Annotated in this window: 54 protein-coding genes and 4 pseudogenes (1 of these 58 only partly in view); 13 read left to right on the top strand and 45 right to left on the bottom strand. The window is 44.1% G+C overall.

Features of this window, described 5'->3' with window-relative positions; all coding sequences use genetic code 11:
• Positions 1-167: 167 nt before the first annotated feature.
• The 9 genes and pseudogenes from DW904_RS03255 to DW904_RS03220 form a co-directional block, all read right to left on the bottom strand.
• The gene (locus DW904_RS03255) at positions 168-1,454 is read right to left on the bottom strand and encodes a putative ABC transporter permease (protein WP_118578049.1); all 1,287 of its coding nucleotides are present in this window, start codon (positions 1,452-1,454) and stop codon (positions 168-170) included.
• Positions 1,455-1,474: 20 nt separating this feature from the next.
• Positions 1,475-1,711: a DUF6783 domain-containing protein gene (locus DW904_RS24885; protein ID WP_306467702.1), complete on the bottom strand. Its 237-nt coding sequence runs from the start codon at positions 1,709-1,711 to the stop codon at positions 1,475-1,477.
• A gap of 53 nt (positions 1,712-1,764) precedes the next feature.
• The gene (locus DW904_RS03250; protein ID WP_118578048.1) at positions 1,765-2,562 is read right to left on the bottom strand and encodes an RnfABCDGE type electron transport complex subunit B; all 798 of its coding nucleotides are present in this window, start codon (positions 2,560-2,562) and stop codon (positions 1,765-1,767) included.
• A 12-nt stretch (positions 2,563-2,574) separates the two neighbouring features.
• A pseudogene (gene rsxA / locus DW904_RS03245) lies at positions 2,575-3,149 on the bottom strand (electron transport complex subunit RsxA).
• A 6-nt stretch (positions 3,150-3,155) separates the two neighbouring features.
• On the bottom strand, positions 3,156-3,866 hold the full coding sequence (locus DW904_RS03240) for an electron transport complex subunit E (protein ID WP_118578047.1): 711 nt from the start codon (positions 3,864-3,866) through the stop codon (positions 3,156-3,158).
• Positions 3,863-4,477, bottom strand: coding sequence for an RnfABCDGE type electron transport complex subunit G (locus DW904_RS03235; RefSeq protein WP_118578046.1), 615 nt, complete (start codon positions 4,475-4,477; stop codon positions 3,863-3,865). Before DW904_RS03235 ends, DW904_RS03240 begins: the two co-directional genes overlap by 4 nt.
• Positions 4,474-5,454, bottom strand: coding sequence for an RnfABCDGE type electron transport complex subunit D (locus tag DW904_RS03230; protein WP_118578045.1), 981 nt, complete (start codon positions 5,452-5,454; stop codon positions 4,474-4,476). Before DW904_RS03230 ends, DW904_RS03235 begins: the two co-directional genes overlap by 4 nt.
• Before the next feature lie 17 nt (positions 5,455-5,471).
• Positions 5,472-6,797, bottom strand: a complete 1,326-nt coding sequence (rsxC, locus tag DW904_RS03225; protein WP_279254381.1) for an electron transport complex subunit RsxC — start codon at positions 6,795-6,797, stop codon at positions 5,472-5,474.
• A gap of 100 nt (positions 6,798-6,897) precedes the next feature.
• A complete protein-coding gene (locus DW904_RS03220; protein WP_173715973.1) occupies positions 6,898-7,788 on the bottom strand; it encodes a hypothetical protein in 891 nt (296 codons plus the stop codon).
• A gap of 132 nt (positions 7,789-7,920) precedes the next feature.
• Between DW904_RS03220 and DW904_RS03215 the strand changes: the two genes are divergently transcribed.
• Complete coding sequence (locus tag DW904_RS03215) at positions 7,921-8,943, top strand: ribonuclease H-like domain-containing protein (RefSeq protein WP_227200514.1); 1,023 nt, start codon at positions 7,921-7,923, stop codon at positions 8,941-8,943.
• Positions 8,944-9,015: 72 nt separating this feature from the next.
• Here DW904_RS03215 and DW904_RS24880 read toward each other — a convergent pair whose 3' ends face one another.
• From DW904_RS24880 to tyrS, 27 genes and pseudogenes are all read right to left on the bottom strand, one after another.
• The gene (locus tag DW904_RS24880) at positions 9,016-9,066 is read right to left on the bottom strand and encodes a hypothetical protein (protein WP_308768383.1); all 51 of its coding nucleotides are present in this window, start codon (positions 9,064-9,066) and stop codon (positions 9,016-9,018) included.
• Between the two features lie 259 nt (positions 9,067-9,325).
• Positions 9,326-10,405: a 30S ribosomal protein S1 gene (rpsA, locus tag DW904_RS03205; protein WP_118578042.1), complete on the bottom strand. Its 1,080-nt coding sequence runs from the start codon at positions 10,403-10,405 to the stop codon at positions 9,326-9,328.
• A complete protein-coding gene (gene ispH / locus DW904_RS03200; protein ID WP_118578041.1) occupies positions 10,386-11,255 on the bottom strand; it encodes a 4-hydroxy-3-methylbut-2-enyl diphosphate reductase in 870 nt (289 codons plus the stop codon). Before ispH ends, rpsA begins: the two co-directional genes overlap by 20 nt.
• Before the next feature lie 2 nt (positions 11,256-11,257).
• The gene (gene cmk / locus DW904_RS03195) at positions 11,258-11,926 is read right to left on the bottom strand and encodes a (d)CMP kinase (protein WP_118578040.1); all 669 of its coding nucleotides are present in this window, start codon (positions 11,924-11,926) and stop codon (positions 11,258-11,260) included.
• A 60-nt stretch (positions 11,927-11,986) separates the two neighbouring features.
• The gene (locus tag DW904_RS03190; RefSeq protein WP_118578039.1) at positions 11,987-13,264 is read right to left on the bottom strand and encodes an NAD(P)/FAD-dependent oxidoreductase; all 1,278 of its coding nucleotides are present in this window, start codon (positions 13,262-13,264) and stop codon (positions 11,987-11,989) included.
• A 175-nt stretch (positions 13,265-13,439) separates the two neighbouring features.
• Positions 13,440-14,852 (bottom strand): oxaloacetate decarboxylase subunit alpha, encoded by a 1,413-nt coding sequence (locus DW904_RS03185; protein ID WP_118578038.1) that lies wholly within the window; start codon positions 14,850-14,852, stop codon positions 13,440-13,442.
• A gap of 87 nt (positions 14,853-14,939) precedes the next feature.
• Entirely contained in the window at positions 14,940-16,088 is a 1,149-nt protein-coding gene (locus DW904_RS03180) for a sodium ion-translocating decarboxylase subunit beta (RefSeq protein WP_118578037.1), read from the bottom strand.
• A 16-nt stretch (positions 16,089-16,104) separates the two neighbouring features.
• Positions 16,105-16,473, bottom strand: a complete 369-nt coding sequence (locus DW904_RS03175) for a biotin/lipoyl-binding carrier protein (RefSeq protein WP_118578036.1) — start codon at positions 16,471-16,473, stop codon at positions 16,105-16,107.
• An 18-nt stretch (positions 16,474-16,491) separates the two neighbouring features.
• Positions 16,492-17,223, bottom strand: coding sequence for an OadG family transporter subunit (locus DW904_RS03170; RefSeq protein ID WP_118578035.1), 732 nt, complete (start codon positions 17,221-17,223; stop codon positions 16,492-16,494).
• Between the two features lie 14 nt (positions 17,224-17,237).
• Entirely contained in the window at positions 17,238-18,674 is a 1,437-nt protein-coding gene (locus tag DW904_RS03165) for a carboxyl transferase domain-containing protein (protein WP_118578034.1), read from the bottom strand.
• A 172-nt stretch (positions 18,675-18,846) separates the two neighbouring features.
• Positions 18,847-20,175 carry a D-alanyl-D-alanine carboxypeptidase family protein gene (locus DW904_RS03160; protein WP_118578033.1) on the bottom strand — a complete coding sequence of 443 codons (1,329 nt, stop codon included), beginning with the start codon at positions 20,173-20,175 and terminating at the stop codon, positions 18,847-18,849.
• A gap of 152 nt (positions 20,176-20,327) precedes the next feature.
• Positions 20,328-21,125, bottom strand: a complete 798-nt coding sequence (locus DW904_RS03155; protein WP_118578032.1) for a zinc dependent phospholipase C family protein — start codon at positions 21,123-21,125, stop codon at positions 20,328-20,330.
• A 132-nt stretch (positions 21,126-21,257) separates the two neighbouring features.
• On the bottom strand, positions 21,258-21,827 hold the full coding sequence (gene scpB, locus DW904_RS03150) for an SMC-Scp complex subunit ScpB (RefSeq protein WP_118578031.1): 570 nt from the start codon (positions 21,825-21,827) through the stop codon (positions 21,258-21,260).
• A 3-nt stretch (positions 21,828-21,830) separates the two neighbouring features.
• Positions 21,831-22,622, bottom strand: coding sequence for a segregation/condensation protein A (locus DW904_RS03145; RefSeq protein WP_118578030.1), 792 nt, complete (start codon positions 22,620-22,622; stop codon positions 21,831-21,833).
• A gap of 17 nt (positions 22,623-22,639) precedes the next feature.
• On the bottom strand, positions 22,640-23,428 hold the full coding sequence (locus tag DW904_RS03140) for a metallophosphoesterase (protein WP_118578029.1): 789 nt from the start codon (positions 23,426-23,428) through the stop codon (positions 22,640-22,642).
• A 78-nt stretch (positions 23,429-23,506) separates the two neighbouring features.
• Positions 23,507-24,535, bottom strand: a complete 1,029-nt coding sequence (locus tag DW904_RS03135) for a molybdopterin-binding protein (protein ID WP_118578028.1) — start codon at positions 24,533-24,535, stop codon at positions 23,507-23,509.
• 39 nt (positions 24,536-24,574) lie between these two features.
• The gene (locus DW904_RS03130) at positions 24,575-26,323 is read right to left on the bottom strand and encodes an ABC transporter ATP-binding protein (RefSeq protein WP_118578027.1); all 1,749 of its coding nucleotides are present in this window, start codon (positions 26,321-26,323) and stop codon (positions 24,575-24,577) included.
• A gap of 397 nt (positions 26,324-26,720) precedes the next feature.
• On the bottom strand, positions 26,721-27,914 hold the full coding sequence (locus DW904_RS03125; protein WP_347562007.1) for a D-alanyl-D-alanine carboxypeptidase family protein: 1,194 nt from the start codon (positions 27,912-27,914) through the stop codon (positions 26,721-26,723).
• A 134-nt stretch (positions 27,915-28,048) separates the two neighbouring features.
• Positions 28,049-28,741, bottom strand: a complete 693-nt coding sequence (locus DW904_RS03120) for a P-II family nitrogen regulator (RefSeq protein WP_118578026.1) — start codon at positions 28,739-28,741, stop codon at positions 28,049-28,051.
• Positions 28,742-28,929: 188 nt separating this feature from the next.
• Entirely contained in the window at positions 28,930-30,534 is a 1,605-nt protein-coding gene (locus tag DW904_RS03115) for a DUF1538 domain-containing protein (protein ID WP_347562006.1), read from the bottom strand.
• Between the two features lie 278 nt (positions 30,535-30,812).
• Positions 30,813-31,898, bottom strand: coding sequence for a tRNA 2-thiouridine(34) synthase MnmA (mnmA, locus tag DW904_RS03110; RefSeq protein ID WP_226815611.1), 1,086 nt, complete (start codon positions 31,896-31,898; stop codon positions 30,813-30,815).
• Positions 31,899-32,219: 321 nt separating this feature from the next.
• Entirely contained in the window at positions 32,220-33,395 is a 1,176-nt protein-coding gene (locus tag DW904_RS03105; protein ID WP_118578024.1) for a cysteine desulfurase family protein, read from the bottom strand.
• A gap of 20 nt (positions 33,396-33,415) precedes the next feature.
• Positions 33,416-34,615 carry a serine hydrolase domain-containing protein gene (locus DW904_RS03100; RefSeq protein WP_243110278.1) on the bottom strand — a complete coding sequence of 400 codons (1,200 nt, stop codon included), beginning with the start codon at positions 34,613-34,615 and terminating at the stop codon, positions 33,416-33,418.
• A gap of 119 nt (positions 34,616-34,734) precedes the next feature.
• Positions 34,735-36,285: a cardiolipin synthase gene (gene cls / locus DW904_RS03095; RefSeq protein ID WP_118578023.1), complete on the bottom strand. Its 1,551-nt coding sequence runs from the start codon at positions 36,283-36,285 to the stop codon at positions 34,735-34,737.
• A gap of 174 nt (positions 36,286-36,459) precedes the next feature.
• Positions 36,460-36,636 (bottom strand): 30S ribosomal protein S21, encoded by a 177-nt coding sequence (rpsU, locus tag DW904_RS03090; protein WP_004222305.1) that lies wholly within the window; start codon positions 36,634-36,636, stop codon positions 36,460-36,462.
• Between the two features lie 159 nt (positions 36,637-36,795).
• Entirely contained in the window at positions 36,796-39,435 is a 2,640-nt protein-coding gene (gene alaS / locus DW904_RS03085) for an alanine--tRNA ligase (RefSeq protein ID WP_118578022.1), read from the bottom strand.
• Between the two features lie 210 nt (positions 39,436-39,645).
• Positions 39,646-40,874, bottom strand: a pseudogene (gene tyrS, locus DW904_RS03080) (tyrosine--tRNA ligase).
• A 625-nt stretch (positions 40,875-41,499) separates the two neighbouring features.
• Here tyrS and DW904_RS24875 point away from each other — a divergent pair.
• Positions 41,500-41,604 (top strand): annotated as a pseudogene (locus DW904_RS24875) (DUF6783 domain-containing protein); the annotation flags it as partial.
• 18 nt (positions 41,605-41,622) lie between these two features.
• On the opposite strand, the gene DW904_RS03075 reads toward DW904_RS24875, so the two are convergent.
• The gene (locus DW904_RS03075; protein ID WP_173715955.1) at positions 41,623-42,996 is read right to left on the bottom strand and encodes a cell wall hydrolase; all 1,374 of its coding nucleotides are present in this window, start codon (positions 42,994-42,996) and stop codon (positions 41,623-41,625) included.
• A gap of 374 nt (positions 42,997-43,370) precedes the next feature.
• Between DW904_RS03075 and DW904_RS03070 the strand changes: the two genes are divergently transcribed.
• Positions 43,371-43,661, top strand: a complete 291-nt coding sequence (locus DW904_RS03070) for a hypothetical protein (protein ID WP_118578021.1) — start codon at positions 43,371-43,373, stop codon at positions 43,659-43,661.
• A gap of 174 nt (positions 43,662-43,835) precedes the next feature.
• On the opposite strand, the gene DW904_RS22700 is transcribed toward DW904_RS03070, so the two are convergent.
• Positions 43,836-43,994 carry a hypothetical protein gene (locus tag DW904_RS22700; RefSeq protein ID WP_202187657.1) on the bottom strand — a complete coding sequence of 53 codons (159 nt, stop codon included), beginning with the start codon at positions 43,992-43,994 and terminating at the stop codon, positions 43,836-43,838.
• Between the two features lie 186 nt (positions 43,995-44,180).
• Between DW904_RS22700 and DW904_RS03065 the strand changes: the two genes are divergently transcribed.
• Positions 44,181-44,546, top strand: a complete 366-nt coding sequence (locus DW904_RS03065) for a hypothetical protein (protein WP_118578020.1) — start codon at positions 44,181-44,183, stop codon at positions 44,544-44,546.
• A 75-nt stretch (positions 44,547-44,621) separates the two neighbouring features.
• Positions 44,622-44,894 carry a hypothetical protein gene (locus DW904_RS03060; protein ID WP_118578019.1) on the top strand — a complete coding sequence of 91 codons (273 nt, stop codon included), beginning with the start codon at positions 44,622-44,624 and terminating at the stop codon, positions 44,892-44,894.
• 24 nt (positions 44,895-44,918) lie between these two features.
• On the opposite strand, the gene DW904_RS03055 is transcribed toward DW904_RS03060, so the two are convergent.
• The 7 genes and pseudogenes from DW904_RS03055 to DW904_RS03025 all read right to left on the bottom strand — a co-directional run bounded on the left by DW904_RS03055 (position 44,919) and on the right by DW904_RS03025 (position 50,361).
• Positions 44,919-46,181: a competence/damage-inducible protein A gene (locus DW904_RS03055; RefSeq protein WP_118578018.1), complete on the bottom strand. Its 1,263-nt coding sequence runs from the start codon at positions 46,179-46,181 to the stop codon at positions 44,919-44,921.
• 127 nt (positions 46,182-46,308) lie between these two features.
• Positions 46,309-46,848: a CDP-diacylglycerol--glycerol-3-phosphate 3-phosphatidyltransferase gene (pgsA, locus tag DW904_RS03050; RefSeq protein WP_118578017.1), complete on the bottom strand. Its 540-nt coding sequence runs from the start codon at positions 46,846-46,848 to the stop codon at positions 46,309-46,311.
• On the bottom strand, positions 46,832-48,169 hold the full coding sequence (gene rimO / locus DW904_RS03045) for a 30S ribosomal protein S12 methylthiotransferase RimO (RefSeq protein ID WP_118578016.1): 1,338 nt from the start codon (positions 48,167-48,169) through the stop codon (positions 46,832-46,834). The genes pgsA and rimO overlap by 17 nt, the downstream gene beginning before the upstream one ends.
• 1 nt (position 48,170) lies before the next feature.
• On the bottom strand, positions 48,171-48,515 hold the full coding sequence (rpoZ, locus tag DW904_RS03040; RefSeq protein WP_118578015.1) for a DNA-directed RNA polymerase subunit omega: 345 nt from the start codon (positions 48,513-48,515) through the stop codon (positions 48,171-48,173).
• Positions 48,516-48,650: 135 nt separating this feature from the next.
• Positions 48,651-49,276 (bottom strand): annotated as a pseudogene (gmk, locus tag DW904_RS03035) (guanylate kinase).
• Positions 49,269-49,535 (bottom strand): extracellular matrix/biofilm biosynthesis regulator RemA family protein, encoded by a 267-nt coding sequence (locus DW904_RS03030; RefSeq protein WP_118578014.1) that lies wholly within the window; start codon positions 49,533-49,535, stop codon positions 49,269-49,271. Before DW904_RS03030 ends, gmk begins: the two are co-directional and overlap by 8 nt.
• 205 nt (positions 49,536-49,740) lie before the next feature.
• Complete coding sequence (locus DW904_RS03025; RefSeq protein ID WP_118578013.1) at positions 49,741-50,361, bottom strand: GDSL-type esterase/lipase family protein; 621 nt, start codon at positions 50,359-50,361, stop codon at positions 49,741-49,743.
• A 274-nt stretch (positions 50,362-50,635) separates the two neighbouring features.
• On the opposite strand from DW904_RS03025, the gene DW904_RS03020 reads away from it, so the two are divergent.
• The 8 genes from DW904_RS03020 to DW904_RS02985 form a co-directional block, all read left to right on the top strand.
• Complete coding sequence (locus DW904_RS03020; protein WP_118578012.1) at positions 50,636-51,145, top strand: prepilin peptidase; 510 nt, start codon at positions 50,636-50,638, stop codon at positions 51,143-51,145.
• A complete protein-coding gene (locus tag DW904_RS03015; protein ID WP_118578011.1) occupies positions 51,142-52,155 on the top strand; it encodes a hypothetical protein in 1,014 nt (337 codons plus the stop codon). The genes DW904_RS03020 and DW904_RS03015 overlap by 4 nt, the downstream gene beginning before the upstream one ends.
• A complete protein-coding gene (locus DW904_RS03010) occupies positions 52,152-53,345 on the top strand; it encodes an ATPase, T2SS/T4P/T4SS family (RefSeq protein WP_118578010.1) in 1,194 nt (397 codons plus the stop codon). Before DW904_RS03015 ends, DW904_RS03010 begins: the two co-directional genes overlap by 4 nt.
• On the top strand, positions 53,342-54,094 hold the full coding sequence (locus DW904_RS03005) for a type II secretion system F family protein (protein WP_118578009.1): 753 nt from the start codon (positions 53,342-53,344) through the stop codon (positions 54,092-54,094). Before DW904_RS03010 ends, DW904_RS03005 begins: the two co-directional genes overlap by 4 nt.
• A gap of 3 nt (positions 54,095-54,097) precedes the next feature.
• The gene (locus DW904_RS03000) at positions 54,098-55,114 is read left to right on the top strand and encodes a type II secretion system F family protein (protein ID WP_118578008.1); all 1,017 of its coding nucleotides are present in this window, start codon (positions 54,098-54,100) and stop codon (positions 55,112-55,114) included.
• Positions 55,115-55,193: 79 nt separating this feature from the next.
• Positions 55,194-55,373, top strand: a complete 180-nt coding sequence (locus tag DW904_RS02995) for a Flp1 family type IVb pilin (RefSeq protein WP_118578007.1) — start codon at positions 55,194-55,196, stop codon at positions 55,371-55,373.
• 44 nt (positions 55,374-55,417) lie between these two features.
• Positions 55,418-56,917, top strand: coding sequence for a DUF5702 domain-containing protein (locus tag DW904_RS02990; RefSeq protein WP_118578006.1), 1,500 nt, complete (start codon positions 55,418-55,420; stop codon positions 56,915-56,917).
• An 80-nt stretch (positions 56,918-56,997) separates the two neighbouring features.
• On the top strand, positions 56,998-57,671 hold the 5' portion of the coding sequence (locus DW904_RS02985; RefSeq protein ID WP_147422285.1) for a hypothetical protein. It continues 124 nt past the right edge of the window; only the first 674 of its 798 coding nucleotides appear in the window; it begins with the start codon at positions 56,998-57,000; its stop codon lies off the right edge, out of view.

The raw sequence follows: 57,671 nt of genomic DNA, 5'->3' as shown, positions 1-57,671 counted from the left end.
TAATTCGAACACGTATGATTTTATACATTATTTGTAAAATCCGCTGTTTTCCCCCTGTTAAATTCCGGCAAAAAATAAGCTGTCGGTGTAAAAAATCCTTTCACACTGACAGCATTATTATAACTTCTAGAATTTATATCAAGCAATTATTCGGTTAAAACAAGTCCTTAACCAACCTTCTTGGCCTTGGGATATACCTGCGCCATCCGCTCATCGTCAAAATGTTTGTCCACCCAGCTTTCAAAGCTGTTTTCCGCTTCTATGCCATTGCTTCTGGCATTATAACGCGCAAGTGCAGCGCTGGATACAATTCCGTCAGCAAGCATAAATATAATAAGGAGCCAGGTAATGATTTTTCCAATTTTCACCGGAATCTTCTCGATCAGCCTGGAAACAGGCGGATAGAATATTTTAAACCATGCCACTGCAGCAAATCCCCAGAAAAAACAGTACAGAAGATTGATTCTTCCACCAAGGTTAAACGGGATATCGCTGTAATCCCAGAATACGGTTCCAAACACGATTTCTGTGAAAACACTGCAGATATATTCATAGGCACCACCAAGAAATGTACCCATCCAGAAAAGGAACTGCTGGGAGCGGTTTCTGTATTTATAGAGAAGGGCTGTAACCGCTGCAATGGCAAGTCCCCACACAATACTGAAATCTCCCCATACCACACTGCTGCGGCTCATCCAATATCCGGCTGTGATCCTGCAGAAAATAGTCTCTGTAATATCTCCAAGAAATGCGCCGATAAAAAACAGCAGTGCAATTTTATAAAAGCTGCAGCCATAGGCAAAAATCTCCGGATGTTCCTCTTCGCTCTCCGTGTGCTGCTTCTGAGGATATGCTTTGGTAATTCGACGATTTACAACATCATCAATTTTTGCCCCAAGCTTTTTTGTTGCGGAATCAATATCCCGGTCAGCAGCGATCCATCTTTCAGGATTCTTGCTGTGTCCAAAAAGGATGGTCAGTGTGGCAATAGCATCCACTGCCAGAAAGCCCAGTAGAACCAGTATGATAATTCTGCTTATAAGACCTGGGAGCATGCCATACAAGGACATGCAAAGCCCATTTCCGATTTTGATCACAAATACACCAAGAATACCCCAGACACAGGAGGTCGGCACACTGACATAGCCGTCCAGATTCCACTTGATCTTGCGGTAATCCCACCATCTTTCGTGATACCACATCTCAATTAAATGACCAGCGATCCATTCAAGCAGGGAAGCTACAATGGCACAGCCAAGAAACAGCCAGATGCCCGTCAGTTCTCTTGTAAATGCAGTAATGAAGAATCCGCCGAATCCATAGATCAGACAGAATGGTCCATTAATAATACCTCTGTTTGCGAATTTCTTCTGTTTCAGGGAAGCAAGGACTGTCTCAAGCACCCATCCTGCAAAGGAATAGATGAGAAACAGCCATAGTAATTTCCAGATCATATGCATGTCTCCTCTTTTGTTTATTGAAATATAAAAACGTTCCGGGAAAACCCGATTAGAATATCATAGCACAATAGAGCGTGTTTGAAAAAGGTTTTCTGCAAGATGTATGTCACAATAAAGGCGCCGTAACGGGCTACGACAACTGAATTCGGGCAAAATATACCGCGGGGTGGGGCGTGCAGATTGTGGGAATAATTTTTCAAACACGCTCTAACCCCAAGAATAAAGCCTGTATTCCAGCTGCTGGTTCTCATAAAATTTACATTCTATGCCAACAGTCTGAAAATACAGGCTTTTCATTTTTATTTTATGCCTCCCGGATAACCCCTCTTGGGCAGGCCTCCTTACATGCTCCGCATCCTGTACACTTCTCATAGTCAATATGTGCACAGGAATCTTCCACGGTAATTGCACCGTTTGGACATGTTTTTTCGCACTTCTTACAGCCGATACAGCCAATCTCGCAAGCCGCCATTACCTTTTTGCCCTTATCATGGGAACTGCAGTCCACAGCCATCTTCTGATCGTACGGAATCAGCTCGATCAGATGTCTCGGACATTTGGCAACACATTTACCACAGGCTTTACATGCTTCTTTATCTACTACTGCAATGCCATCTACAATATGAATGGCATCAAATGGACAGACCTTTACGCAGCTTCCAAAGCCACAGCAGCCATATGTACAGGTCTTTGCTCCGCCGTTTGGCACGAAAGGAAGCATCTCGCAGTCTTCCACTCCAGTGTAAATATACTCTTCTTTCGCTTTTTCACAGGTTCCGGAGCATTTTACATGAGCTACCTGACGGGCAGTCTCAACTGCCGCCTGTCCCATAATACCGGCAATTATTTTCCCAACAGGCTCGCCGCCTACCGGGCAACGGTTTACAGGCGCTTCACCTTTGGCAATTGCTGCTGCCAGACCATCACAGCCCGGATATCCGCAGCCACCACAGTTATTTCCAGGAAGAGCTTCTCTTATGGCAACTTCCTTCTCATCAATTTCAACAGCAAATTTTTTTCCGGCTGCTCCAAGAAAAACACCGATGAAGAGGCCTACTGCTGCAACCAGAATTGTTGCTGCTATAATCGCACTAATATTCATCCCGACGCCTCCTTAAATTAATCCTGAAAATCCGAAGAACGCAATCGCCATCAGTCCAGCTGTCAGAAGAACGGTTGGAAATCCCTGGAAAGCTTCCGGAATATCGTTGTAGGCAATTTTCTCACGGATTCCTGCCATCAGCACAATAGAAATGGAGAAACCAAATGCTGTTGCGAAACCGTTTACAGTGCCTTCCAGAATATTGTAATCCTTCTGCACGTTTGTAAGAGCCACACCAAGAACTGCGCAGTTTGTGGTGATCAGAGGCAGATACACGCCAAGTGCTTTGTAAAGAGAAGGCATGCTTTTCTTCAGGAACATTTCTACGAACTGCACCAGTGCTGCAATGATCAGAATGAACACAATGGTCTGAAGGTAAGTCAGATCAAGCGGCTGAAGGATCAGCTTGTAGATCACACTTGTTACAAAGGAGGACAAGGTGATTACAAAAATAACCGCACCGCCCATACCAGCTGCCGTATCTGTAGTCTTGGAGACTCCAAGGAAAGGGCAAAGTCCCATGAACTGGCTCAGGACTACGTTATTTACCAGCGCAGAGCTACAATGATCAGTAATAATTCTTTCATCTTCTCTTACCCCCTTTTTCCCGAACACATGGAATTTCCGCAGGAAGCACAGCCACCCTTGCAATCCGGATTGCTTGGATCGATGCCCCGTTTTGCAGCACCAATCTTGAATTTGTTCTGAAGCGCAGATAAAAATGCAAGGACAAAAAATGCGCCAGGTGCAAGAATAAAGATGGTTACCGGCTCATAGCCCATTTTTCCTGCTGCAGCGTCTGCAAGAGGAAGGATCTGTTTGCCGAAAATACTGCCGGCACCGATCAGCTCACGTACTGCTCCGATGCAGGTGATGCTTAAAGTAAATCCAAGTCCCATTCCAATACCATCAAAAAGTGAGGGAATTGGTTTGTTCTTGGATGCATAAGCCTCTGCTCTTCCCAGGATGATACAGTTTACAACGATCAGCGGAATGTAAATTCCAAGGGAAGAATACAAAAACGGGATAAAGCCCTGGAGAAGCATCTGCACAATTGTTACAAAGGATGCTACAACAACAATGTAAGCAGGCATACGCACACTGTCCGGAATAAAATTACGGAGCAGGGAGATCATCAGGTTGGATGCTGCCAGAATCACCGTTGTGGTAAGTCCCATTCCGATACCATTGATTGCAGATGTGGTGATGGCCAGTGTTGGACACATACCAAGCATCAGCACAAAAGTAGGATTTTCTTTGATAATACCATTTATCAGTCGTTCAGATGGTGTATTCTTTTTCATTTCTGGCTGCCCCCTTTCTCATAACGGAATGCGGCAAGTCCTGCATTGACGCCATTTGTCATGGCATTTGTGGTAATTGTCGCACCACTTAAAGCATCGATCTCATCATCAGAGGTGGCACCAGTTTTTGTGTAGGTAAATTTCTCTACGTTCTTATCCTTGAACTGATTTTTAAAATCATCTGTAGTTGCACGCATACCAAGACCAGCGGTCTCACTGATGGATAAAATGGAAATTCCGTTCAGAGTTCCATCATCCTGAACGCCCATGGCAAACTGAATGTCCCCGCCATAGCCTTCTGAGGTTGTTACGGTAAAGGCATAGCCAAGTTCATTTCCCTGGTCATCCTTTGCCAGCATGACTTCATCAATATTCTGAGCTTTGAAACCGTTTTCATCCAGATAGCTTTCCAGATCCGTATCCTCACCGCTTGTAACTGTCTCGAAGCTGGCTGCATCAGCAAATACTGCCTTATATGCCTCTTCTTTCTCTTTCGCCTGCTGGCTTGCAATCGGACCTGCTGTAATATCGTTTACAAGACCAAGAAGCAGCCCGGAAACCAGTGTGATCACGGTCAGCGCAAGAGTATCTTTTACGATCTTATTTTTCATTTCTTCGCGCCTCCTTTTCCAAAAGCAACCGGACGGGTGAAACGCTCAATCTGAGGTACCAGCAGGTTGCAGAAAATAATCGCATAGGAAACGCCCTCTGCGGAAGCTCCGAAAATACGGAAAATTCCGGTAAGAACACCAAGACAGACGCCATATACATACTGCCCCTTTGGTGTAATGGGGCTTGTAACGTAGTCCGTCGCCATAAACCATGCACCAAGCATAAGGCCACCACCACAGAGATGGGTGAGCAGATAATTTACATCAAAGCCTTTGCCGGAAGCGAGCATGTAGATGATCACAAATACTGCAAAGCTGCCGATATAGGTCAGCGGAATTCTGGCGCTGATCACTTTGTAGCAAAGCAGGATTGCTGCACCGATCAGGATGGCAATTACAGAAGTCTCTCCGATGGTTCCCTGGATATTACCAAAAATCAGATTCTTAACCGGAACGGAGGAGCCTGCCACAAAGCCATGGTCACGAAGAGCGGCCAGAGGAGTGGCGCCTGTCACACCGTCAACTGCACCTTTAAAGCTGTCTGATACAGAAAAATCTGTCATCTTGCCGGCAAAGGAAATCATAAGGAAACAGCGGGCTGCCAGGGCCGGATTCATAAAGTTCTGTCCAAGACCGCCAAAAAGCTGTTTTACCACAATAATTGCAAAAATACTGCCGAGCACCGGGATCCAGAGCGGAATTCCTGCCGGCATATTCAGGCCGATAAGAAGTCCGGTTACCACTGCACTGAAATCCTTCACAGTGTTCTTTTTGTGCATAAAATGATCATATAACCACTCTGCAAGCGCTGCTGAACCGGTGGATACCACCAGAACGGCAAGAGCCTTTAATCCATGATTATAAATTCCCATAAGGGCAGCAGGCAAAAGCGCTATGACAACCAGCTGCATGATTTTTGCAGTGGTCATCCTTGCCCGGACATGGGGATTAGATGATACATTAAACATTTGTTCCATTCGTTTCTTCCCCCTTATTATTTCTTCTTCCTGCTTGCCAGAACCATTTTACGCATGGACTTAATGCTCTGGGTCAGCGGACGTTTGGCCGGACAGATGTAACTGCAGCAGCCGCATTCACAGCATTCCATTCCATCAAACTTCTGGAAGCTCTCCATATCGCCGCGCTGTGCAAAGGTCGCAAGTCTTGCCGGAATAACATGTCCGGGACAGACACTTACACAGCGTCCGCAGTTAATGCAGGCTGTCTCTTCCTCTTTCGCATCTGATACCGGGTCACTCTGCATACACAGAAGGGAAGAAGAGGTCTTCACACATGGTACATGAAGATCATACATGGCAAATCCCATCATAGGACCGCCGGAAATCACCTTACCGGCATGCTCCTTCAGGCCACCGGCTGCGTCGATCAGTTCGGCCATATCCGTTCCTGTACAGACTTCAAAATGTGCCGGACGGTTGATGCCCTTACCAGTTACTGTGAAAATCCGCTTCATGATCGGTCTTCCAAGTGCCACTGCGTCATAAATACTGCATATTGTTTCAACATTATCTACAATACATCCGGCATCTGCTGGAAGCATGGATGAGTTGATTTCTCTTCCTGTCACTGCATAGATCAGGGTACGCTCACCACCCTGGGGATATTTGGTCATCAGTTCTTTTACTTCGATATTCGGGACTCCGGCAGCCAGTTCTTTCATTCTGGCAATACAATCCGGCTTATTGTCCTCAATGCAGATACAACCCTTTGCATTTGGAAAAAGTCCGACTACGATTTTCAGTCCTTCCACAACCTTCTCTGGCTGATCCATCATGCGCCTGTAATCACTTGTAAGATAGGGCTCACATTCTGCACCGTTCACCAATATGTATTCAATCTTGTCAGGCTCCTTGGGGGAAAGCTTCACATGTGTGGGGAAGCCTGCACCACCAAGACCTACTACACCGCCATCGCGAATCCTTCCGATAATCTCCTCACGGGTAAGCGAAGCCGGATCTGCCGGGTGGAATTCCACCTCTTCATACAGTCCGTCATTCTCCACTATAATGGAATCTACCATACTTCCGGTAGCTGTCAGACGTTTCTCGATGCCTTTCACCGTACCGGATACAGAAGCATGAACAGGAGCAGATACAAATCCGCCTGCTTCTGCGATCATCTGGCCTGCAAGCACGTGGTCCCCCTTTGCAACCACAGGCTTCGCCGGAGCACCAATGTGCTGGGACAATGGATACGCCATATCTGCCTTAGGGAGATATTTCTCCACCGGGCAGTCCTTTGACATTTCTTTCCCCTCGAAGGGGTGTACGCCTCCTTTAAAAGTTAATCGCACTAATATTCACCGCCTTTATATTATTGATCACTGACTCTTTTGTCTGCAGCAACCTGATTTATTGTCTGTTTGATTTATATTATTAATATCACTTTTGTCTGAGTATTTATTCAGCGTCTTTATTTTTCCTGCCAAATCCATATTTCTTATGGAGCTTATATCCACGGTTCAGATTTGGATATGCCTTTACAAAACGCTGCATGTTGTGGCTGACCTTTCCAGCCATAGCCTCTTTACGCTTCTGAAGCTCTTCAGAGATATCTGACATCATAGCAGTTCTCTTCTCTTCCAGTTCCTTGATCAGTGCAACATCATCAAGGCGTCCCAGCTTATTCTCTAACTGTTTCTTGATTCTATCTCTGGAAAGTCCGCTGCTCTCCTCCAGATTCTCCATCTTCTCACGCGCCTGTACAAGCAGTTCTGCACGCATCTGATCCAGTGCCTGCTCCCATGCAGGAATACGCTCGTGCAAATGGAAAGCGGCAGCTGCAGAAAAAGCAAAATCCACAATGTAAACGACTGTAATTACACAGACAGCCACCTCTCCAGTTCTTCTGGTATACAATTCTGTAAATTCCTGAACTACCGGATGAAGCACTCTGAAAAGCCCAACGGTAAACACCCCCCATCCAAGGGAACAGCCCAGACAGATACGTCCCTGGAAATTAAACTTGTTATCACTGTAATCCCACCAGGATGTGTGGAAAATATTCTCCATCAACACTGCTGTCACATATTCCAGTGCAGTGGCGACTACAACTCCACCCACAAATAAAAGAAGCAGATTATCACTGATGGGAAGAAGAATCAAGTATACAGCAAGAGCTCCACAGCCATATATGGTACACAGGGGACCATTTATAAATCCTCTGTTTATCAATTTGCCCTTTCGCACAGACACGTAGCAGGTTTCCCAAAGCCAGCCAAGAAAACTGTATATGTAAAACCAATTGGCAATGTGATAGAAATCCACTCCATTAATTGCTAAATCCCACATAGGTTTCTCCTTTTCTTTATATATTCTGACTATTCTATACATTCTACTATACCGCATTTTATGAAAAAATTCACTACCTAAAAATAAAAAAATTGTGTATAATTAAATACAATCCATGAAAGGAGTATAAACATGCTGATTGTTAAAAAAATGCCGATTTTACAAGGTTTTCCGGACTTTGAGACTGTTAAAAATTTATCTGGAAATGCTGCTGAGGATGTCAATTTTTCACCATTATTTTATGATATTGAAACCACTGGATTGGGACGAAATTCATCTTTTTTATATTTAATTGGTGCAGTTTGCTATGAATCTGGTTCCTGGCAGCTATATCAGTGGCTTGCACCCGATTTCCGGGAAGAAAAAGCATTATTGGAGTTTTTTTCAGAATTTATAAAAAATTTCAGCTGTACCATCCAATACAATGGAGATTCTTTTGATCAGCCTTACCTTCAGGCTCGTTATAAATTCTATGAGCTACCAGATCCTTTTGAGGGGATTTCTTCTTTTGACCTATATAAAGTGCTTCGCCCTCTGAAGGGATTTTTAAAGCTCCCAGGGTTAAAGCAGGAACAGATGGAAGCCTTTCTAGGAGAACAGAAGCGCATTTACTGTAATGGCGGGGAATGCATTAAAATCTATAAAAAATATATGGCACACCAGGAGCAGACAGACCTGGATACGGTTATGGGACACAATATGGAAGATCTTCTCGGACTTGGAGATGTGTTTAAGATGATGGGGTATCTTGCGCTCAGGGATGGTGCATTTACTGTTCGCGGAACTGATTTTGACGGGGACAATCTGATTTTGCAGATAAACCCCCATTACAGCCTGCCCGCTTCCTTTTCTAACGGCACAGAAGAATTCTATATTACAGGTCAGGACAACCTGGTAAGCCTCCTTGTAAAGCCTTTAAATGGCCGTATCCGCCAATATTACAGTGATTACAAAAGTTATGATTATCTGCCCGGAGAGGACATGGCAGTCCCTAAATCTATTAGCAAATTTATGGAAAAAGGACTGAAAAAATCTGCTACAAGAGAGACCTGTTATACCTGGTTTCCATGCACAGAGGAATTTCTGGAAAATGAAGAAAAGCAAAAGCAATATTTAATACATACCCTGGAATATTTATTTTGGAAATTAAAATAAACTTTCAACCTATATTTCAAAATTCCCAAAACCTTTTTCAAACATACTCTAACTTCCAAAGCATATAAAATCTCACGTAAAAAAGACATCATCCCCAGAGCGTATCTGAAAAATCATTCCCACAATCTGAACACCCCACTTGCGGGAGATTCACCCGAATTCGGTTGTCGTAGCTCGCTACGGCGCCTTCATCCGGACAAAATCTCCCGCAAATTGTGACGCACATCTTGCAGAAAGCCTTTTCCAGACACGCTCTAACAGACAATGTCTTTTTATCAACATCATATTCATGATATCAAAACTAACCGCATTCACAAATCCTGTGAATGGCGGTTAGTTACATGGGATAAGAGAAATGCACAACACTTCCCTCTTGGTTAAATTATTCCTCTACAGACTCTTCCTCAGCCGGAGCCTCAAGAGCTTTCATGCTAAGGCTGATCTTCTTGTCTTCGCCATTGAAATCAACAACTTTAGCCTGGATTTCCTGTCCGATTGTAAGCACATCAGATGGTTTTGCAACGTGCTCTCTGGAAATCTGAGATACATGAAGAAGTGCATCTACGCCAGGTGCAAGCTCAACAAATGCACCGAAGTCTGTCATACGTGCAACTTTACCAGTTACTACGTTTCCAACAGCGAAATCCTCAGCAGCTGTAAGCCATGGATTCTCCTCTGGGAATTTCATTGTAAGAGCAATCTTCTCGCCCTTGATATCTTTGATCATAACCTTTACAGTCTCACCAACTGTGAAGACTTTCTTCGGGTTCTCTACTCTGCCCCAGGACATCTCAGAGATGTGAAGCAGTCCGTCAGCGCCGCCCAGATCGATGAATGCACCAAAATCTGTAACGTTCTTAACAACACCCTCTACTGTATCGCCAACATGGATACGCTCCATAAGCTCCTGCTGTTTCTTAGCTTTCTCAGCAACAAGAAGCTGTTTGCGGTTACCAATGATGCGACGTCTTCTTGGATTGAACTCTGTGATAACGAACTCAATCTCCTGATCAGCATATTTGCTGAGATCTTTCTCATATGTGTCGGAAACAAGGCTTGCAGGAATGAATACACGTGTCTCCTCAACGTTAACACATAATCCACCATCAAGTACCTGAGTTACAGGAGCTTTTAATACTTCCTGATTCTCGAATGCTTCCTCAAGGCGTTTATTGCCTTTCTCTGCAGCAAGTCTCTTGTAGGTTAAGATAACCTGGCCTTCGCCATCGTTTACCTTAAGCACTTTGGCTTCCATGGAGTCACCTACATGTACAGCGTCTGTGAGTACTACGGAAGGATCATTGCTATATTCACTCTTGGTGATAATACCATCAGCTTTATAGCCAATATTCAGGATAATTTCATCTTCTTTCACATCGATGACCTTTCCCTGTACGATTTCTCCATTTCTGATTGTTTTTACGGAATCTTCCAGCATCTGTTCAAAACTTAATTCTGACATGTTCTTGAACCTCCTCAATAATTTTCTTTGGGGTTGAAGCCCCTGCTGTAATACCTACATAACTACTGCATTGGAACATATCTGAATCCAAGTCTACAGGTGTTTGTATATAGTAAGTATTTTCACATTCCTTTTTACATATTTCAAACAGCTTTTGAGTATTGGAACTATGCCTGCCTCCTACGACTAACATAGTGTCTACCTCTCCGGCTATGCTCTTTGCTTCTCTCTGCCGTTCTTCGGTAGCATTACAAATAGTGTTTAAAATATTAAGAATATTTAAAACAGTATTATCATACCTCTTTTTTGAAAGAATTTCAACTAAATCTTTAAATTTATTATAATTAAATGTTGTCTGAGACACAATACATATGTTTTTGTCGGCCGGAAACACAAAATCCAGTGCATCCTGCTCGGTTCGAATTACCGTGTAAGGTCCCATGCACCAGCCGCAGATTCCCACAACTTCCGGATGATCCGGGTCTCCTATGATCACAATATGGGCGCCTGCCCTGCTCTCTTTCTCTACGATCCGGTGAATTTTCAGAACAAAGGGACAGGTTACATCCACATAGGAAAGTCCGTATTCTTCCAGATGGTCATAAACCTCTTTTCCCACACCATGTGAGCGGATCACAACCGTGCTGCCCTCAGGAAGTGTTCTCAGATCATCCTCAGATGCCACTCTGACCCCCTTCTTTTCCAGATCATTCACTACTTCTTCATTATGAATAATTGGACCCAGGGTAAAAAGCCTGTCAGGACAACTGCCGATTAGCTCGTAAACCTTGTCTACAGCACGCTGTACGCCAAAACAAAAGCCTGCTGTTTTCGCAACCTTCACTTCCATGGTTATTCCACCTTATCTTTGTAGATTCCGAGAATTGCAGCTACAACTTCGTCAATATTCATGAAAGAAGAATCTACAAGCACGGCATCTTCAGCCTGCCGGAGCGGGGAAATCTCTCTTGTCATATCCTGATGATCCCGGTTTTCAATGTCTTTCTTGATTTCTTCAAGATCAGCACCCTCGCCCTTGGCAAGATATTCATCATAACGCCTCTTAGCTCTGGTCTCCACGCTGGCAGTAAGATAAATCTTCACCTGTGCGTCCGGAAGAATTACAGTTCCAATATCCCTGCCATCCATTACAACATCGTTCTTTGCTGCCAGATTTCTCTGAAGATTGAGAAGATGTGCCCTTACCGCCGGGTTTGCAGATGTTTTGGATGCCATGTTTCCAACCTCTTCCGTACGGATATACTGATTTACATTCTCACCGTTAAGAATTACAACCTGCTCTCCATTTTCATATCGAATGGAAACCTCAGCGCTCTGACAGTTATCTGCAACTGCTTCCGCATCTGTTCCGTCAATTTCATTTCTCAGCAGATAAAGTGCTACGGCGCGGTACATAGCGCCTGTATCTACATAGATAAAAGACAGCTCCTTTGCCACTCTCTTTGCAATTGTGCTTTTGCCTGCTCCTGCCGGCCCGTCAATGGCAATGTTACATCCCATTTTCTCTGTTACCTCCTCTTAAATCGCAGTTTTTTCACTTCTTACATTTATAACAGATTTTCATCCATTTTTCAATGCCATGGCTGCCAGATACGCAGTTGACCAGGCAATCTGAAGATTATAGCCACCGGTTACCGCATCCAGGTCAAGCACTTCTCCAATAAAATAGAGATTTTTTACCTTTCGGGATTCCATAGTTCCCGGCTGAATGTCCTTCACAGAAACACCGCCTCTTGTAATAACTGCTTCTTTATATTCTCCCATTCCATTGATGGTAAATGGGAAAGCTTTCACCAGTTCTTCAAAGTGAATTCTTTCTTCCCTGGAAATATCGTGTATCTTTTTTTCCGGAGAAATACCACCCAGTTCCAGCATGACAGGTGTAAGGGATGATGGAAAAAGTACGCCGATCACATTCTTAAACTGTTTATTCTGTCCTGCCTCAAATTCCCGCAGAATCCTGGCATCCAGCTGTTCCATGGTAAGGGCAGGCTTCAGATCCAGATAAGCATTCAATTCTCCGGATTTCTGCAGTTGTTTGCCAATATGTGCGCTTGCAGATAAAATCATGGGGCCTGTCACGCCAAAGTGGGTGAACATCATCTCACCAAAATCCTGGAAGAGCACCTTTTTGCCTGACTTAATCGTAAGTTCGGTGTTTTTTAAGGAAAGTCCCTGAAGTCTTGGGATATAATCCTCTTTTGTCTTAAGAGGAACCAGTGACGGAGAAAGCGCCTTTACTTTATGGCCGGTTTCCTCTGCAAAGCGATAGCCATCACCTGTGGAGCCTGTTGACTGATAGGAAAGTCCTCCAGTGGCAACCAGAACATGATCGCCCTCCATAAAACTTCCATCTGCCAGTTCTACACCTGTTACCCGGCTGTGATGTGCCTTTTTCTCATCCACGTCCGGTTCCTCATAGGGACTGACCTTCACCGTTTTCACCTCTGTGCGAAGATGGATATGGGCACCAGCTTTCTTAAGTTCCCGTTCCAGACCGCGGATAATATCTGAAGAATGGTCAGACACAGGGAAAACCCGGTTGCCTCTCTCTGTCTTCAGTGGAACTCCCGCTTCTTCAAAGAATTCCATTACATCCTGGGGCGTGAAAGAATAGAAAGCACTGTACAGGAATTTCGGGTTAGACATAACTGCCCGGAACAGTTCTTCCGTGTCACAGTTATTTGTAACATTGCATCTGCCTTTTCCTGTAATATACACTTTCTTTCCAAGTTTCTCGTTTTTCTCCAGGATGTGAACCTCATGTCCTGCCCTTGCCAGATAAACACCGGCCATCATTCCGGCAGCACCGCCGCCTATGATCAGTATTTTACTCATTTACATACCTTTCATAAAACAGATTTGCAACTATTCAGTAACTACCGAAAGTTACACAAATTTTACTTATATTTTTCAAAAAGACACGTGCAAAAGGCTTCTCTGCACGTGTCTTTCATTATTTTTGTCAGCAAAGTGTCTATAGGCCAGACACTGACAAATTATTCCTCACTGATTAAACCGGATATGCTCCGTTTTTGGTATCAGCAACCGTCTCATCCACCTTTTTCTCCTGAGCCTGACGATACTTGAAGAAGTCAGTAGCAACCTGTGGGAACAGTGCATAGGACAGAACGTCCTCATCCTGCTCTTTATACTGTGCCATCTCGCCTTCAAGTTTGCCCAGCTCATTCTCAAGAAGATCTGCCGGACGGCATGTGATCGGCTGTGTGTCACCGATACATTTCTTCTGAACTTCTGGATTGAATGGTTTTGCTGTAGCACCATATTTTCCGCTGAGAACATCTTTTGTCTCTTTGGTAACCATCTTGTATCTCTCGCCCATGAGAACGTTAAATACAGCCTGTGTACCAACGATCTGAGAAGACGGAGTAACAAGCGGCGGCTCACCAAGGTCTTTACGTACACGCGGAACTTCCTCAAGAACATCATAGAACTTGTCTTCTGCATGCTGCTCTTTCAGCTGGGAAGTAAGGTTGGATAACATACCACCTGGTACCTGATACAGAAGAGTCTTGATGTTTACGCCAAGGTTCTTCGGATTCAGAAGGCCGCTCTCAAGAGCCTCGTCACGCATTGGACGGAAGTAGTCTGCGATCTCAGCAAGAAGCTGCTGATCAAATCCGGTATCATATGGAGTGCCTTTGAAGGTCTCAACCATAACCTCAGTTGCAGGCTGGGAAGTACCCAGTGCAAATGGAGACATTGCAGTATCGATGATATCAACACCAGCTTCAACAGCTTTTAAGTAAGTCATGGAAGCTACACCAGAGGTGTAATGTGTATGAAGATCGATCGGGATCTTAACAGTCTCTTTCAGGGCTGTAACAAGCTCAGTTGCCTTATATGGAAGAAGAAGGCCGGCCATATCTTTGATACAGATAGAGTCTGCACCCATTTCCTCGATACGTTTCGCAATGTTTGTCCAGTACTCAAGAGTATACGCATCACCAAGTGTATAGGAAAGAGCAACCTGTGCATGGCCATGCTCTTTGTTTGCAGCATGTACAGCAGTCTGAAGGTTACGAAGGTCATTCATACAGTCGAAAATACGGATGATATCGATACCATTTGCCAGAGATTTCTGAACAAAATACTCTACTACATCATCAGCGTATGGACGATATCCAAGAATGTTCTGGCCACGGAAAAGCATCTGCAGCTTTGTGTTCTTGAATCCTGCACGTAATTTACGAAGTCTTTCCCACGGATCCTCATGAAGGAAACGAAGGCTTGCATCGAAAGTAGCACCGCCCCAGCACTCAACTGCATGGTAGCCTACTTTATCAAGTTTATCAACGATTGGAAGCATCTGCTCTGTTGTCATACGGGTTGCAATCAGGGACTGATGTGCATCACGCAGAATGGTTTCCACAATTTTAACAGGTTTTTTTTCAATTTCTGCCATAATTGTTCTCCTTATTTATTTAGTTCATCCGGACTTCCCGGTTTCACTATAGAAAGCCGGGAAAAATCCGAATTTCTGGTATCATTATTAGATTCCGTAAATAGCCATAAATGCTCCGGCAGCAACGGCTGTACCGATAACACCGGCAACGTTTGGTCCCATTGCATGCATCAGAAGGAAGTTGGTAGGATCTGCCTCAGCACCAACCTTCTGGGAAACACGGGCTGCCATAGGTACCGCAGATACACCGGCGGAACCAATAAGCGGATTGATCTTGCCGCCTGTAAGCTTGCACATAACCTTTCCGAGCATAACACCGCCGAAAGTACCACATGCAAATGCCACAAGACCTAATACAACGATCTTCAGAGTATCCACATTCAGGAATGCCTCTGCACTTGTGGAAGCACCAACAGATGTACCAAGAAGGATAACTACGATGTACATAAGTGCATTGGAAGCTGTCTCTGTAAGCTGTTTTACAACGCCGCACTCTCTGAACAGGTTACCAAGCATAAGCATACCAACCAGAGGAGCTGTTGTCGGAAGAATCATGCAGACAACGATTGTGATTACGATTGGGAAGAGGATCTTCTCAAGCTTGGATACAGGACGAAGCTGCTCCATCTTGATCTTACGCTCTTTCTCAGTAGTAAACAGTTTCATGATCGGAGGCTGGATGATCGGAACCAGTGACATATAGGAATATGCCGCCACGGCGATCGGTCCCATAAGAGCAGTCTGACCAAGCTTACCAGCAAGGAAAATGGAGGTCGGACCATCTGCACCACCGATAATGGAGATTGCTGCTGCTGCTTTTCCATTGAATCCAAGGAAGATTGCAAGGAAGTAAGCCATATAGATACCGAGCTGTGCTGCAGCACCCATCAGGAAGCTCTTCGGATTCGCAATCAGCGGACCAAAGTCTGTCATGGCACCTACACCCATAAAGATAAGGGAAGGAAGAATACTCCACTCATCAAGGATGTAGAAGTAATGAAGAAGACCACCAACACCGTTGGACATGTCTTCCGGATTTGCCATAATGTCCGGATAAATATTAACAAGGAGCATACCAAATGCAATGGGAACAAGCAGAAGAGGCTCAAATCCCTTTGCAATGGCAAGATATAAGAATACACAAGCAACCACGATCATCAGGTAGTTTCCCCATGTCAGATTAAAAAATGCGGTCTGATGGATCAGGTTGGACAAAGTGTCTGCTACGTAAGACATCCTATTACCTCCCGACTTAGTTCATTGTTGCCAGGGTATCTCCATTTTCTACAGAGGCACCTTCTGCAACATCAATGCTTGCAACGGTTCCGTCCTGAGGAGCTACAACCGGGATCTCCATCTTCATGGATTCCAGGATTACAATGTTGTCACCGGCTTTTACAGCCTGTCCAACGCTTGCTGCGATTTTCAGAACCTTTCCAGGTACGGAAGCTGCAACCTTAACTGCGCCTGCTCCGGCTGCTGCCTTCGGAGCTGCCTTCGGTGCAGGTGCTGCCTTCGGAGCAGCTGCAGGAGCTGCAGCTGCTGGTGCAGAAACGCTTCCTGTCTCTTCAACAGTTACTTCATATGCTGTTCCGTTAACGGTAATTGTATAACTTTTCATTTTAGGATCCTCCTGTATTTATCTCTTTTTACGATTGATTTTGCGGATGGAACGTACAACGAATCCATCTGTAGTGGTTCCCTCAGCTGCTGCAATTGCTGCTGCGATAACCGCGATCAGTTCTGTATCGTCTGCTTCTGCAACTTCTACTGGTGCTGCCACCGGAGCAGGTGCAGGGGCTGCTGCCTGAGCTTTTTTCTTTGCTTCCGGATTCGGGATGAATCTGAACAGATAGATCAGGAAGCTCAGGAAAATAAGAACGATGAATACGATCGCAATACCCATGATAGTATTCATAACAGCTCTTCTTAAGGTCTCAGCCATGGAGTACTGTACATCAACAGTAAGGGATGTAGGTGCTCCTGTAGAAGCATCGAAAATATAAACGAAATTTGCATCTGCTTTCTCAAAGGAGACCGGTACAGTAACGGTATATCCATCGTCAGAAGCCTTCACCTCTGTCTCTCCGGTTCTCTCCTTTAAAGCCCCAACTTCATCCTTGGAGCCTGCCCATGCAGTCATTGCACCAACAGTAAACTCATCAGATGACTTGGTATAATTCTCAATATCTTCATCACTGAGAGCAATGATGGTATCGGTAAGTCCCTCAGCGGTAGTGACCAGGGTCTGCTTTACCGTGTCATCTACCTCATCAGCTGCCCATACGGAGGATACTCCGGTAAGAGTGAGAACTGCCATCATGAGAAGTACTGTGCAAAGGGAGGATACTTTCTTAAAAATCTGTTTCATATGCTCCACCTCGCTTAGACCGTGCCGTGTTTCTTGGACGGACGTTCTTCCCTTTTTGTGAACAGCATTTCAAATGCACCGATCACATATTTTCTTGTATCAGCCGGGCTGATAATGGTGTCAACATATCCTCTTGCTGCTGCAGAGGAAACAGAGTTCTGCAGTTCTCTGTACTCAGCTGCTTTCTCAGTAAGAGCTGCTGCGTCATCGCCTGCATACATGATCTTGGCTGCAAGGTCTGCATCCATCATACCGATCTCTGCGTTCTCCCATGCGTATACCATGTCTGCACCGATTGCTTTGCTGTTCATAGCTGTGTAAGCGGTTCCAAATGCTTTGCCGATCACAACGTTAACCTTCGGAACAGTAGCATCTGCAAATGCATGAACCAGTGTTCCAACAGATTTCGCCATCATCTTCTCGCCACATACAGTAGCCTTGAAGCCGTTTACATTTGTAAGAGTAAGTACCGGGATCTCGAAAGCGTCACAGAATTTTACGAACTCTGCTGCTTTTCTTGCACCGCGTGCACTAAGGGTTCCATCAGACTCCCATACCTTTTTGCCTTCTGCATCATAGCTCTCGCTTCTGTTTGCAACAGCACCAACGGTAGCGCCGTTCAGTCTGATAAATCCAACAGCAACGCTCTTACCGTAGTTAGCTTTTACCTCGAAGAACTGGCCGTTATCAGCGATTCTGGAAAGTGCAATGGCTGTGTCACCTGTGCAGTTCTCAATATCCTCGCATACACGGTTCAGGTCGTCTGTGCACTCCATGTAAGAATCAGTGTCTTCGCAGTTAGATGGCAGATATGTTACGAGTTCACGGATTTTTCCAAGGATCTCGTCCTCAGTGCCGATTCCGTCTACAAGACCTGTCTCTTCGCTCTGGAATCTGGCTGAGGATGTGTCACATTTGGAAACGTGGTTGCCTTCAAGGGCGTTCGGGGTGTTTACAAACAGTTTGCCTTTCTTCTCTTCAACAAATGTGAAGTCTGTCAGTGCCGGTACAAGTGCCATACCACCACCGCAGGTACCGAAGATACCTGTGATCTGTGGGATCAGTCCGGATGCCAGAGTCTGTTTCATATAAATTTCACCGAATGCTTCCAGTGCGTCAGTTGCCTCCTGAAGACGGAGACCTGCACAATCGATCAGGCCGATCACCGGAGCACCGGTCTTCATAGCCATATCATAAAGTCTGGTAATCTTCTTGGCATGCATTTCACCAACGGTTCCGTTCAGTACGGAAACATCCTGGCTGTACACATACACCAGATTTCCATCGATTACACCATATCCGGTAATAACACCGTCTGAAGGTGCTTTTTTCTCAGTCATGTTGAAATCTGTATTTCTGGCTGTTACACTTTGGCCGATCTCAACAAAACTGTTCGCGTCAAGCAAAGAAGTGATTCTTGTGCCCGCTAAACTTTGTGTTGCGTTACTCATTCTTTCTTGCCCTCCATTTTATAATAATTTAAAAGTATAACCAAAAATTCTGCCGATTCTAATTGTACATTTTTTCACACAATTTTTCAATAGTTTTCCGTGTTTTTATGCAAAAAAATCCCTCGATTTTCGGGGGATTTTTTTATATATCATACATATTCCGTCAGGCTTTTTAGTGAAAAAAGTCATGAAACACCTTGTTTGCGCACCATAAATAGGTGATTTTAACAATATTGCGATCTGCTGTCACAAAATAGTTATCCAAGACAAGTTCTCCAAGACAAAAAGTGACCTGACCAATTTTCTGCCCCTTTTTTACAGGTGCTGTCAAATTTTTCTCAATACGCAGATGGCAGGTAATCTTTTCCCCTTCTTTCAGAAGGATCTGTTTCTTTTTGTCAGAATCAGATGCCTGAATCCGGCCATTTATATATACATCTGCGAAACCTGTCCCAGTTTCTGTGAAAATTCTCCCGGAATTTTCCTGGTTTTCCTTACCAGATTCTTTCCCGCTGCTTTCGTCAGTCCCATCCTTTACTGGTATAGCCGGAATCTCCGGCTCCTGCCAATAGGTTTCCTTGTGAAAATTTGCTTTGCCATATTCCAGCAGTTTCATGGCATCTTTCCATTTATATGTCTTATTATTCGGCCAGCCGCAGCCAAGAAGGGAAATAATAAATTTTCTTTTCTCATTTTCACAGGCTGCCACATAACAATAACCCGCATTTCCTGTAAAACCTGTTTTTCCTGAAATGGCGTCCGAAGTCATATCAAGAAATGCATTTGCATTATGGACGGAAAACTGACGTTTTCCTGTAATATCAGAAAAAGAATAATCCCTGGTCTGTGTGATATGAAGAAATGCTTTATTTTTCACAGCATAGCTCATGATCAAAGCCAGATCTCTTGCGGTAGTCTGATGAATGCCTCCTGCATCTGCACTGTCAAGACCGTTCGGCGTAACAAAATGAGTGTTCGTGCAGCCAATCTCCTTTGCTTTTGCATTCATCATTTTTGCAAACCCTTCCACAGAACCGCCAATGTGTTCAGCAATTGCCACAGCCGTATCATTATGGCTTTTCAACATTAAAGAATAAAGAAGATCTTCCAGGTAATACTGCTCCCCTTCCTTTAAATTCAGCTTTACTTCTGGTTGAGAGGCCGCATTTTCTGACACCATTACATAATCATCACCGGAGCCCTTTTCCAAGGCAAGGATACAGGTCATTACCTTTGTGGTACTGGCATTCGGACGAGCTGTATAGCCCTCTTTTTCGTACAGTACCCGGCCAGAATCCCCATCCATAAGAACTGCTGATAAGGCATAGAGATTTCCAGGTCCGTCTGTTTCTTTCATATCAACAGCTGCCGGTATCATCTGCACAATGGAACTGACAGTCTTTTTTTCATCTGTACCAGTGCTTCCTGACACCTGGGCAGCAGTGCATAAAACAAGTACAAAAGTCAGTGTAAAACAAAAGAATCTGTATCTGCTTTTCATAGTCCACCCCACATTCCGTTTATAGTATTTTACGCGGACCTGTCCCAAACTATGCAAAGCTCACTCTACAAGTTTTGCCTGATAAAAAGAACAGGTATCTTACAAAATACCTGTCCCTGAAATTGGTTCAATTTTCAGTTTGTATATCACAGCTAACCATTGTAAGTCAGATTCCATCGCTCAGACAACAGCATGTCCTCCTGGGAAAGCTGATACAGCTCCAGCAATTCTGCCGGTGCCTCTTTCACCTCTTTTTCAAACAATGTATTCAGCTGTTCCACAGGTTCCCTGCTGCCACCTGCCGGCTGAGCCATCATATAGTGATCGATCAAAGCAGACTGTGCTCTTCTTCCTCCAAGGCTGGAAAGCTTCGACAGACGCGCCCGTCTCGTCCCGCCATCGTCACATACCAGCAGATTTGTCATAAATTTCATCAGTTTAAGGCTCAGAAGAATATCTCCTGTTTTTACAAGAGGAAAAGCCTTGTGGATTTCCGCTGCATTTTTGCGTTTTGCTTTGATACAATCAGAAGGATAAAAGGCATATGGATTTTTCCTATTTTCTTCCATAAGGAAGCGGTCAAATTCAATTTCCAGAAGGCTGTGGGAAATCCTGCCCTTATCATTCATTTCATTTACAAAAGGATGACAGGAAGAGTCCAGAAGATAATGACAGCCAAAGCCAAGAAGATAGGCAAGAAGTGCCTCATCACCAGTCTCTCTGACCTGCGCCATTCCCTGGATAAAAAATGCCCGGGCTTTTTCTTTGTGCATACGGTATCCTACACTGCTTACGTGATTCTTAAAAATAAAATAATAGAAGAAAATATCCGGTCCGTGAAGACCGATCCGATACAGTTCACCGTTTTTCCGAATAATTTCTTTCACTTGATCGGGCAATTGCCTGTATACTTTCTGACCAAACAAATCATGTGCATATGTTGTGGGCATTTTTTCTCTCCTGTCTTATCGCCTGCAGTTTATCCGCGGCTTACTTATCCTGTTTCATTGTCTGCAGTTTATCCGCGGCTTACTTGTCCTGTCATATCGTCTGCAGTTTATCTGTGGCTTACTTGTCCTGTCTTATATATCCAGCTTCAGCTGTACTTCCTCTTCTGCCTCAGCCTTAAAATCCGCCATTTTTACCGGATCCACAGCCGGCAGCTCTTCCAGACCCTGCACACCAAATGTGCGAAGAAATTCTTCTGTAGTGCCGAAAAGGATCGGCCGTCCAGGTGCATCAAGACGTCCAAGCTCCTTTACCAGATTATACTCAACCAGCTTATTTACTGCATGATCGCTTTTTACTCCCCGGATCTTTTCAATCTCAGCTTTTGTCACAGGCTGCTTATAGGCTATAATAGACAGCGTTTCCAGCATAACATCTGTAAGGGCAGGTTTCTTAGGCTGCATGGCAATCCGGATCAGACAGCCATAGTAATCCCGTTTGGTGCACAGCTGATAAGAGCCCTCCAGCTCAATGATCTGGATTCCCCTTCCCTCATCCTTATATTTATCCATCAGATTATGGAGTAGTTTTTCTGTAGTTGGCTTATCCTGCTGGATTGCTTTCGCAATCTGACCTAATTCCACAGATTCACCCATCGCAAACAGGATTGCCTCAACGGCACCTTCTAATCGTTTAATTTCCATACACTATCCTTCTTCCTCTGCAAATTCTGTTAGATTCTTCCAGGTTTCCGGCTCTGTCACAACATTGATCTGAATGTCATCAAAAATCTCTTCCTGAACCACATGAATGTGTCCCATTTTTATCAGTTCCAGCACGGAAAGGAAGGTAACGATTACCTGTACTTTGGAACACTGCTTTTTCAACAGGTCCCGAAAGCTGAATTTCCTGTGAGTCTTTGCAAATTCTTTCATCTCCAGCATTTTATCAGAAAGACTGACTTCTTCCTTCTCGATTTTTCCAAACTGACTTCGGATAGGGTCCCGTCTGTCGTCCTGCCGCCTGATGATCGACTGGTAAATGGCGTTTAATTTCTCAAGAGTAAGACCAGCCAGAAGTTCTGAGGGATCCACTGGCTCCCGATACTGAAGCACCTCCCTTGGCACATCCGGCTCACGGAAATAAACGCCGCTGGCATCGTCCATTTTGTCCTTCAGCTCATAAGACATATATTTATACATCTTATATTCCAGAAGTTTCTGAACCAGCTCCGCTCTGGGGTCCTCCTCTTCTCCTTCTTCATTGATTTCTTTTGGAAGAAGCATCCGGCACTTGATATCCAGAAGTGTGGCTGCCATGACCATAAACTCACTCATAACTCCAAGATCTTCTTTTTCCATAGCGTGAATGTATTCCATATACTGATCCGTAATCTCCACAATCGGTATATCATAAATATCAATTTTATTTTTATCAATAAGGTGAAGGAGCAGATCAAGCGGTCCTTCAAAAACATTCAGTTTTACGGGAATTGCCATGCGCTTTCCTCTCTCCCTTACGGTTTCATTTCTATAAAAATCAGCTCTCTTGGATTATGGATCCGAAGAGGCACTGTGTGTTCCCCAAGGCCTGCACTTACGATCATACATTTGCCATTTTTGTAAAAATCGCCGCAACAGTATTTTGGAAAAGGTATAAACTGGGAACTGATGGCTCCCACATGTCTGGAAAAACGGAGCACACCGCCATGGTAATGTCCAGACAGAATCAGGTCTGCCCCCCAGTGGAAATAGGTTCTGCCATATTTTGGGTTATGGGCAAGAAGAATATTTATGGCTTCCGGATCTGGCTTTCCCATAAGCTCTTCCATTTTTTCAGAAGTTAGCTTCGGGGAAAAAGGCTTGTGATAGTATTCCAGTGGAAGTTCCAGTCCATTTACCACAAAGGAATTGCCAGCCAGAACAACTTTGCTCTTCTCATTTGCCAGAAAACAGATTCCTTTTTGTTTCAACTCTGCCTGATATTTCAGGTACTCATTCCGATAAAGGTGCCCTTTGGCTTTCATTTTGGTTTCGTGGTTTCCCATGGCGTAAAAGATGGGGAAGTTCTTCGCCAGTGTACAAAGCAGTTTTCTGGCAGTTTCCAGGGTGGAAGGATCCATCCGGACCACCATGTCTCCGGCAAGAAGAATGGCATCGGGGTCATTTTCCTGGATTTTTTTCAGCAAAGCACTGTTCTCTTCGCCGAAAATGCTTCCGTGAAGGTCTGCAAGAACAGCAAAGCGCACGCTTTTTTTTATTTTCGGGTTATGGACTTCATAGGTTACAGTTCGAAATTTTTCCATAAATCTCCTTAAATACTTTGTAATTTCCAGAGCGTGTTTGAAAAAGGCCTTCTGCAATCTGCACGCCCCAGGCCCTGCTTACTTTCCAAATCCACAGTTGGGGAAGGTACAGACTTTGCAGTTCAGGCAGAGACCGCCTTCTCCGTATGCAGCAACTTCTTCCGGGAAAATTTCATCGTCTGCCATGATTCTTGGCAGAACCAGATCAAATACAGTACGCTTCGCATACATGACACATCCAGGAAGCCCAAGGATCGGGATGCATTTGCCCTCTTTCTCATAGTAAGCGATAAGAAGCATGGCTCCTGGCAGTACCGGTGCACCGTAAGTAACAACTCTGGCTCCTGTATCACGGATTCCTCCAGGTGTACGGTCATCTGGATCTACACTCATGCCGCCGCTGCAGACTACCATATCTGCACCCTGGTTAATAAATTCCATAATGTCGGCTGTGATCTGTGCCTTGTCATCTCCCGGAGTCGTCTGACCGATTATTTCAGTAGGGTACTCGGAAAGTTTTTCTTTTAATACAGGGGTAAAGGTATCCTGAATCAGCCCTTTTTTTACCTCGCTTCCAGTTGTAACGATTCCAACCTTTTTGTGGTGATAGGGAAGAATGGAAAAAATCGGTTCTGGACCAGCGGCTTCCACAGCTCTGTCCATTTTTTCTTTTTCGATTACAAGAGGGATGATCCTGGTGCCAGCCAGTTTATCTCCTTTTTTTACCGGGAAGTCTCCGTGGCGGGAAGCGATCATCATCTCCCCCAGAGAATTCACTGCCAGAAGGGCATCTCTGCGAATTTTCAGAACTCCGTTCTCGTCTGCTACCAGTTCGATCTTGCCTTCTTTCACATCAGTTCCATGCATGGAATCTCCTGCACAGATTTTATACAAAATATCAGCGCCCTCATTTTCATGAAGAATTCCCTCTTTCTTTTCCCACACAAAAAGATGTTCTTTTCCAACAGAAAGGAGCAGCGGAATGTCCTCTTCTTTCACAATATGTCCTTTGGAAAACAGAACGCCTTTCTTCTCATCCTTTATAATCTGTGTAATATCATGGCAGAGGATCTGGCCTGCTGCGTCTTCGGTTCTTATTTCTTTCATTCTGCAATTCATCCTTTCGCATATAATTGCTGTTTACGATCACAATCCGGCTTTGCAAAGTTTCGCATATACGCCGTCCTTCTCCATCAGCTCCTGATGTGTACCTTCTTCTGCAATTCCATCTTCGGTCAGCACCAGGATCCTTCTGGCATTGCGGATCGTGGAAAGACGATGGGCGATCACGAAGGTGGTTCGGTCTTTGGCAAGACGTTCCAGAGATTGCTGCACTACCTTCTCACTTTCGTTATCCAGGGCGGATGTTGCCTCATCAAAGATCAGGATCGGCGGATTCTTCAGAAAAGCTCTCGCAATGGAAAGACGCTGTTTCTGTCCTCCGGAAAGCTTCACGCCACGCTGTCCAATGTCTGTGCCATAGTTATCCGGCATTTCCATAATAAAATCATGAGCATTGGCAAGCTTGGCTGCGCGGATGACTTCCTCGTCGGTAGCGTCCGGACGGCCATATCGGATATTTTCCATAATGTTTCCTGCAAACAGGTATACATCCTGCTGCACAATTCCAATCTGATTACGAAGATCCTTCAGTTTGATCTTTCGGATATCTTTTCCATCCAGATAAATGGCACCAGATGAAACATCATAAAATCTGGGGATCAGACTGCAAAGGGTAGTCTTTCCAGCTCCAGAGGTGCCTACAAGGGCAACATAGTCACCGGGCTTCACTTCCAGATTTACGTTAGAAAGCACTTTCTCATTGTGGTCTTCATAGTGGAAAGAAACATTTTCGAAACGGATATCTCCTTTTACATGATCCATAGAAACGGCATCCGGCGCATCCTCAATATCCGGCGCAATGGACATCATTTCCAGGAAGCGGTCATAACCACTGTAGCCGTTCTGGAACTGCTCGGTAAAGTTTACCAGCTTGGTAACCGGCTCTGTAAAATTGTTAATATACAAAAGAAAAGTCACAAGATCTGTGGCGCTTAAATCTCCTGCTGCCAGGAACATGGCTCCGGAAACCAGTGCAGTAACTGTGATCAGTGTGGTAAACGCATCCATGCCTGCATGATAACCTGCCATATAGCGGTAAGTCACACGCTTGGAATCCACAAAACGCTCATTTCCTTTACGGAATTTCTCAATCTCACGCTTCTCATTTCCAAAAGATTTTACCACACGGATTCCGGAAAGACTGTCCTCGATCTGGCTGTTGATCTCGCCCATGCGCACACGGTTTTCCTTAAATGCACTTTTCATCTTTTTATTATAAATCAGTGCATAGATCAGCATAATAATTACAACTGCGAAGCACAGCAGTGCCATCTGCGGCTTCACATTCATAAGAATGATCAGTGCTCCGAACAGCTTGATCACTGAGATCAGAATATCCTCCGGTCCATGGTGGAGAAGCTCTGTAATATCAAAAAGATCACTTGTGATCCTGGAAAGAAGCTGACCGACCTTCTGATTATCATAAAATGCAAAAGAGAGCTTCTGGTAATGGCTGAATATCTCATTTCGCATATCATGCTCAATGTAAGCCCCCATCATATGTCCATAATAGGTAATAAAATAACGGCTTCCAAGCTGCACCAGGATCAGTACCAGCATTCCCACCCCGATTTTCAAAATCATGGTCTTCGCTTCATCCGCTGACATTTCACTTATGGAATTCATAATATAACGAACCATCAGTGGAATGACAAGTGTCACTGCTGCCCCAAGGAATGCAAAAAAAAGATCTGCAAAAAACAGTCCCTTATATGGTTTATAATAGCCTGCAAGCATCTTTAATCTGCCAGGCTGTTTTTTCTCTTGTTTCATATGATTCTCCTCCGCTTTTGCTGCTATATTTTTGTAAGACATCAGCAAAAATTTTCATACAGAGTTTATTATAAACCGACGAGGACTGTTTTGTCAAAATGCTTCTGTAATTTGTATAACTATTTTTAGGGTTACTGTTCACTCCGTTCACAGTAACGCGCTTCGCGATGCACAGAAATCATGCATTCGCATGATTTCGCGCCGCAATTCTCGGGTTTTCTGTGAACTTTGTTCACAAAAAACGCCTCGCGGAACGTTACCAGTGAACAGTAACTTTTTAGGGGCAAAGGTGAAAATCAGGTTCTCCTGCCATACTACGTTCTTTACAATAGCTTTAATAGCTTTTCCAGACAGTTTTTATAGGTTGCTTTTTCTATAGTTTCAGAAAAAAGAATGTTCACCTCTCCAAGCTTTTGTCCATTCTGGTAATACTCCAGAGTCCCGGCAACATCACCTTCTTTACAGGCGCCTGGACCTGAGTTTCCAGATTCAGTTTCCGTTCCACTTCGCCTATGGTTTTGCCGTCGGTGCTCAGATACTGGAAGTTCTTTTCATATTTTATTTCTGTGGTAGGTTTGGTTCCTTTTCGGACCTCTATCTGGGGAAGCTTTTCGGGATTTTCATCCGTGTAAAAGCTGCATTTTGAAAAACCGTAGTTCAGCATGGCAGCGGCGTCCTTGAAACGAACTTTGTAATCGGGTGCTGCCATAACTACAGAAATCAAGGTAATGTTATTTCGGGACGCCACAGCAGATACGCAATACTTTGCCAGACTGGTACTTCCAGTTTTCAGACCGATGCATCCGTCGTAGCTTCGAAGGAGTTTGTTAGTGTTCGTTAAGCAAAACTCTTTGGAGCCTTGTCTGGTCACATGAGTAATATTTTCCATCCATATAGAAGAGTACTCCAGGATCTTCGGATATTTGGTGATCAGCTCCCGGCTCATAATGGCAATGTCCCGGACAGTTGTGTAGTGATCTGTGGATTCTGTCAATCCACAGCAGTCTACAAAATGGGTATTCTCCATTCCAAGCCCTGCTGCCCGCTCATTCATCTGCCGCACAAATTCCTGCTCGCTGCCTCCAATATGCTCTGCCATTGCTACACTGGCGTCATTTCCAGAGGCGATCACAATGCACTTGATCATAGTCTCCACGTCCTGGGTTTCTCCTTCCTCCAGAAATACCTGGGAGCCACCCATAGATTTCGCATAGGCACTGGTGGTTACCAGATCATCCATTTTCAGTGTACCATTCTCCAACGCATCGAAAATCAGGATTAACGTCATAATCTTTGTAATACTCGCTGGACTTCGCCTGGTATCCGAATCTTTTTCGTAAATTACAGTGCCTGTACTGGCCTCCATTAAAAGAGCAGAAGGTGCCTGCACAAGCGCATCATCAGGTGCTGCTGGCTCCGTGGTTTTTTCTTGTTCTTCCGGGGATGCAGCGGTATTATCACTTGTAAAATTTTCTGCCCTTTCATTCAACGATATATCTGCTTTCCCATATACAATCCGACAGCCAGTTCCCACCATGAGACTGGCCAGCAAAATAGGTAAAACCGCCTTTCTTATTGCCTTTCCAAGCATAGGATGTCTCCTCAAAAATAAGTTCTATTCTATTGTAAAGCGGTCACCATAATTTTATTACTATAATCTCAGAATGCAAAAGCATCACCAATCTGCAAATATTTCCATGACTTCTCCACGTAAAAAAGTGGAGTTTATGAATTTTCTTCCTCATCTTCCAGAATCCGCAGCCCGGCTGTGCTGGTTACGGGGAGGGAAAATACGATGGTTCCTGCTTTGGAGGTGAGGCCGGCTTTTTCCATGATAGCACTCATAATGGCATTTTTCTGTTCTGATTTTGCCACAATGAAGATCACCTCTTTTTCGGAAACCAGGGAAACGCCAAGAAACTGTTCGGCGCGCTTCATTCCTACCCCTTTTCCATGAAGAACGGTACCGCCGGTTGCGCCACCCTCCTCTGCTGCTTTCATCACCTGGGTGTTATATCCGTAATTGGCAATTGCCACGATCAGTTCATGCTTTGTCTCTTTCAATGTACCTTCCTCCTCTCTTACAAACTCCTGTCCCTGAATGAGAAATCCCAATTCCCGTTTGCCGCCAATGCTGCTCATGGGAATGGTAAATGCAATCCCAGTTCCGGGCACGTCGATCCGCAGCTGGTTCTGCAAGCCCTTTTTCACCTTTTTCCAGGTAGCTTCTGTCACAAAGTGAAAACAGATGCTTTTCTCATCATCTTCTAATCCCATATAGTCAAGGATGGAGCTTGAGGCAGTTCCCATACCAAGGGAAACCGTTCCTACTTCTATCTGATTTTCCCGGTAAAGTGCTGCAAATTTCGACATGTATTTTCGGTTGGTGATGGTAACCATCATGTATAATTCGCTCATAGATGATTCCTTTCTTTATAAAGTTCGTTGCTGTTCATAATCTTCCCTGAGTGTACCCAATCATCATTCCTATAATCTGTACTTCCACTTTGTGCCACACAAAAATGGCATCTATTAGGTCTTCCTAACTATAGTTGTTCATTTATAATGTGTTTGAGTCAACACTCAATCCCTATTTTCTTAATTTTCTATAACTCTATAATTTCTGTGTCTTCCAGTTCTTCAAACAGTTCCGCCACTGGTATAGCTTCCACTGGTATTTTGTCCGCAGGCAAATTCTTCCCCTTGCCTCCAAGCTCGCCGCCTTTTACCCGATAAACCAAGCCCAGCACCTGCAAAGTAATAAGCGGCGTCATAGCAACCATTGCCACTACGCCAAAAGCATCTGTCACAATATTTCCACCCACAGCTTCACAGGCTCCCTGCGCCAGCGGAAGGAGAAAGGTGGCTGTCATAGGTCCAGAGGCAACACCACCAGAGTCAAATGCAATAGCCGTAAAAATTTTGGGAACAAACAGGCTGAGGATTAAGGCAATGGCATAACCTGGCACCAGAAAACAGAAAATGGAGATTCCAGTCAGCACCCGGAGCATGGAAATCCCAACAGAGAGTGCCACACCCACAGACAGACCAATCTGTATGGATTTCCCGGAAATCGCACCGTCAGTCAGTTCCTCTACCTGCTTCATCAGCACATATACCGCAGGCTCGGCTTTTACAATAAAATAACCGATCACCATTCCAAGAGGCACAAGAATCCAGTTATAATGCAGATTTCCCAATACCATCCCCAGATAATTTCCAGCTGGGATAAATCCTACATTCGCCCCGGTAAGGAACAGAACAAGTCCTATGTATGTATAAAATAAGCCGATACAGATTTTGATCAGCACAGTTTTATTCAATTTCAGCGAAACAATCTGGAAAATTCCAAAGAAAGCAACAATTGGGAAAATGGATACAGCGATCTCTTTAAAATATTTCGGCAGTGCAACTGCAAATAATTTTCCCAGTTCTATCGAATTTTCCACTTCAGAAACCACTTCCAGCGCAGCGCTGCCTTCCGTGTGGTACAAAAGTCCCAGAATCAGAACTGCCAAAATAGGTCCAATGGAGCATAGAGCCACAAGCCCGAAACTATCATCTCCGGCATGTTTATCATTACGGATGGATGCAATACCAACACCCAATGCCATAATAAAGGGTACCGTCATAGGTCCAGTGGTCACTCCACCGGAATCAAATGCCACTGCCAGAAAATTCTCAGGAACAAACATGGCTAATACAAATACTAAAATATAGAAACTGAATAACAATGGCGGCAGCGCAATTCCAAAAAGGATACGCAATAAGGCCACAACAAGAAACGCACCAACACCAAGTGCCACAGATAAGATCAGCACCAGATTGGGCACAGAAGAAACCTGTTCTGCAAGAACCTGCAGATCTGGTTCAGATATTGTGATAATAAAGCCCAGAATAAAACCGATAATTATAATAAAGCCTAACTTTTTCGTGCGAAGCATACTGCCTCCCACATGTTCTCCCATGGGCGTCATGGATAATTCTGCTCCCATGGAAAAAAAGATCATTCCCAGGATCACAAGCACAGATCCTACCAGGAATTCCACCAGGATGCCTGGAGATAACGCAGCCACGGTAAAACCAAGTATAAAAACGATCAGTACAATGGGAATCACTGCGCTGATGGATTCTCTGGCTTTCTCCCTGGCTTTTTCCTTTAAGACGGACTGATGGGACTGAAGTTCTCTGATTAATTTTCTTTTTTCCACATATACCTCCATTTCTGAATATTTCACTGTAGTTGACTGGAGCGTGTTTGAAAAGGCATTCTATCATCTATACGCTCCACTTTGATGCCTAATATGGGTTATTGTAACATTTTCCCATAGGGTTAGTCATCTATAAAACAAAGATATATTCTTAATTTTTTGTAAACTGACTGCATAAACAAAAAAACAACCAGAATTTAATATAGACCTAGCTATATTTCTTCCGGTTGTTTTACATCAATATATTTTCAACAGATATCATGCAATTTCGGATTTTATCAGCCCGTGATCACACCGCCGCCAATGACTACGTCTCCATCATAAAGCACAGCTGCCTGCCCTTTGGTGATAGCTCTCTGGGGCTCATCAAAAATGATGTGTACACTATGTTCTCCAGTAACTTTTACAGTTGCCCACTGCTCCTTCTGGCGGTAACGAACCTTGGCTTTGGCGCGGAATTCTGCCGGCGGGGTATCAAAGGAGATGAAATTAAAGTCTTCCACATCCAGTTCGCGATGGAACAAATCTTCATTATCTCCCAGAATCACGCGGTTCTCTGCCGGACAGATTTTGGTAACATAAACCGGCTTCCCGGCTGCAATACCAAGCCCCTTTCGCTGACCTACCGTGTAGCCAATAATTCCTTTATGATGCCCAAGTACATTTCCGTCTTTATCTGTAAAATCACCTGCCGGATAGTCTTTTCCTGTAAACCGGCGGATAAATCCAGCATAATCCCCATCTGGGACAAAACAGATATCCTGGCTGTCCGGCTTATCTGCGTTATAGAAATTCTGCTGGTCTGCGATCATGCGGGTCTGATGTTTATTCATGTCTCCAAGTGGAAACATGGTGTGTGCCAGCTGCTCCTGAGTAAGAGAGTAAAGAACATAACTCTGGTCTTTTGCAGGGTCAGCTGCTTTTTTCAAAAGATATCTGCCATCTTCCCGCTTTTCAATTCTGGCATAGTGTCCGGTTACTACATAGTGACAGCCTAATTCTTCTGCACGATGGTAAAGGCTGTTGAATTTCAGGTAGCGGTTGCAGTCAATGCAGGGGTTGGGAGTTGCACCGTTTTCATAGGCTGCTACGAAGCGGTCCATAACTTGTTTTTTAAAATCTGCGGTGAAATTAAACACGTAATACGGGATTCCAAGATTATGCGCTACGCTCCTTGCATCCTCCACATCATCCAGAGAACAGCAGCTTTTTTTGCGGCTCACACCGGCATCTTCATTCTGGAAAAGCTTCATGGTGACACCGATGCAGTCATATCCATGCTCCTTCATCAGGTAAGCGGCCACTGAAGAATCTACGCCGCCACTCATGGCGATCAATGCTTTTTTCATATTGTCTGATTCCATATTTATACCTCATAAAAACTGAAAACTATTACTATTTAATGTGTTTAAGTCCCAGCCGACACACAGCATTTGGGCAATGTGTATTACTCCAGCGAGCCATTTCAGGCGCGCTCTTAGCGTAAGCGAAATCCAGCGCTTACGGAGACTTATGCGTGAGGGCTCTCCCGAACGCATTAGTCGCAGTTAGCGATTAGTTCGCTGTAGCGTTGCGCCGGCGAGTGAGTAATACACATTGTCCAAATGCGTCCGCATTGAAGAACTTTTAATCAACTAAATAGCAATCTATTCTAATAATCATATCTTGTATCATACACGATTCTTTTAATCCTCGCAATGCTTTTTCCGCCAATCATCTGACATTCCGCGGAGTTGTTCCACCACCTGGGGAATCACTTCCAGCATATAATCGATTTCTTCCTCAGTATTGGAAATGTCAAGGCTGATTCTGAGTGAACCCTGGGCGATTTCAGGAGCGAGACCAAGAGAAAGAAGTACATGGCTTGGATCCAGGGCACCTGATGCGCAGGCAGAACCGGAAGAAGCACAGATTCCCCTGCTATCCAGAAGAAGCAGCAGGCTTTCACCGGATACACCTTCAAAGCAGAAATTCACATTACCAGGCAAGCGTTTCTCCCTGGAACCATTCAGTATACTATAAGGAATCTGCGAAAGCCCCTGAATCAAACGATCTCGCATGGCGATAACCTTGGCTTCATTTTGTTCCATCAAAGTGCACTCTTCTTTCAGAGCAGCTGCCATTCCCATAATTGCCGGTAAATTCTCTGTGCCTGGCCGTTTTCCACGCTCCTGGCCGCCGCCCTCCATAAGAGAAGTCAGTTCAATCCCCCGTTTCACATACAATGCACCGATTCCTCTTGGACCATGAAATTTATGTGCGGAAAGAGATAACATATCAATATTCTGTTTCTTCACATTTACCGGGATATGTCCTGCTGCCTGCACTGCATCTGTGTGAAAAAGCACCCCGTGAGCACGACAGACTTCTCCAATTTCCGCTATAGGAAGAACAGAGCCAATTTCATTATTAGCAAACATAACCGTAACCAGACAGGTATCCAGCCGAATTGCTTCTTCCACCTGAGCAGCTGTAATATTCCCCTCTGCACCCACATCCAGAAGCTGAATCTCAAATCCCTGCTCCTTCAGCCTTCTCAGAGTATGAAGCACCGCATGATGCTCAAACGCAGTAGAAATAATATGCCTCTTATTCTGTTTCGCCCCAAGCATAGCCGCTGACACAATTGCCTGATTATCTGATTCTGTCCCACCTGATGTAAAAAAAATCTCTTTCGGCATACAGCCAAGGCAACGTGCGATCTGCTCTCTCGCCGTCTGTAAGGCATCATTTGCTGCCATCCCAATCTGATGAATACTGGACGGATTTCCGTAACTATTCTCCATTGCAGAAATCATAGCCTTCATTGCTGTCTGACTTATTTTTGTGGTTGCTGCATTGTCTGCATAAATTCTAGGCATAACTCAAATTCCTCTTTATATTACATTCCAAGAAGCAGCACATTTCTCAGCTTCCTTGTAAGATCAAATGTCCCTGCATCTTTCTTCTGCATCATCATAAGAATCGTCATATTCTCCTTGGGAAAATTGGCGAAATAGCAGCCAAGCCAGCCATCCCAGCCATATTCACCCTCACAGCATGCAAAGGGTGCCTTCCACGGATCCGTCATCACACGCATCAGATTTCCATAAGAATATCCATTCATCTCCCACCATTTTTCAAACCACTCCTGTTGACATGGTATAAGCTTGTGGGTGGTCATATATTCCACAGAAGCAGGCTTAAGGATCTGTCTGCCCTGGAAGCTGCCTTTGTTTATCAGCATAGCCGCAAATCTGGAATAATCCTCAATGGTGGAAACAAGCCCTGCCCCTCCGGCTTCATAAGCAGGCGGTACGTCCATGGAAAGACGGATTCCCAGACTGTTGTCACGGAATTCTTTCATTTCACCGGCAGTCTGCTCATAAGTCATGGCCAGTCTGTCCAGCTTCTCACCTGGAACATAGAAATCTGTATCTTTCATTCCCAAAGGCACAAAAAGCTCCTTCTTAAGAAATTCACCGTATTTCATGCCGGAAGCCTTCTCCACCACTGCTGCCAGAATATCTGCGGATACCCCATACTTCCAGCGCTCTCCGGGCTGAAACTCCAAAGGACATCTGCCGATCTTATCTGCAAATTCCAGTGTTGTCATGGGATGCTCTGTATTCAGACGTGCATGTATTTCTTCCATCACATTTCCAACGGCAAACTCTGCGGCACTGCTGTTTCCGCCATAAGTCAAACCACTGGTCATAGACAACAAATGATAAACCGTTACATTATGCCATACTGGTGCCAGTCCGTCAGGTACAGACACCATCTGGTCTGCAAATCCCGGAATATATCTGGAAACCGGATCTGCCAGATCAATTACTCCTCTTTCAAATAAAATCATGGCCGCTGCCGCTGTAATCGGTTTCGTCATGGAAAAAAGACGGAATATGGTATCCCGTTCAATCATTCTCCCATTTGCTTTATCCGCATAGCCACACTGAAGATAGGCTTCCTCCTGGCCGTCCTTTATTACCATCATATTCATACCGGCAATCTGATTATCCTTACTGCCTGATCCATAATCGTCTGAAGCTGTTTCTTTATCTCTTTTCTCATATCTGACCTCCTGATTTATATATGGCAATGCCGCAGGTAAGGGGCATCATCTATATACTCATTCTTCATAAGGTTTAGAGCGTGTTTGAAAAATCATTTCCGCAATCTATACGCCTCAATTTGCAGAAACCCCTTTTTGAACACGCTCTACAGCATCGGTGCAAATAACCTTAGAATACTCTGCATCGCCCGCACTGCAATATTTCTTCCACGACAGAATTCCAAAGATACCGGATTACAATATTCCAGGGTATCTGTGAAATCCTTTTTAATATCATAAATCACCTGATTCCGATAGATCCATACACCATCCTCAAAGTGAAGATACAAGCTCCGGTAGTCCAGATTGATGGTTCCCACAACAGCGATCTCGTCATCACATACAAAGGACTTGGCATGTAAAAATCCCGGCTGATATTCATAGATTTTCACTCCTGCTTCCAGAAGCTGCTCGTAGTAAGACTGGGTAAGAAGAAATACCAATTTTTTGTCTGGAATCCCAGGTGTCATCAGACGGACATCCACACCACTTTTTGCTGCGAGACAAAGAGCAGTCATCATCTCATTGTCAATAACAAGATAGGGTGTACAGATATACACATACCTTTTTGCACGATTGATAATATTCAGATAAACATTCTCTCCAACAGTCTCGTTATCCAGCGGAGAATCACAAAACGGCTGAATATATCCATCCCCTTCAAATGCCTCCGGATGCCATACATGAGGCAGATATTTCTCAAGTGAATGATCCTCACGGTTATTGGTAATCACATTCCACATATGAAGGAACATGGCAGTCATGTTCCAGACAGCTTCCCCCTTCAGCATAACCGCAGTGTCCTTCCAGTGTCCAAAGCGCTCCTTCTGGTTGATATACTCATCTGCCAGATTTACACCACCGGTAAATCCCACATATCCATCAATAATACAGAATTTCCGATGATCACGGTTATTCTGGATAATATTCAAGATCGGACGGAAAGGATTAAAGACCTGACACTTGATTCCTTTGGATCTCATGGTTTCATAATATTTATGAGGGAGCGTGGTAAGACATCCCATGTCATCATAAATCAGACGGACATCCACACCTTCCTGAACCTTCCTCTCCAGTATATCCAGTATGGTTCTCCACATTACTCCATCATGGATTATAAAATACTCAATAAAAATATAATGCTGTGCTTGCTCCAGTTCCCTTACAAGAACCGGGAACATGTCATCTCCAACCTGGAAATATTCTGCGGTAGTATTTCCGTGAATAGGATAACCTGCATTATGATATATATAATCCGACTGGTTGCATGCAGATATATCTTCTGCCTCCAGAAGATCATGTATTTCAGGATCTGTCTGTAAAAGATTACCGGACTTCATCAGCATCTCATTAAATCGATCCTGCATATAAGCAGCAATTCTGGAACGTCCAAATACAAGATACAAAACAAGGCCAAAAATTGGCAGGCACAGGATCAACATCGTCCATGCCAGTTTATACGAGGGGTTTATCTTTCGATTCACAATTTTCAGAACAACCAGAATACTGATAACATCCAGAATAAAAGACATATATCTGGAATATCCTGCAAGACGCAGAAATATAGTCAACAGCCAGCCAAGCTGCACCGCCATGGCAAATATTACATAAAATACCCGGTTAAACAGAAGCTTGGCTATTTTTTTCAAAATCATCATAAGTTTATATTTTCTCCTTCATACACCGGTCAGCAACAAAACGGACATGTGGTCAGCCAGCGATATCACCATATATAAAAATCAGTTCTTCCCTGAAGACAATGAGCCAAATTTGAAGATATTGCGGGATTTAAAAATCCCTGACTGAATGCAGCCAGGGATTTTTGCGCACAATTAATTATATTTACGTTTTCTTGCGGCTTCAGATTTTTTCTTACGACGAACGCTTGGTTTCTCGTAATGCTCTCTTTTGCGGATTTCCTGCTGGATACCTGCTTTTGCACAGCTTCTCTTGAATCTGCGAAGAGCGCTATCTAAAGTCTCGTTTTCTTTTACGATAACGTTTGACATAGACTCACACCTAACCTCCCTCCAGTTGTAGATTGTGCTAAAATACAACTGTCTGGGTATTTTTCTTGCACGAACATTATTATATATCATGCACTCGGGATTCGTCAACAACTTTTGGTTTAATTTTACAAAAATTTTTGACAAAATTTTGAGTGTTTTTTAGTGAATCTGTCCTTCCAGGATTCCGGCTGCTGCTTCGATTGCCTCGCCTGCCTTCTCCGGATTCTTTCCACCAGCCTGAGCCATATTCGGACGTCCGCCACCGCCGCCGCCAACGATTGCAGCAACAGCTTTGATCAGGTTTCCTGCATGTGCTCCTGCTTTCTGTGCAGAATCAGTAGCCATTGCAAGAAGGTTCACCTTGCCCTCATTTACTGCTGCAAGGACAACGACGCCCTCGCCAAGCTTCTCTTTCAGCTGGTCACCAAGATCACGAAGTCCGTTCATGTCAACGCCCTCTACCTTGGCAGCAAGGAGTTTCACACCTTTTACTTCTACAACCTGATTCATAACATCTCCCAGAGCACCCTGAGCCAGTTTGCTCTTCAGAGATTCATTCTCACTTGCAAGAGCCTTCACCTCACCCTGAAGATGTGTGATCTTCTCAATCATCTCGGAAGGGTTTGTTTTCAGAGCCTTGGCAGCCTCGTGAAGAAGTGCTTCCTGCTTCTTATAGTATTCCAGAACCCCGTTTCCGGTCAGTGCCTCAATACGGCGGACACCTGCTGCGATACCGGACTCAGAAACAATCTTAAACAGCATGATGGAGCTTGTATTTGCAACATGGGTACCACCACAGAGCTCTCTGGAGAAATCACCCATAGATACCACACGTACCTTCTGGGAATACTTCTCGCCAAACAGTGCCATAGCACCGGACTTCTTTGCTTCCTCAACATCCATGATATCGGTATGAACCTCAAGTCCTGCCTGAATCTGCTCATTTACAATTTTTTCAACTTTACTGATTTCCTCAGCAGTCATAGCTGTGAAGTGGGCAAAGTCGAAACGAAGTCTGTCAGCAGTTACAAGAGAACCCTTCTGCTCTACATGAGAACCAAGAACTTCTTTCAGAGCTTTCTGAAGAAGATGTGTCGCACTGTGGTTCTTCTCAATATCTTTTCTTGCAGCAACATTTACTTTCAGAGAAACGGTCTCTCTCTTGGAAATCATGCCAGATTCCATATATCCTACATGACCGAATTTGCCGCCGCGAAGCTTGATGGTATCTTCTACGATGAATTTGCCATTTGCAGTCTCGATCACACCGGTATCTCCAACCTGACCTCCCATAGTTGCATAGAAAGGTGTTTTCTCTACGAAAACAGTACCCTTCTGTCCTTCCATCAGGGAATCTACGATCTCAGCTTCTGTGGTAAGAACAGTAACCGGAGATTCAAAGGAAAGGTGATCGTATCCAACAAACTCTGTGGTAACAGAAGTATCGATCTGGTCATATACAGTAGCGTCAGCTCCCATATAATTGGTTACCTCACGGGAGGAACGTGCTTTCTCTCTCTGCTCATCCATAGCAGCCTTGAAGCCTTCCTCGTCGATCTCGTAGCCCTTCTCCTCAAGGATCTCCTTGGTCAGATCAAGAGGGAATCCATAGGTATCATATAATTTAAATGCGTTTTCACCGGAAAGAGTCTTCTCTCCTGCTGCATTCATAGCCTCTTCCATATCAGTCAGGATACGAAGTCCCTGGTCGATTGTCTTACCGAACTGGTTCTCCTCGTTGGTGAGAACGTTGAAGATAAATTCTTTCTTCTCTTCCAGTTCCGGATATCCATCCTTGGAGCCGTCAATTACTTCTGCACTTAAAGTAGCAAGGAAGTTGCCCTCAATTCCCAGAAGTCTTCCGTGTCTTGCAGCACGGCGAATCAGACGGCGAAGTACATATCCACGTCCTTCATTGGTAGGCATGATACCATCGGAGATCATGAATGTCGCGGAACGGATATGGTCTGTGATCAGACGGATGGAAACATCGTCCTCATGATGTACCCCATACGGTTTGCCGGAAATCCTACTTACCAGGTTACGAAGGGAACAGATAGTATCTACATCGAAAATGGAATCTACGTCCTGGACAACAACAGCCAGACGCTCAAGACCCATACCGGTATCAATATTCTTCTGTTTCAGAGTTGTATAATTGCCATTTCCGTCATTCTCAAACTGGGTAAATACGTTGTTCCATACTTCCATGTAACGGTCACAGTCACAGCCTACTGTACATCCCGGCTTGCCGCAGCCATATTTTTCTCCACGGTCATAGTAAATCTCAGAACATGGACCGCATGGACCTGCGCCGTGCTCCCAGAAGTTATCCTCTTTGCCAAATTTGAAAATACGCTCTGCCGGAATTCCAATCTCTTTATTCCAGATATCGAAAGCCTCATCATCCTCCAGATAAACAGACGGATAAAGACGGCTGGCATCCAGACCTACCACCTCAGTCAGGAACTCCCATGACCAGTGAATGGCCTCTCTTTTAAAGTAATCTCCAAAAGAGAAATTACCAAGCATTTCAAAGAATGTACCGTGACGTGCAGTCTTACCTACATTCTCAATATCACCTGTACGGATACATTTCTGGCATGTGCTGACCCTTGTACGGGGTGGTTTCTCTGCTCCTGTGAAATATGGTTTCAGTGGTGTCATTCCTGCATTGATCAGCAGGACACTTTTATCGCCCTGTGGAACCAATGGAAAGCTTTTCAGAACAAGATGTCCTTTGCTCTCCATGAAATCCAGAAACATTTTTCGAAGTTCGTTTACTCCGTATTTCTTCATTTCAATTCTCCTCCTACGCAATAAAGAAGTACTTTCGTTACTGTAAACAATAACGTGCATTCCTCTTATTGGAATGCTTGCATGGTTTATATGATAGCATATATCTTTATCACGGTCAAAATATTTTTTGCATAAGTCGGGGACCAGTACAAAAATCTGTTTTCGCATCAACGATCAGATTTAGAGCGTATCTGGTCCCCTTTTATGATCTTATTTTACAAATACTTTATTAAATTTCTTCTTTCCTCTCTTAAGGACAATACCGTCACCTGTGAGAGCGTCTTTGGAAAGTACATGTCTGATGTCCGTCACTTTCTCACCGTCAACGGAAACGCCGCCCTGCTCGATGGCTCTTCTTCCTCGGAACGGGTTGTTACAAGAGCGGATTTTACAAGAAGGCTGATCAGGTCGATATTGCCTTCTTCGTCAAAATCCTCTGCTGCAAGCTCAGTGGTCGGCATATGCTCTGTATCAGCTCCGCCTGCAAAAAGTGCCTTGGCACCAGCCTCTGCCTTCTTCGCTTCTTCTGTTCCATGAACAAGCTCGGTAAGCTGGAATGCAAGGATCTCTTTTGCCTTGTTCAGCTGGCTGCCTTCCCATTTCTCCATCTCCTGGATTTCTTCCAGCGGAAGGAAGGTAAGAAGCTTCATGCATTTGATAACATCTGCGTCGTCCACATTTCTCCAGTACTGGTAGAAATCGAATGGAGATGTCTTATTTGGATCCAGCCAGACAGCACCAGACTGTGTTTTACCCATTTTCTTACCTTCTGAGTTAAGAAGAAGGGTGATTGTCATAGCATATGCGTCTTTTCCAAGCTTACGGCGAATCAGCTCAGTACCGCCAAGCATGTTGCTCCACTGGTCATCGCCACCGAACTGCATATTGCAGCCGTATTTCTGGTACAGCATATAGAAGTCATAGCTCTGCATGATCATGTAGTTAAATTCCAGGAAGCTTAAGCCTCTTTCCATACGCTGTTTGTAGCACTCTGCTGTAAGCATACGGTTAACAGAAAAGTGAGCTCCAACCTCACGTAAAAGCTCCACATAATTCAGGTTCATCAGCCATTCTGCATTGTTTACCATAAGTGCCTTTCCATCAGAAAAGTCGATGAAACGCTCCATCTGTTTCTTGAAACAGTCAATGTTATGCTGGATGGTCTCTTTCGTCAGCATCTGGCGCATGTCGGTTCTTCCGGATGGGTCACCGATCATACCGGTTCCGCCGCCAAGAAGGGCGATTGGTCTGTTCCCTGCCATCTGCAGACGTTTCATCAGGCAAAGTGCCATGAAATGTCCTACATGAAGGCTGTCTGCGGTTGGGTCAAATCCAATATAGAAAGTTGCCTTTCCGTTATTTACCATTTCTTTAATCTCATCTTCGTCTGTTACCTGGGCGATCAGGCCTCTGGCTTTCAGTTCTTCCCAAACTGTCATTTTATTTTCCTCCTGTAAAATAGAAATGTGAGCTGCTTATTCTCTCTTTACGAAAAAGCCGCTGCAGATATAAAAAGCCCGGTTCTCATGTCCCTTTAGGACGAGAACCGGGTCCCGCGTTACCACCTAAATTTACAGAAAGCTCGCACTTTCTGCCTCGATAAGTGACCATACTGAAAAATTCTTCCAGACGATTATCCCCACAGACAATACTGTCCAAAAATAAATGTCTTCAAATACTCTTCAGAATTATCACCCCGGCATGATAACGTATGCCACTCCGTCACAGCCTACTGGATTTCTGCAAGCGATCACAAGCGCCTGTCCGCTGCTGTCTCTGCCACTTCAAAACCGTTCGGTGCAAAGCTCCGGGATGTATTCACAATGGATCTCTGCACGCGCCTCTCACCATCCGGCAGCTCTCTGTGTGCTCTTTCCAAAGCTACTTGTTCCCTTCAAAGCCTTTCTCATTTAATACTTGCAAGTATACAAAGGCTGTCTGTTTTTGTCAAGGATTTTAGCTTTATATTTTAGCAACTCACCGCGATAAAGTTTACTGTTCGCTCCGTGACCCGAACATCAAAAATCAAGTTTCTGCTATATTGACGCAGAATGACTTCTTCATATGCAAGGCGGAAGAAGAAGGCGTAGCGGTGGCCACGGCAACCGAATTCGGGCAAAATACACCGCAAAGTGGGGCGTGCAGATTGCGGGAATGATTTTTCAAACACGCGCTAGACAGCAGCCTTTATACCCAGTCCACAAAAAATGTATGATCCTTGTATGTCTCATATACAACCTTTTTAAAATTCAATGGCTGTTTCCAGAATGCAGAAGTCATCATAAAATACTTATAATTAAAATCTTTGGCCTTGATTCCGCTTACTGTACGCGGTGTACCATTCAGCACATAAGCATTAAAACTGTCAAGTGCCTGCTGGGCAGCTTCATAAGCGCTTGCACGGTCAATAAACTGACCATTCAGACGTTTCAGCAGCTGGTTGTTTGTCACGACTGAATACTGGGGGAAGGTAGTTCCCTGGTAAAGCACATAACGGACACTGGACGGAAACTCCTTGTCCAGAGTTCTGTTCAAAAGGCAGAGAGCAACTGCCTTCATACCTGCAATTCCCTGGTCTCCTGCCTCAGCCTCGCAGACAGCTGCCAGAATATCAAGATCAGACTTGGTTCCATCTGCAACTCCCGGATGACTCTTAAGCTCCTTCATAATAGTAAAATTGCGGCCACGTTTCTCATCATACCAGGTAAAGGTAATACTGCTGTCATTGTCATCCTTTCCTGAATCCTGTTTCTCGGAAGCAACACCATTGGAATCAAACGCGTAGGTCTTTCCTCCAATGGAAGCTGTAGTGTTTACGTACATCACGCCTGTTGTTCCAAAATAATAGCTGTTTCCATCCAGACTCAGCCAGCCGGTCTGCGCTTTGCCATCTGTGGTACTAAAATAATACCGCTTGCTTCCAACCTTGCCAAAGCCTTTCTGATAACGGACTCCGCTGGTCTTGGAAAAATAATAGATATCTCCATCTACAGTCTTAAGTCCGGTATACATAATACCGGTGCTGGTATTAAAATAGCGGGTATATCCCTTAGAATCCGTGAACCAGCCGGTTAGCATCTGACCATTGCTCTTGAAATAACGTTTCTCTTTCTTAGCTGTGGTCTGCCAGCCCTTTACCATAGCGCCTGTCCCGCTGGTAAAATAATATTTCTTACCCTTTAAGGTCAGCCAGCCGCGGACAAGCTTACCATTGGAAGGTCTGAAATAACGGGTTACGGTTCCGCTCTTCAGAAAACCGGTGGCCATCACACCTTTTCCCTTGGTAAAATACCGGATGTTTCTGCCCTTACTGTCTTTTTGCCAGCCTTTTAACTGTACGCCTGTTTTTTTATTAAAATAGTATTTCTTGCCTTTCAGAGTCAGCCAGCCTTTCTGCTTGGCTCCGCTGGCTGTTATGTAGTAGGTCTTGCCGTTTATAGTCTTAAATCCGGCTTTCGCAGCCTGAACATCCCTTGTCATCAGAAAAACCGTACATAATGTGGCAATCACAAGCAGCACCAGAGCCAGACTTTGCTTTCTGTTTCTCTCTTCTTTTATCATAGCATTTTCCTCTCTTTGACCTGACTAATTCCGAAGCTTTCCCACCTCTGCTTTTCACAAACAGTTACTGTTTACTCCGTGACCAGTAACACGCTTCGCGATGCACAGAAATCATGCATTCGCATGATTTCGCGCTGAGATTCTCGGGTTTTCTGTGAACTTTGTTCACAAAAAACAGCGTTTGCTTCGCAGACTTAATTCTTAACAACTCAATCCTTGTTTTATATATTTTATGTCGAATTCTTTTCAAAGATTACAGAAATATTACATTTCAGTTTATTATAGCCAAATTTCTCTTTTCTGTCAACTGCTTTGTCACACACCCCCTGTCCCCTCCATATGATGAACTGTAAACATTTTCTGGAGGTAACAGCATGAGTGATTTAGCTGCTACAAACTGTGGCTGCGGCGAGGAAAGATCCGGTTGCGGATGTGGTAACTGCGGTTGTAATAATGGCTGCGGATGTGACAATGGATGTGGGCTTTCCTTTGGGAACGGCTCCTGTGGATGCAATATTCTCTGGATCATCATTCTTCTTTGCGCATGCGGCGGCAACGGTATTGGCTGCAACAACAGCTGTGGCAACGGAAATGGTGACTGCTGCTGGATCATTATCATCCTTCTGCTTCTCTGCGGTGGATGGGGAAATGGCTGCGGCTGCTGATCTGAGTTTCCCACATATGAAAAAGGGCTGTCTTCTCAGTCCTTTTCAAAAAAATCGGGACAGCGGGAATTTTCCCCTGTCCCCTTTTTCAGGCATATTCTAAAAGCATTCTTACGTTTCCTTGTTTCTTTTTCAACCACGCTCTGGGTAGAAACTCTCTCCTGCAAATTGTCTTTAATCCCCGGTATGGTTTGCGGACTGCCTTCTTTCTTCTGACTGCTCCACACACCTACCATTTTCTTCCTGTTTTCCTTGCTTCTTTCGCACACATTCCAGATCCAGCTCGTATATGGCATTTCCATCTATAATAAGCTTTTCATTTTCTCTTCTCATAACTTTCCCTCCTGACTTTGCGGGAAATTCATACATCCCCCTGCTATAGAATATGTTACAGATGTCAGAGCGTGTTTGAAAAATGCTTTCTGCAGAATGTGCGTCACAATTTGCAGAAGATTTCACCGTTTTCAAACCGTCGTCATATTTTAATAACAACAACATAGATATAGAAAAGGGATTTTTATGGATCAGGAATATATTGCCCAGACAGCTCTGGATCAGATGGTGGGAACTGACCAGGGACAGCTGTTAAAAGCTCTCATCCCCTATTTTCCACCCAGGCAGCAACAGTTTCTGTCCGTTTTTGCAAAAGCCAGGGAACTTTCCAATACAGTCGCTCTTTTTACAAAGCCGTCAGAAGCCATGCAGATACAGGCTGCAGCAGCCCCTGCCCAGCCTCTTGAAGTCATAAACGACCTGCGCCGCTACTGTTTTGGAGATATACGAAAGACTCTGGATCAGATCACCAATATGATGACCATGGCAGAAATGCTGAGGATGATGAATGAACCATCTCCAGAAGATAATTGCGAAGAAGAACGACAGTAAAAACAGAAAAATTTCATTCAAAACGGACATGTCGCCAATTGGCAGCATTACTATATAAGAAAGGAATGATTCCATATGGATGACAACTGGCAGGATAATCCAAAGCTTGCAGGTATCGACAAAAACAAGCTTGACATGCTCCAGCAGATGGCCCGGCAAGGAGCCGGAAAATCTCCCTCTGATCTGCTGCCATTTATTATGAATGCAGCTTCCCAGGGGAGAAATGCCGGTCTGAACTTTAACAGTAATGAAATCAATACCATCATTGAGGTTTTGAAAATGGGAAAAAGCCCCCGGGAACGTGCAAAGCTTGATAAAGTGGTAAACCTGATGAAGATGATGAAGTAAAGCATTTTCTGCGATTAAGAAAACTTACTCCTCAACTTCTCCCATCATGCACTCGCGAAGCAGTACTAGCGCACTGGCAACAGCCTGCTGACGGATCTTGGTTCTGTTTCCGGTAAAATGATATTCCCGGGTAATCGTATGTCCATTGCAGCAGCAACCCATAAACACGGTTCCAACAGGAGTCTCACTGGTTCCGCCATCCGGGCCTGCAAGGCCGGTAACAGAAAGACAGATATCAGCTCCTGAAGCTGTGCAGCCGCCCTTTGCCATCTGTCTGGCACATTTTGCAGAAACAGCTCCTACTGTTTTCAACGTGGATTTCTTCACCCCAAGGCATTCTCTCTTGGCACGGTTGCTGTAAGTAACAAATCCATGGGTAAACACCTGAGAAGCACCTGGAACATTTACAATGCGGGCAGCAATGGCACCACCTGTACAGGATTCTGCAAGGGACAGAGTTAATTCTTTCTCCTTCAGCAGATCCACAACAGATTCTTCCAGCGTTTTGTCCGCATCCAGGGCAAATACATTTTTGCCGAATCGCTTTTGAAGTTCCTTTACTACAGGTTTGATCAGCTTCTTGCAGGATTTCTCATCCTCACCCTTGGCTGTAATACGAAGATGAACTTCTCCTGTCTTTGCATATGGGGCAAGAGTTGGATTTGTCTGAGCCTCGATCATATCCTGGATATCGGCAGCCACCTGACTCTCACCGATTCCACAGATCTTCACAACCTGGGAGCAGATGATCTCCGGCTGTTTCTTGCGAAGATATGAGAAAACAGACTCCTCAAACATAGGGATCAGCTCGTTAGGCGGTCCCGGAAGAAGAATGGCAGTCTTGCCATTTTTCTCAAGGATCAGACCAGGTGCTGTGCCGTTGTGGTTATCAAGCACAATAGCGCCTTCCGGAACCTGCGCCTGCTTATAATTATTGGAGGTCACACGTCTGTCCGGATGATTCTTCTTATATTCCTTCATATAACGCTCAATACGCTTACGGGAATGAGGATCTTCAGAAAGAGGAAGTCCCATTACCTCAGCACATACTTCCTTAGTCAGATCATCCTCCGTTGGTCCGAGACCTCCTGAAAGAATTACCACGTCAGATCTGTCAAGGGCAGATGCAATCACAGCTTTCATTCGGTCGCGATTATCTCCCACAACAGACTCATAGTAAACAGAAAGTCCCAGCTGGGCACATTTCTCAGAAAGATATGCGCTGTTGGTGTTTACAATATTTCCTAGCAAAATCTCAGTTCCTACAGCTACAAGTTCTGCAATCATATATATACCTCTTTTCCAGAGCATGTTTGAAATCAGCCAACATCTCTGCTCACAAAGATGCTGGCTGGTTTACATTCAGATATTCTCACTCTCTGCACGCAAAAACGTTTCGCGGGCAGCGGCTATTTTATTCCTGCATGGAAATTACATTCTTATTCTGCACAATATAAGTGATCAGAGAGATCACCGTCAGAGCAAGTGATGCCCATACAAAAATCTGTGTCAGTATTTCAAAAGCTCCCCCAAAGTTCAGGATCAGAAGAATGATCATGACCATCTGGGATGCAGTTTTAAATTTGCCCCAGTAGTTTGCAGCGATGACAACGCCGTTCTCGGCAGCGATCAGTCTGAAGCCACTGATAATAAATTCTCTTGCAATGATAATGATCACGAACCATGCCGGCAGGCGGTCAAGCTCGATCATGCAGATCAATGCAGAACAAACAAGAAGCTTGTCAGCAAGAGGATCCATGAATTTACCAAAATTGGTAACCAGATTATTCTTGCGGGCAAGATGACCATCCAACCAGTCCGTAATACTTGCCACTACAAAAATAGCAAGGCAGATATAGCGGTTGGCATCTCCGCCCCAGCCAGTCAGAATAAATAATACAAAAAACGGTACCAGGATCATTCTGGCAATAGTCAGTTTATTCGGTGTATTCATCTTCCAGCTCTCCTATCAAATCGTACTCCAGAGCTCCGGTAACCCGGACTCTCGCAAAATCTCCTGTCATGAGAAGTTCGCCGGTCTGTACAAAAATATATCCATCGACCTTCGGCGCATCTCCGTAAGTACGTCCAATGTACGCACTCTCTCCAGATACTTTGCCCTCAATCATAACAGTCAGCACCTGACCAACGCGGCTCTCACCCTTTTCAAGAGAAATTTCCTGCTGAAGTTCCATGATCTCATCGCGTCTGGCTTCCTTGACCTCCTCCGGAATTTGATCTTCCATAGTGGCTGCCGGGGTATCCTCCTCAGCAGAGTATGGGAAAACACCAAGGCGGTCAAACTCGATCTCATCCACAAACTCCATCAATTCTTCGTGGTCTTCCTGTGTCTCTCCAGGAAAACCGCTGATCAGGGTTGTACGAAGGAAAATATCCGGGATCTCCCGGCGCAGCCTGCCAATAATATCCACCAGCTCCTGCTTGGTGGTACGGCGGCCCATGCGTTTCAGCACACGGTCACTTGCATGCTGGATCGGAAGATCCAGATAATGACAGATCTTCTTCTCTTCCTTCATAGTCTGAATCAGCTCATCATAAATCTCTTCCGGGTAACAGTACAAAATACGGATCCAGCGGATTCCCTTTATTTTGCAAAGCTCCTTTAAAAGGACATGAAGAGATTTCTTTCCATAGATGTCCTTACCATATACAGTAGTCTCCTGGGCAACCAGAATCAGCTCTTTCACCCCTTTTTCAGCAAGAGACCGGGCTTCTTTTACGAGCTGCTCCATAGGCACGCTTCTGTAGCCGCCCCGGAGTCTTGGGATAATACAGTAGGTACAATGCTTGTCACAGCCTTCTGCAATTTTCAGATATGCAAAATGTCCACCTGTGGTCAACATACGCTTACCGGAAATATCCGGAAGAAAATCAATGCTCTTGTACTCTTCAAAGTGTCTGCCTGCCTGGGCTTCCTTTACAGCCTTGCTGATATCGCCGTAAGAGGTTGTACCAAGAATAGCATCCACTTCAGGTATTTCCTCTGAAATTTCTTTCTTGTAACGCTGTGCCATGCAGCCGGTAACGATCAGCACCTTGCAGGTACCTGCCTTTTTCTTCTCTGCCATTTCAAGAATGGTATTTACACTTTCTTCTTTGGCATCACCGATAAAACAGCAGGTATTGACAATAATGACCTCTGCTTCGTCCTCATCATCAACGATCTCATGTCCGTCTGCAGCAAGCATTCCAAGCATTTCCTCAGAATCTACCAGATTCTTATCACATCCAAGGGAAATGAACAGTAATTTCATATTATTCTGCACTCTCCTCAGACTCAGCAGGATCAACTGCAGCTGCAGGTTCTTCAGCAGCAATCTCCTCTGCAGAATGTCCTGCGATCTCTGCTAAATCCTCTTCCTCATGTTTACCTGGAAGGATCTTAACCTTTCCGTGATATAACTCGTCAATTGCGATAGAAAGAGGTTTCTTGCCTTTAACATTATCTGCCAACGGCTTTGCACCGCCGATCAGCTGACGCGCACGCTTGCTTGTAGCAAGAATCAGGGAATAACGGCTGTTGAGCACCATGCTCTCATCGTCGTCCTCATTGTTGGTATTGATTGCTTCGATTAACTCAGAATAAGATGGATGGATCATATATATACTCCTTTCAAAAATTGTGATTATTGTTATAATTTTTATAAAGATTCGCAGCTTCAAACTGTATTTTCGCGAATAAAGTTGCAAATCAATATTTCATTTTATGGCAGTTTCATCTGCTCTTTATTTGGATTATTCTTCCACAAACTTTGCTGCCTGTGCCTGGATCTCATGGATAAAACCAAGGTTTCGCCTCATGGCGAAATGTTCGCTCTGAATAATATTATGAAGCCTGTCTACAGCATCCTCCAGCTGGTCATTCACCAGCAGATAGTCGTACTCGTCAACTCCTTCTGCCTCCTGTGCAGCTCTTGCAAGACGCTGGTGGATCACTTCCGCAGTCTCAGTGCCTCTTCCAACAAGACGCTCTTTCAGTTCCTCCATGGAGGGCGCTGTTACAAATACCAGCACAGCTCCGGGAATTTCTTCTTGATCTTGCGGGCTCCCTGAATCTCGATTTCCAGGATCACATCCCGGCCTGCTGACAACTGCTCCTCCACATAAGCCTTAGGTGTGCCGTAGTAATTCTCCACGTACCGGGCATATTCGATCAGCTGATCCTGACGGATCATTTCCTCAAATTCTTCTTTTGTGCGGAAAAAGTATTCTCTTCCGTCTTCTTCCCCTGGTCTGGGGTTTCTGGTGGTGGCAGATACAGACAATGCGTAATTGTCGTACTTCGCCATCAGGCTTTTCATAATGGTGCCTTTTCCTGCTCCGGAAAATCCGGAAACAACTGCCAAAACTCCTCTACTCATGGCCCTCTCCCTTATTTTCTATAACTTCTGCAAATCTGCGAGCGATCGTGTCCGGCTGGATCGCAGATAATATCAGAATGTGGTCTGAGGTAACGATCACAGACTTGGTCTTTCTTCCCTGAGTGGCATCCACAAGGGAATTGGAACCCTTCACACTCTGAACCATTCGTTTCACCGGAGCGGCATCCGGGTTTACCACAGCTACGATTTTCTGGGAATTCACCACATTGCCGAATCCGATATTGATTAATTTTGCCATGTTTTCACCCTTCTGTCAATAAGGAAAGCTTACGTCTTTGATTCTCTAGTACATCGCTTCGTAAATAACTATACCAATCACGTAGGATGTGGATTCGAGTGTGCAGGTATAAAAACGCAGGCGTAGCGGCTACGCCGAGGCTTTTATACCTGTGCAATCGGATTCACAGACAAGTGAGTGGTATAGTTATTTCGAAAACGATGTACTAGTACGGTGAATAGCCGCAAATTAATTTATACAATCTGTCTGCCAGAAATTTTTGTCCCTGCTCAGTAAGGTGAATCCCATCTGTAGTAATTTCTGAATATCCATAACGACGCGCCTTTTCATTCAATTCCTTATGCAATGTAAGATAAGAAATTTGAAACTGTTCTGATAGCTGGTGGATCATTTGTGATATTTTCTGGCGAAAAGGAAGCCAGGTTCTATAACAGGCAGGCCAGGGAAAAAGAAAAGGCTCCATTAAAATAATGCGCGAGTTCGATTTTGCTAATATTGTTATAAGATCTGCATAGCATTTGTAAAAAGAAAAAAGCATATTCCTCTGCTGAAACGGTGTTCTGTCCGTATTCATTATTAATCCAATATCATTAATTCCGATTAAAATTGTTATAATATCACTTGTAAAATCAGAATCACCCTGAATTCTCTGCAGAAGTCTGTTTATAGTAAAGCCGTCAGTGCCATAATTGCGTACCTGATAGTCTGAGCCGTCCCTTTTAAGACAGTCTGACAGCATTTTTACATAGCCATTGCCAAGGAAATCTCTGGAAAAGCAGTGTTCACAATCGGTGATGCTGTCACCAAGACATGTTAATATTGTCATAATTTTACCTCCGTTAATATTATACTGCAAGAACAAAAAGGTTTATAGTTTTTTTAGAAAAATTTGTAAAAAAAAGACTGGACAAATGGAGATAGAGAACCTATAATAAGACTCACCAGAAGTCATCTGGTATCGAAGGTCATCTTTTCAGATCGACTATTCCCTATTCTACGAAAGATAAAATACAGAAAGCCTTTCTCAAACAGGCTCTAAAATACTTCAAGATAGCCTCCTGTTATTAGTAAACCTATGTAAAAGAAGGGATGGTACGTCTATGCTTTTTTACAGAATATTTCCTGCTATAGCGGCAGGCTGCGCCGCTCTGATGGATATTCAGAGAGCGAAGGTAGACAATGGCTGGCTGCTTTTTTGTGTATTGGTCAGTTTGTTTACGCGAATATGGAAAATGGATGTTAGCAGTCTCGGATCTTGGATATGCGGTCTGCTGGTACCGATACTGATTCTGGGGATTTTATTCATATTCAGAATGCTGGGAGCCGGAGACATCAAGCTCTTGAGTGTTATTGGAAGCATGATCGGACCGACGAAAATTCTCAATTGCATTTCCTATTCCTTTCTGATTGGAGCTGTCATATCAGCTGCTCTTATGATTTCAAGCGGCATTGTCTGCCAGCGAATTCTTTACTTATTACATTACATCAGTGTTTATTTCAAAACAGGAAAAAGAGAACCCTATTACAAAAGCGGTATGCCGTTGGAAAATTTTCATTTCACAGTTCCTATATTTTTAAGTGCATTGCTTTATGCGGGAGGTGTCTATTGAAGAAGAATATTTTTGCTGTCTGTGATCTTGAGGTGGATTATGCCTTGAATTTTATGGATTATCTTAATCATAAGAAAAATATCCCATTTGAGATTCAGGCATTTACCAACGTAGAGAGTCTGATCGCCTATGGGAAAATGAATCACATAGAGTTGCTGCTGATTTCCCAGAAGGCTATGTGCCGTCAGGTGCAGGAATTGGAAATTGGTAAAATTGTTATACTTTCGGAAGGCGTGCACCCACCGGATCTGGACCGTTATCCAAGTGTGTATAAATATCAGGCCTCTTCAGATGTTGTGCGAGAAGTGATGGCGTGTTACGGAGCCGAGAAAGCAGTAGCTCCGGCTGTTTTTCCTGTACTGAAAAAGACCACGGAAATTTATGCAGTATATTCTCCTTTGGGGCGCTGCCTGAAAACATCGTTTGCACTTACATTAGGACAGATTCTGGCAAAAGAAAGAGCTGTTCTTTATCTGAATCTGGAGGAATACTCCGGCTTTGAAGAAATGTTGGGAAAAGGGTTCGCACAGAATTTAAGTGATCTTCTTTATTTTGTACGGCAGGAAAATGGAAATCTGATTTATAAGATGAACAGTATGGTACAGACAATAAACAATCTGGATTTCATTCCGCCTGTACGTACGCCAGAGGACATACGAGGAACTGCATGGGAAGACTGGGAAAAACTGATACAGGAGATTGTACTTCACAGCAATTACGAATTTGTGATTCTGGATATTGGAGGGGCTGTAGATGGGACTTTTCAAGTTCTGGATATGTGCCGGAGAATTTATATGCCAGTGCTGTCTGATCCGGTATCCATATCCAAGATTGCCCAATTCGAAAACCTGATAAGAATCTGGGATTATCCGCAGATTCTTACCAGAACTGTAAAGGTACGCCCGCCTTTTCATGGAGGAAACGTGGCACCGGAGAATTATATTGAAGGGCTGCTGTGGAGTGAACTTGGAGATTATGTCAGGGAAATTCTGAGAAAGGAAAAGGAATGAGTCAGGAAATCTTTCGCAAACTGAGACAAATGCTCATGGAGAAGCTGGATGTTTACCGGGAACTTACAGACCAGGAAATTCTGGAAACGATTGATGAGCTGATCGTAAACACTCTGCGGGAATCAGGAGTGAGCCTGAAAGAAAAAGTGCAGCTTCGCCAGGAACTGTTTTATTCCGTCAGGAAGCTTGATGTATTACAGGAATTGATCGAAGATGAAACTGTAACTGAGATTATGGTGAATGGTCCGGATTCTATTTTTGTAGAACGAAAAGGAAAACTGACAAGGTGGCCGAAGTCTTTTACAGATCAGGAAAAGCTGGAGGATGTGATACAACAGATAGTGGGAAAATGCAATCGCATTGTGAATGAATCATCTCCTATAGTAGATGCCAGACTGGAAAATGGCGCCAGAGTCAATGTGGTTGTGGCTCCGGTAGCATTAAATGGTCCAATTCTGACAATAAGACGTTTTCCGGATACTCCAATTACAATGGAAAAGCTGATTGAACTGGGAAGTATAACTCCAGAGTGCGCGTCCTTTTTGGAAAAACTGGTAAGGGCCCGGTATTCAATTGTAATTGGCGGAGGAACGGGAAGTGGGAAGACCACATTCCTGGGGGCTTTGTCAGAGTACATACCAAAAGATGAACGGATTATCACTATTGAGGACAATGCAGAACTGAAGCTTCAAGGGATTGCAAATCTGGTGCGCCTTGAAGCCCGGACAGCGACCATAAACGGAGCACCGGGAGTAAGTATAAGAGATCTTATTAAGTCTGCACTTCGTATGAGACCGGATCGAATAATCGTAGGAGAAGTACGGGGTGGGGAAGCTATGGATATGCTTCAGGCACTGAACACCGGGCATGAAGGCAGTCTTGGAACAGCTCATGCAAACAGTTGCCGTGATATGCTGGCCAGACTGGAAATAATGACATTGATGGCGGAACTGGATCTGCCGCTTCAGGCGGTAAGAAGGCAGATCGCCTCTGGCGTAGATATTCTGGTGCATCTGGGACGTATGCGCGATAAATCAAGAAAACTTCTGGAAGTTTCAGAAGTATGTGCGTATGCGGATGGTGAAATCAGGATACAACCATTGTATCAATGGCAGGATGGGTGTGGTCTGGTGCCTGTGGAGCCTCTCCTGCACAGAGAAAAACTGGAACGGGCGGGGGTGAAATTATGATCAGGCAGAAAGTTGATTATGGAAAATACAGATATTCTCAGAAAGAAATTTTAAAATATATAGGAGAAAGTGCAGCATTGTGTGGTGCTGTAGATTATTTGTTCTATCAAACACCTTGGGTAATGTTACTTGTGGTTTCGGTTTCTGTGTTCTTTCTGAGGTGGAAGAAGAAACAGATGATCAGAGAAAGAAAACGGCGCCTTAATTATCAGTTTCGGGATGCATTGAATTCTATGAGTGTGGCGGTACAGGCTGGATATTCTGTGGAAAATGCAGTTTCTGCCTGTGTGCGTGATCTAGAGCAGCTATATCCGAAGAATGAAGATATTGTAGCTGAATTTCGTTATATAGAGACACAACAGAGAGTGAGTGTGCCGGTAGAAGAATTATTTCTGGATCTTGGGCAGCGCTGTAAGGTTGAGGATATTGAAAACTTTGCTTCAGTTTTGTATACAGCAAAAAGAAGCGGTGGTGATCTTGGAAATGTAATTCAGAAAGTGGCTCGAATGCTGGGCGATAAGATTGATGTAAAAAAGGAAATTGAAGCGACTCTGGCTGCGAAGAAGTCGGAACAGATGATCATGAGTCTTATGCCGGCAGGAATTATTCTTTATCTGCAGCTGGCATCACCGGGATTTCTGGATATTCTCTACGGAAATCCATTTGGAATCTGTGCAATGACAGTCTGTCTTACAGTATATGGAGCTGCTTACTGGATGGGGAAAAGGATTGTGGAAATCGAGGTGTAGTGGATGTGGCTCCATATTGTCATTTTTGTTATATTATTGCTTTTGACCGTATGCAGTACTTTAGGTTGGATCCATGTAGAAAACATTGGTACGGTAAAAGGCAGAAAGATGTTTCTTGTGGTTGCTCTGGCAGGAAATATAACAGGAGGACTGCTGACTTGGACAAAAGGTGGCGGACAGGTATTTGAAGACGGTTATGAGTTGAAAAAGGAGGAAAATGCTTATGAAGAAAAATTTATGGTATCCGTGGAAGGAGAAGAAACAGGCAGTGTCTATGTACAGATCCCGGAAAAAGAACTGGAAAAGGAAGATACCGGGCAGCCGGAAGTGTTGACGAAAGAGGAAGACGAAGAACAGAAGCTTTTGGAATTTGTAGCAAATTATAACAGCGAACTGGAAGACTCTGAGTATTATTATCTTCCATCTGACTGGGAAGGAAGAAAACTGGAGTGGAAAATACCTTATGATACTACCGGAAACATGTTGGCAGCAATTTTCCTTGCAGCAGCATTTGTCATGATTGTTATAATTGCGCGAGAAGAGCAGAAAGCCAGAACGAAAAGATATGAAGAACTGATGATGGACTATCCGGGACTGATCATGAAGTTCACCTTGTTGGTGCAGGCTGGAATGACTGTTCGAAATACGTTTAGGAAGATGGCTTCGGATTATAAAAACAAAAATGAAAAACGTATTGCATATGAAGAGATTGTTACTGCCTGCCATGAAATGGAGAGTGGAATTTCAGAAATGGAAGCCTATCGCCGCTTTGGTGAAAGGTGCGGACATGTAAAATATAAAACATTTGCAACATTATTGATCCAGAATCTTCAGAAAGGCAGCCGCCATATGGGAGAAATGCTGGAAAAAGAATCTGTGGAAGCCTGGGATGACAGGAAAAGAAAAGCAAAAGTTCAAGGAGAAGCGGCAACTACCAAATTGTTATTCCCAATGATACTGATGCTAGGCGTTGTAATGGCTATTGTTATGCTGCCGGCCTGTCTGTCCTTTTATGGATAAATCCAATCCGAAGGCCGATTTTCATATTTAAAAAGAAAAGTGCCAAAGGAAATTTTTCAGGCTGAGGGAGGTGAGAAATATGAGCGAACTGCGCAGACTGATGAGAGAATTTCTGTGGGAAGAAGATGCTGTAGGCGTTGTGGAAATTATTCTGATCCTTGTAGTTCTTATTGCACTGGTCATGATTTTTAAAGACCAGTTGACCAGTCTTGTGAAGAATATTCTGTCAAAGATCACAAAGCAAAGTAATTCTATTTAAATGATTTCCAACTAACAAAATGATTTGAAAAGGAGAGGTGCGCCATGGTAAAAAGAGGAAGTATTACTGTTTTTCTGGCCTTAACCCTTGGACTTATTCTGTCCCTGCTGAGCTCAGGACTCGAGTCAGCAAGAATGGCTGCGGCCAGAACTCAGATTTTGAATGGGATGGATATTGGACTGTATTCTTTATTTGGACAATATGACAAGTCCCTTTTAAAGGATTTTGACTTGTTCGCTGTTGACGGAGCCTGTGGGGGAAAGGAAATGAATCTGGCCTCTATATATGATAATCTGGAATCTTATATGAAGCCTGTGATGAAGCAAAATAGTCAGAAATTGTCAGTACAGCAGGGTGGCATTTCCGGTTATCTTCTGATGACAGATTCAGAAGGTGAAGTCTTTTATCAGCAGGCAGTCCAATACATGAAAGAAACTCTTGGAAGCCATGGGGCAAAGCTCCTTTTAAACAAAATTCAAGATATGCAGAAAAAGACAATTGAAGCGGAGCGACAAGGCAATGAGATAGAAAGTAAAGGAACCATTGAAAATTATGAAAGTGAAATGGATACTGCACAACAAAAAAGTCAGGCTTTGCTGGAAGAAAAAAAGAAACAGGAACAGCAGAATGGGCAGGATGGGTTTACAGATGGGAAAATGCTTCCGTCTGTGACAGAAAAGAATCCTCCTGCAAAAGTTGAAAATCCTATTCCAGTAATTCGAAAAATACGAAAAATGGGACTTCTGGATCTGGTTCTCCCTTTTGGAAAAGAAGTTTCTGACAAAAAGGTAAAAACTAAAGAATTGGTTTCAGGAAGAAAACTTGAAACAGGATTGGCAATGGAGGATTCCGTAAAAGCAGATGGAAGTATGCTTTCCCAGGTTTTGTATCAGCAATATCTTATGGAAAAACTGGGAAACTATATAGAACCAGGAAAGAGCGGCTTAAGCTATCAGATTGAGTACATTATTGGAAAGAAAAACAGTGATGAGGCAAATTTGAAAGATGTAGCGAAAAAACTTTTGATGGTTCGGGAAGGACTTAATGTTGCATATCTGGTTTCAGATGCGCTTATGATGGGGCAGATTCATGCCATGGCAGCGGCAATTGCAGCCGCATTTCTTATTCCACCGGCAGTTGTGGTGATTGAAGGTGCGCTGATCCTATGCTGGGCTTTTGCTGAAAGTATTCTGGATGTAAGAGAGCTATTTGCCGGCGGAAAAGTGCCTTTAACTAAGAATGCCTCTAACTGGCAGCTGTCGCTGCAGGGGCTACCGGCATTGGTAGATAAGCTGGATACGGACAGGCAAAACGATGTAAACGGGTTATCCTATGAGGATTATTTGCAGATATTTTTATTGACAACTTCAAAGGCGCAAAAAGTTAAAGGGGGTATGGATATGATTGAAAGTTCGTTTCGGGAGATGGAAGACTGGAATGAATTTTGTCTGGATCATTGCATTACTGCACTGGAGGCTTCTGTGGATGTAAAGGCAAATAAAAGAAAAGTGTTTACCGTAACGCGGGAATATCACTATATTTAGCTGGAAAATAGATTGTCTTTTGCCATATTACTATATAAGAAAGGCGCAGAAGGATGCTTTCCCGGAAAGGAGATGGAAAATTGATTAAAAGAAAAAAGAGAAAAGATATACAGGCTCTAAGGAGCAGAACAAGAAGGAAGAGTTCTCTGGGAATCCGGTCTGTCAGAAAGTCCCCGTTTTCTGCCAGAAGTCTTTTCGGAAAAGTGTCTTTGTGCGCCTTTGGGAAAGAAATAAAAGAGCAGGTAAAAAAAGCCAGTCTCACGATAGAAGCGGCCTTTGCCCTTCCACTCTTTTTCTTTGGAATGGTGACAATGATACATTTTATGGATGTATACAGAATTCAGACGGAACACTTGAGCAAACTGTGCCAGAGTGCAAAGGAAGCCGGAATGTATGCGTATGTGGTGGGAGGCGACGGAGTAGAAGAAATTACGCTTCCTGATGTTTACAAATACAAGCCAATTGGCGGATTGATACCGCTTCCGGCTAAATGGCAGTATAACAAGGTGAGGGTTCATGCCTGGACTGGCGCGGACAGAGGAAATGGGAATAGTGAAGAGAATAAAAAACCGGAAAATATGGTGTATGTAACGGTTTCAGGTTCGGTGTATCACAAAAAGCTGAATTGCAGTCACCTTAATTTGTCGGTTACTAAAGTGTCGGGTGGAAATGTTTCTTCCAAACGAAATGAAAATGGAGAGAAATATCATGCATGTGAAAGCTGCAGTAGAGGGCAAGCTCCAGGAAGTACAGT

Source organism: Ruminococcus sp. AM42-11, assembly GCF_003480145.1.
In the GTDB taxonomy this organism is placed as follows: Bacteria; Bacillota; Clostridia; order Lachnospirales; family Lachnospiraceae; genus Blautia_A; species Blautia_A faecis.
This window is presented reverse-complemented; position numbering and strand designations above follow the sequence as displayed.

Excerpts from the sequence above, each read along its gene's own strand:
- DW904_RS03025 (WP_118578013.1), bottom strand. The coding sequence starts at position 50,361 with ATGACAATATTAACATGTCTTGGTGACAGCATCACCGATTGTGAACAC.
- DW904_RS03105 (WP_118578024.1), bottom strand. The coding sequence starts at position 33,395 with ATGCCTAGAATTTATGCAGACAATGCAGCAACCACAAAAATAAGTCAG.
- pgsA (WP_118578017.1), bottom strand. The coding sequence starts at position 46,848 with ATGAATACACCGAATAAACTGACTATTGCCAGAATGATCCTGGTACCG.
- DW904_RS03220 (WP_173715973.1), bottom strand. The coding sequence starts at position 7,788 with ATGTGGGATTTAGCAATTAATGGAGTGGATTTCTATCACATTGCCAAT.
- DW904_RS03235 (WP_118578046.1), bottom strand. The coding sequence starts at position 4,477 with ATGAAAAATAAGATCGTAAAAGATACTCTTGCGCTGACCGTGATCACA.
- DW904_RS03250 (WP_118578048.1), bottom strand. The coding sequence starts at position 2,562 with ATGAATATTAGTGCGATTATAGCAGCAACAATTCTGGTTGCAGCAGTA.
- rpsA (WP_118578042.1), bottom strand. The coding sequence starts at position 10,405 with ATGTCAGAATTAAGTTTTGAACAGATGCTGGAAGATTCCGTAAAAACA.
- DW904_RS03075 (WP_173715955.1), bottom strand. The coding sequence starts at position 42,996 with ATGATAAAAGAAGAGAGAAACAGAAAGCAAAGTCTGGCTCTGGTGCTG.
- DW904_RS03165 (WP_118578034.1), bottom strand. The coding sequence starts at position 18,674 with ATGAGTAACGCAACACAAAGTTTAGCGGGCACAAGAATCACTTCTTTG.
- DW904_RS02995 (WP_118578007.1), top strand. The coding sequence starts at position 55,194 with ATGAGCGAACTGCGCAGACTGATGAGAGAATTTCTGTGGGAAGAAGAT.
- DW904_RS03055 (WP_118578018.1), bottom strand. The coding sequence starts at position 46,181 with ATGATTGCAGAACTTGTAGCTGTAGGAACTGAGATTTTGCTAGGAAAT.
- DW904_RS03030 (WP_118578014.1), bottom strand. The coding sequence starts at position 49,535 with ATGGCAAAATTAATCAATATCGGATTCGGCAATGTGGTGAATTCCCAG.
- DW904_RS03020 (WP_118578012.1), top strand. The coding sequence starts at position 50,636 with ATGCTTTTTTACAGAATATTTCCTGCTATAGCGGCAGGCTGCGCCGCT.
- ispH (WP_118578041.1), bottom strand. The coding sequence starts at position 11,255 with ATGGAAGTGAAGGTTGCGAAAACAGCAGGCTTTTGTTTTGGCGTACAG.
- cls (WP_118578023.1), bottom strand. The coding sequence starts at position 36,285 with ATGATGATTTTGAAAAAAATAGCCAAGCTTCTGTTTAACCGGGTATTT.
- rpsU (WP_004222305.1), bottom strand. The coding sequence starts at position 36,636 with ATGTCAAACGTTATCGTAAAAGAAAACGAGACTTTAGATAGCGCTCTT.
- DW904_RS03005 (WP_118578009.1), top strand. The coding sequence starts at position 53,342 with ATGATCAGGCAGAAAGTTGATTATGGAAAATACAGATATTCTCAGAAA.
- mnmA (WP_226815611.1), bottom strand. The coding sequence starts at position 31,898 with ATGGAATCAGACAATATGAAAAAAGCATTGATCGCCATGAGTGGCGGC.
- rimO (WP_118578016.1), bottom strand. The coding sequence starts at position 48,169 with ATGAAATTACTGTTCATTTCCCTTGGATGTGATAAGAATCTGGTAGAT.
- DW904_RS03155 (WP_118578032.1), bottom strand. The coding sequence starts at position 21,125 with ATGCCCACAACATATGCACATGATTTGTTTGGTCAGAAAGTATACAGG.
- DW904_RS03170 (WP_118578035.1), bottom strand. The coding sequence starts at position 17,223 with ATGAAACAGATTTTTAAGAAAGTATCCTCCCTTTGCACAGTACTTCTC.
- DW904_RS03255 (WP_118578049.1), bottom strand. The coding sequence starts at position 1,454 with ATGATCTGGAAATTACTATGGCTGTTTCTCATCTATTCCTTTGCAGGA.
- DW904_RS03185 (WP_118578038.1), bottom strand. The coding sequence starts at position 14,852 with ATGGCAGAAATTGAAAAAAAACCTGTTAAAATTGTGGAAACCATTCTG.
- DW904_RS03000 (WP_118578008.1), top strand. The coding sequence starts at position 54,098 with ATGTGGCTCCATATTGTCATTTTTGTTATATTATTGCTTTTGACCGTA.
- DW904_RS03140 (WP_118578029.1), bottom strand. The coding sequence starts at position 23,428 with ATGGAAAAATTTCGAACTGTAACCTATGAAGTCCATAACCCGAAAATA.
- DW904_RS03130 (WP_118578027.1), bottom strand. The coding sequence starts at position 26,323 with ATGAAACAAGAGAAAAAACAGCCTGGCAGATTAAAGATGCTTGCAGGC.
- cmk (WP_118578040.1), bottom strand. The coding sequence starts at position 11,926 with ATGGGATGTAACATTGCCATTGACGGGCCGGCAGGAGCAGGCAAAAGC.
- scpB (WP_118578031.1), bottom strand. The coding sequence starts at position 21,827 with ATGGAAATTAAACGATTAGAAGGTGCCGTTGAGGCAATCCTGTTTGCG.
- DW904_RS03160 (WP_118578033.1), bottom strand. The coding sequence starts at position 20,175 with ATGAAAAGCAGATACAGATTCTTTTGTTTTACACTGACTTTTGTACTT.
- DW904_RS03070 (WP_118578021.1), top strand. The coding sequence starts at position 43,371 with ATGAGTGATTTAGCTGCTACAAACTGTGGCTGCGGCGAGGAAAGATCC.
- DW904_RS03145 (WP_118578030.1), bottom strand. The coding sequence starts at position 22,622 with ATGGCAATTCCCGTAAAACTGAATGTTTTTGAAGGACCGCTTGATCTG.
- DW904_RS03175 (WP_118578036.1), bottom strand. The coding sequence starts at position 16,473 with ATGAAAAGTTATACAATTACCGTTAACGGAACAGCATATGAAGTAACT.
- DW904_RS03065 (WP_118578020.1), top strand. The coding sequence starts at position 44,181 with ATGGATCAGGAATATATTGCCCAGACAGCTCTGGATCAGATGGTGGGA.
- DW904_RS03215 (WP_227200514.1), top strand. The coding sequence starts at position 7,921 with ATGCTGATTGTTAAAAAAATGCCGATTTTACAAGGTTTTCCGGACTTT.
- DW904_RS03240 (WP_118578047.1), bottom strand. The coding sequence starts at position 3,866 with ATGAAAAAGAATACACCATCTGAACGACTGATAAATGGTATTATCAAA.
- alaS (WP_118578022.1), bottom strand. The coding sequence starts at position 39,435 with ATGAAGAAATACGGAGTAAACGAACTTCGAAAAATGTTTCTGGATTTC.
- DW904_RS03135 (WP_118578028.1), bottom strand. The coding sequence starts at position 24,535 with ATGAAAGAAATAAGAACCGAAGACGCAGCAGGCCAGATCCTCTGCCAT.
- DW904_RS24885 (WP_306467702.1), bottom strand. The coding sequence starts at position 1,711 with ATGAGAACCAGCAGCTGGAATACAGGCTTTATTCTTGGGGTTAGAGCG.
- DW904_RS02990 (WP_118578006.1), top strand. The coding sequence starts at position 55,418 with ATGGTAAAAAGAGGAAGTATTACTGTTTTTCTGGCCTTAACCCTTGGA.
- DW904_RS03180 (WP_118578037.1), bottom strand. The coding sequence starts at position 16,088 with ATGTCTTACGTAGCAGACACTTTGTCCAACCTGATCCATCAGACCGCA.
- DW904_RS03120 (WP_118578026.1), bottom strand. The coding sequence starts at position 28,741 with ATGAGCGAATTATACATGATGGTTACCATCACCAACCGAAAATACATG.
- DW904_RS22700 (WP_202187657.1), bottom strand. The coding sequence starts at position 43,994 with ATGAGAAGAGAAAATGAAAAGCTTATTATAGATGGAAATGCCATATAC.
- DW904_RS03125 (WP_347562007.1), bottom strand. The coding sequence starts at position 27,914 with ATGCTTGGAAAGGCAATAAGAAAGGCGGTTTTACCTATTTTGCTGGCC.
- DW904_RS03230 (WP_118578045.1), bottom strand. The coding sequence starts at position 5,454 with ATGGAACAAATGTTTAATGTATCATCTAATCCCCATGTCCGGGCAAGG.
- DW904_RS03010 (WP_118578010.1), top strand. The coding sequence starts at position 52,152 with ATGAGTCAGGAAATCTTTCGCAAACTGAGACAAATGCTCATGGAGAAG.
- rpoZ (WP_118578015.1), bottom strand. The coding sequence starts at position 48,515 with ATGATCCATCCATCTTATTCTGAGTTAATCGAAGCAATCAATACCAAC.
- DW904_RS03190 (WP_118578039.1), bottom strand. The coding sequence starts at position 13,264 with ATGAGTAAAATACTGATCATAGGCGGCGGTGCTGCCGGAATGATGGCC.
- DW904_RS03060 (WP_118578019.1), top strand. The coding sequence starts at position 44,622 with ATGGATGACAACTGGCAGGATAATCCAAAGCTTGCAGGTATCGACAAA.